This is a genomic window from Flammeovirga sp. EKP202 (genome assembly GCF_014534745.1).
Classification (GTDB): Bacteria; Bacteroidota; Bacteroidia; order Cytophagales; family Flammeovirgaceae; genus Flammeovirga.
This window is the reverse complement of the sequence record NZ_JACVVP010000015.1, coordinates 115,344-167,035: the sequence shown is the minus strand read 5'-3', so window position 1 is coordinate 167,035 and position 51,692 is coordinate 115,344. Positions and strand designations below refer to the sequence as shown.

Below are 51,692 nucleotides of genomic sequence, written 5' to 3'. Positions count from 1 at the left end.
AGAACAACTTAATTTAGCATCTACTTATTAATATTTTAACTATTCGCAAATTTTAAGAGAGCGAAAGATCAGTTATTAAAATAAATAGAAATGAATAAACCGCTAACAAATGCCTTAATTGTGGCAATGAGCTTGGTTTCTATGACCACATTTGCCCAAGAAATACCCCATTGGGAAAATCCTGATGTAATACGAGTAAATACTTTACCGACTCACAGTACATTTACTCATTATGAAAGTACTGATTTTAGAAAGGAGCAACAGGATTTAAAAAACTACCAATTGCTCAACGGACAATGGAAATTTAATTGGGCCGAAAAACCGGAAGATCGCCCAAAGGACTTTTATCAGTTGGCCTATGACGTATCTGAATGGAAAGAAATTGATGTGCCTTCAGACTGGCAAAGAAGAGGGTACGGAACGCCTATTTACACCAATATTATCTATCCACATCCCAAAAATGCACCTTATATTCCTCATGAGTATAATCCAGTAGGTAGTTATAAAAGAGACTTCATGCTGAATGATGATTGGAAAGGTAAAAACATCTTTCTCCATTTTGCAGGAGTGAATTCCGCTTTCTATGTGTGGGTAAATGGCGTACAAGTAGGTTATGCTCAGGGTTCTAAAACAGGGATTGAGTTTGATGTGACGGAGTATGTAAAAACGGGAGCAAATGATATTGCGGTAGAGGTATATCGTTGGTGTGATGGATCTTACTTGGAAGATCAGGATTTCTGGAGACTTAGTGGTATAGAAAGAGATGTCTACTTATTTGCGACTGAAAAAACGTTTGTAAGAGATATTAAGTTAAACCCTAGTTTAGATAAAGCAAATTACAAAGATGGATTGCTTTCCTATTCGATTGATGTGCAAAATACTTCGAATAAAAAGCAAAAAGGAATGAAGTTGAGAGTGTCTGTAAAAGATGAAAAAGGCGTCATCGTTTTTACAAACACAAAAGAAGTGGAGTTAGATAAAGCGGAATCAACAACGGTCGCAGACCAAAATATTCAAATGGGAAAGGTGGCGAAATGGTCTGCCGAAACACCTCATTTATATCAATTAGAAGTGGCACTCTTGGACAAAGGCGGTGAAGTTTTGGATGCTTCTTATCAAAAAATTGGTTTTAGAACAACTGAAATCAAAAATGGTCAGTTTTTGGTTAATGGTCAGCCCGTATTATTGAAAGGAGTCAATCGTCATGAACACGATCCCGTCCATGGTCATGTGGTTTCTAGAGCAATGATGCTACAGGATATTATTGATTTGAAGAAATACAATATTAACGCGGTGAGGACTTCCCATTATCCCAACGATCCTTATTTTTATGAATTATGTGACCAATATGGCATCTATGTGTGCAATGAAGCAAATATTGAATCTCATGGTTATGGCTATAAAGCAGATGAAACATTGGCCAACAATCCGCTTTACAAAGAACAACATGTAGATAGGGTACAAAGAATGGTGAAAAGAGATTTTAACCACCCTTCTGTAGTGTACTGGTCGCTGGGAAATGAAGCAGGAAATGGAAGCAATTTCAAAGCCGCTTATGATTGGACTCATGCTTATGATACCTCTAGAGTAGTGCATTATGAACGATCGGATTATAAAAAATCAGAGCCAAGAACCACGGACATCATTTCATGGATGTATATGAGCATGGAGCAAGTGACAAACAAGTATTTAAAGAAAAATAATCAATTGCCACTTGATCAACAACGTCCATTTATCTGGTGTGAATACAGTCATGCTATGGGAAATTCCAACGGTAACTTTAAGGAATACTGGGATTGGGTACGTAAAGAAAGAACAATTCAGGGTGGATTTATTTGGGATTGGCAAGATCAAGGTTTAGAGGAAAAAACGGCAGATGGTGAAATCTATTATGCTTACGGTGGTGATTACGAACCCGATTCAATCCATACTGATGAAAACTTCTGTGCCAATGGTATTATAGGGTCAGATAGAACGCCTCATCCAGCAATTCAGGAGATCAAGCACATTTACCAAAATCAACATTTTATACATGTTGATGGTCAAAACTTCCAGCTGTACAATGAGAACTTTTTCAAAGGGCTTGAGCACACTACTGTACAATGGGAATTGTATGAAAATGGTACTTTAGCCGATCATGGAATTGTGAAAAACTTAAATGTGAAGGCACAAGAGAAAGTAGATTTTTCTGTTGATTTTTCTTATCAAATGGAGGCTGATAAAGAGTACTTTATTAACTTATATGTCATCAATGACGGATATGATAACTTACTCGAAAAAGGACATCTACTTTCATCCAATCAGTTTTTACTTCAATCTGCCAACACGGTTTCAGCGAGTGCATCAAAAGGAAAAGCTAAAATTCAACTAAAAGAAGTAAATGATCAGCTTATTTTAGAAGGAAATGGTTTTGAAGTTGTGTTTGATCTAGAGGAAATAGGTTTAGCTTCTTATAAAGTAAACGGAGAAGATTTAATAAAAGAAAGACCGAAGTTGAACTTTTGGAGAGCAATGACCGATAACGATTTTGGGGCTTGGAGTGCCAAAAATCCTAAAGATCAATATTACTTTGAATGGAGAGATCAGGCCAAAAAAGGAAAAGTCATTGACAGAAAAATTGAAAAAGAGAAGGGATGTTATCGTATCGCTTATACTATTGGATTAGAAGCTATGAATGCTAAAAATACAGTAATATATAAGGTACAATCTAACGGTGATATACAAGTTGAAAGTAAATTAATTGCAGATCAACCTGAAGCGTTGAAGTTTATGCCTAGGTATGGGGTGACTTTTGCCATTGATAAGAAATACGACACGGTAAACTATTATGGTAGAGGTCCAGAGGAAAACTATATAGACCGAAACAATGGTTCATTTGTCGGTTTATATACGACAAAAGTAGCAGACTTGTATGTGCCTTATACCCGCCCACAAGAGAATGGGCATCGTACTGATGTACGTTTTGTAAAATGGATGGATGCGAAGGAAAATGGTTTAGAGATAAATGCGGCAGAAACAGTAGAGTTTAATGCTTTATTTAATCCTATTTCAGATTTTGATCCAGGAAATTCTAAAGCTCAGAGACATACTTTTGATATTCAACCAAGAGATTTAATCTATATCTGTATTGATGATCAACAAGCTGGTGTTGGAGGTGAAAATTCATGGTCAAAACGAGGATTAGCCATGAAGAAATATCAATTAGATCCTTCTAATTGTAAGTTTTCTTTTACATTGAAAGCCTTACAGGAAGATAAGACCCAATAAAATTGTCAATCATTTTAATAGGGGAAACCTTTACACAGAAGACCTTTCAATAGTATTGAAGGGTCTTTTGTTTTTAATACTCTCTAAGTCAATTGTGATTTTGTTACTGCATTATAAACTAGGTTTTTGGCTATTTGTGGTTTTTAGAAATCGGGAGATTTCTGCTGATCTGTAGGACACGAATGAAGCTAACGCTTAACATTCGCACCATTGGACTTTCTACCCAATTCATTTGCTACTTCTTCCCTTCAAAGCCGAGGGAGATACTACTAAATGATGGTCTGATTACATGTTAAAAGACAAAGGTTTTATAATAATTTTCTAAAATGCAGTTCTGTAGGGACGTTGCATTGCAACGTCCTCGCGAACCACAACACACTACCATTAATCCTTCATAAAAGGAGTTGTATTAATTAACGAAAACTTAGTTTACAATGTATTTAGTGGCGTTCCCCTTAAAGCTAGTAATACTATCTTTTGATACATGATGAAAGGAATAAAAAAAGCACAAGTATTGCGGCTTTCACAACACTTGTGCTTTAAAAAAGGTGTACTATTGATTACTTCAGAATTAACTCTTGTGTGTTATTAAAATCACCTCTTTTTTGAGTGAACTCTTCCATTAATTCTTTCACTAACTCAGGATTTTGAACGGCAATATCGTTTTGTTGAGAAGGATCTTTTTTAAGATTAAACAGTTGAACCTTATCATGATTACCCAATTCAATATTCACTTTTTTATTGATCTTATTTCCTTTATAGGCAGGGATAAGAACAAAATCACCTTTGCGGTAGGAAGTTCTAGTAGTAGCCTCTAGAATGATTGACGTTCTGCCTTCTTTACTTTCTCCCAATAATGCAGGAAGTACATCTTCAGAATCTTCTGTTCTTTCATCACTACCTACTAAAACGGCTAATGAGTTGAATAAATCCAATTGACTTACTAGTGCATTTGATTTACCGCCATTAATTTTGCCTTTCCAATAAGTAATAAATGGTACGTGTGTACCTGCATCATACAAAGAATATTTCCCACCTCTTAGACCACCACTTGGATTATGCTCTCCTAATAGTTCAACAGCATTATCATAATAGCCGTCATTTAATACAGGACCATTGTCAGAAGAGAAAATAATCATGGTGTTTTCTTCAATGCCAGCTTCACGGATTGTTTTTAATAACTCACCTACACACCAATCAGCTTCTAAAATAACATCACCTCTTGGACCTTTTCCAGATTTTCCGACAAAACGAGGATGCGGAGTTCTTGGTACGTGAGGCTGTTGCATTGTATAGGTTAAGAAGAAAGGTTTATCTTCTTTAGATTTTTCAGCAATATACGTTTTAACTTTAGCAAGAAAATGATCAGCCATATCTACATCGCTCCATAAGGCTGCTTTACCGCCTTTCATATAACCAATTCTAGGGATACCATTCACTACGGCTTGATTGTGTCCGTGATGCCATTTCATAGTGAGCATTTCAGGGTTGTCAATCGCATTTGGTTCTCCTTCAAATTTTTTCTTGTAGTCAATTTGGATCGGATCATTTTTATCAAGGTTGACCACATCACCATCTTCAATGTAAACTGTTGGGACACGGTCTTGCGTTGCTGCCATGATGTAAGAATAATCAAAACCTACTTCATTAGGACCTGGAGAAATATGCTCATTCCAGTCTTTATCTGCTGAACCAAGACCCAAGTGCCACTTCCCAATAATGGCAGTGGAGTAGCCAGCTGTACGTAACATTTTCGGTACAGTAGGCTGTTTTGTATCGATGATCAATGGGGCCGTTCCAGGTAAAATTCTTAAGTTATTTCTCCATGGATAAGCACCCGTCAAAGCGGCATATCTTGAAGGTGTACAAGTGGCAGATGATGCATATCCATTCGAAAAGTTGACACCATTGTTTGCTAAATAATCAATGTTAGGGGTCGTAAATCCTTTTGTACCATTAGCACTAAAATCACCATATCCTAAGTCGTCTAAATAGACAAAAATAATATTAGGTTTCGTTTCCTTTTGTGCCTCGTTGTTGGTGGTAGTTTGTTTCTGACATCCTATTAATGCCAGTAACCCCACAATGGTAAAAAATAAGTTGATCTTCTTCATTTCAAATATTAAAAAAATAATGTTTTTGATTAGAGTAAGGAGGAAGTGGAAATACCGTTTTTCTTCTCTCAACACTAACATACTATATCAACAGAATTCGACTTTACATAAATAATTCAAAAAGTAGCAATCTCTTAAATCGTGCTACTTATTTGGACAAAATTGATACAAAAACAGACTTTCTTTTTAAGCCTATTTATCAAAATCTATTTTTTCAACTCAAAGATCAAAGGGTGCATTTTGGTATTGAACAGCCCTTTTTTTGATAAATTATAGCATAAATACGACTAAAATTACTACAAAAATGATCAGTTAAGTTATAAACGTGTATGTGTACTCTACTTTCTGCCCTTAAATATAGATTTGCTTTATGAAACAGAAGGTGTTTGCCAATAAAGAAAATGTCTGTCTCAATCAAATACATCTTAACCCAACTCACAATCTTTTATTTTAGATAGAAATGAAAAAAATTATATTATTCATAGGCGTTTATTTGGCATTGTGCCAAGTCGTTTTCTCTTCGGAGGGAAGACAGGTAAAATCAATTAATTTTGATTGGAAATTTACATTAACCAATCCACAAGGAGCGTCAGCAAAAGCATTTGATGACACGAAGTGGAGAACACTAGATTTACCGCATGATTGGAGTATTGAAGGGGAATTTAAAAAGGAAAATCCTTCTGGTACTTCGGGTACATTTCTACCTGGAGGAATTGGTTGGTATCGAAAAGATATAGAGTTAGAAAAAATTGATCCCAATACCGTTTATAGTATTCGATTTGATGGAGTGTATTTGAATAGTGATGTTTGGATTAATGGTTTCCATCTCGGTTTTCACCCTAATGGTTATTTAGGTTTTGAATATGATTTGACGCCCTATCTGATAGAAGGAAAAAACACGATTGCAGTTAAGGTGGATCACTCTAAATTGCCAAGCGGAAGATGGTACACTGGTTCGGGTATTTATAGAAATGTATGGTGGGAAACTAAAGATAAAACACACCTTTTAGAAGATGATCTTTTTATCACTACACCTCAGGTTACTCCTAAAAAAGCAATTCTTCACTTGGTAGCTTCTATTTTAAATCAAAAGAAAAGGAAGGCTAAAGTAGAAGTTCAGCTCAATATACTGGATAAAGAAGGGCAGTTAGTGAGTAGTACAGTGAAGAAATACCAATTTCAAAAACAGCAAGAAATAGCACTTGACTTTGAAGTTGAAAATCCAAACTTATGGTCTCCAAAATCCCCATCTATGTACACCATGGAGACTATTATTACTCATAATGGAGAAGAAATAGATTGCTATTCCACAACATTTGGTATTCGAAAAGTGGAATGGAAACCAAATGAAGGTGTATTTTTGAATGATGAGCCAATTTTAATAAAAGGTTTAAGTAATCATCAAGATGCGGGGCCATTGGGTGTGGCTGTTCCAGAAGATGTATTGTACCGAAGATTGAAAATGCTAAAAGACATGGGCTGCAATGCCTTAAGGACGGCACATCATCCGTTTGCCCCTGAATTTTATACTATGTGCGACACTATGGGTTTTATGGTAATGGATGAGGCGTTTGATGGTTGGTGGAATACCAAAGCAAAGTTTGATTATGGCTTACATTTCGAGGAATATTGGAAAAAAGATCTTGAGACGTTTATCAAAAGAGATAGAAACCATCCCTCTGTTGTAATCTGGAGCGTAGGAAATGAAGTGAAGGGGTATACCAATGAGCAGCAAAAGCTTTTGGTAGAGGAAGCAAAAAAGTGGGATACCTCAAGACCGGTCACTCAAGGAAGGGGCTATAAAGGAGACCACATTGATATAGCTGGTTTTAACGGTCATGGTGAATTTAAAAACGTGTTAGAAAAATACAATGAAGATCACCCACAAAAACTTATTATCGGAACAGAGATTACACATACTTTGCAGACAAGGGGTGTTTACAGAACTAAAACATGGTACAGAACCAAAGACAATCCAGCTCCTTGGGAAAAGCCAGAACACTTTAAGAAATTAGAACCAAAAATCTATAAAATTGAAGACCTTTCTGAAGAGGAAGTTTTTGAGGGGATTTCTCCAAAATACCAGTCTTCTTATGATAATTCTATTGTAAGAATAGGAGTGAGAGATGATTGGAATAGGGTAGAACAAATGGATTTTTATGTGGGTAATTTCAGATGGACAGGCTTTGATTATTTGGGAGAATCCTTCAATTGGCCCGCAAGAACCGCAAATTTTGGCATCATTGATTTGGCCGGTTTTCCTAAAGACCACTACTACCTCTATCAAAGTTTGTGGAGTGATCAACCGATGGTGCACCTCTTACCGCATTGGTCTCATAAAGGGAAAGAAGGTGTTAAGATTCCAGTAGTGGTTTATACAAATTGTGATGAAGCAGAGTTATTTCTTAATGGAGCATCTTTAGGTAGAAAACCAATGAATGAGAGCCGTCAAATTGTATGGCAGGTACCTTATCAAAAAGGAGAATTAAAAGCTGTAGCCTATATGGATGATAAAATTCAAGCTTCTAAAACCATTAAAACGGCAGAAGAGGCCTATACAACGACTTTGACTACTGATAAACGAGTACTTCAGGCAGATCGAAAAGATGTTTTACATTGTGAAGTGTCTGTAGTGGATCAAAATGGTGTATTTGTGCCTGACGCGTCAAACGAATTACAATTTAAAGTAACCGGAGGTGGTCATTTGATTGGTATTGAAAACGGTGATATTTTAGATATGAGTTCGTCTAAATATGATTTAAACAGGAAAGCATTTAATGGTAGATGTTTATTGATCATACAATCCAACGGACAAAAAGGTAACATCAAGATTGAAGTGGAGGGAGAAGGTCTGAAATCGCAACAGTTGATTATCAATACCATTGTACTGTAATCTTTTTTTCAACTACTTATGGTTTTTAGAAATCAGGAGATTTCTGATGATCTGAAGGACACGAATGTCGCTATCGTTTAACATTCGCGCCAGTGACCTTTCTACCAATTCGATTGGAAGATAGTAAAATTTAGTTGATGGAGAATTTAACATATTGTAAACTAAGTTTTCGTTAACTAATGTAATTACTTTTATAAAGGGTAAATGGTAGTGTATTGTGGTTCGCGAGGACGTTTTACTAAAACGTCCCTACAGTACTACACTATAGAAGAGGATTATAAAACCCTTTTCTTTTGACCTGTAATTAGACAATCATTTCGTAGTATCTCCCTCGGCCTTGAAGGGAAAAGCGTGAAGAATTTCATGAATTGAGCCGTTAAAAATGATTTTGCTGTTTGAGCGCAGCGAGTTTAAAATCATTTAGGCAATAGGAATGGAATTTAGCTTTTGACTTCAAAGCCTAGATTTTTTGCTTCGTTTTTCATCAATGGAAAAATGAAGAAGAAGGAAGCTTGAAAGTAGGGCAGAAAGGCCGATTAAAAGTTGAAGATAATTTAGTTTACAATGTATTTAAGCTTATAGACATAAAAAAATCCCACTTTCGAGCTCATACTTGAAAGTGGGATTTTCATATTTATAGAAAGGAGTTTACTGATAAACTACTTTTTTATTGGCTTTGTCGCCCATTGGAATATTCTCCCATACAAAGTGTCCGTTTACAATTGGATACCCAGCTCTCACAATATCACTATTGCCATTACTTTGGATGGTATCAACCGTAAAGAAACCTAATTTTTTAGCGAAAAGAATATTAAACTCTTCTACTTCGCCTAGTGGTTTGAAAGTTCTTTCTCTGATTTCCAGTTGTTTCCACTCTAAATACTTTGGTAAAGTGTAATCGTGGAATACCGTACATTCACGCACGATACTAGGATTCAAGTTTTTCACTTTTTGAGTGTAAGCCAAAACTTGCGTCATGATATCGCCATAATCGTCAAGATTATCACCCAATTCCATCGATTGAAGCAAATTCAAAATCAATGTGTTCTTATAAGTTCTTTCTTTCGGTAACCAACTTACATTGAAGATCAAGAACAAAATATCTGCAGTTAATCGTTTTTTGTAAGCCACAAGCTTTTCAGCCAATGCTTTGTCTTCGTAAGCTATAACATTGTTGTTGGCCAAAACTAAAAACTTACCGACTGTTTTAGCTAAGAAGTTTTTTACTCCAAATGGTTTTTGGTCAATTTTACCGTCTAAGAATACTTTCTTATAGATCTCAATTTCCTCATCATACTCCTCTAAGTCATAATTGATCAACAAAGATTCCATAAGGACAATAAGGTTTGTAAGATCTCTGATATCAACATTACGCTCTTGTTCGCTTGTAATAGATCTTTTTTTGAAGTACGGATTTAAAACAACATCATACTGTTTGTTAATTCTATCCGATATTTTTTGCAAAGAAGGTAAGAGACTGTTTTCAAAATCTCTGTAACCTTGTCCATAATCAAGTTGAGCATCTATTGACGAAAGGAAACTCAAAATTTGGTCATTTGGAGTTTCAGAATTTTCCAAACTACTATCAACTTCTAGACTTTGAATGTCATTCCAGCTAGATACCACAAATTCAAGTAAGGCATCTAAACCTTCTCGTGTTTCAAATTCTTCAGTTAAGTATTTTGATAAATTAATATTCTTTCCCATTGATTTTTTTGGAGCTATATTATGATTAAAGTTAATCCTTAATCTATTTCTCAATAAAATAATTTTGAAAGCGCAATATAATCAGATTGTAACCAATAATTAATAGATGAAAGGAAACATTATAATTAATGTATCGTAATTCTTATAAATCAATTGGATTAAGGACAAATACAGAACCTCATTAAAGGTAATAGGTAGTTCCTAATTGGAAATCTGCTTCAAATTTTCCAAAAATTACTTTTTATCAACTACTCTACATGATCGAATTTTACTTCAAAATAGGGAGAAAGGTCTGAAGACTCTCTTTTGAATCCTAAAATAGGAACTTCTTCGTCTCTTAAAGTTAAGAGATAGGGATGTGGATATTAACCGTATATAAAAAAGTAAATCGACGTTCATTTTAAGTTATTTTTTGAATTAAAGACTAAAGGTGTCATGTTAACGATAAAAATAAGAAATTGTTAATGAAGTGGTGTACCTTGTTAATCGTTGCCGTCTAAATATTGATCACTAATTTTAATATATTGAAAAACAGACTTTTATTTATTTTGTAGATAGTAGGCTGACTTTTATTATTGACATAATTGTTAATTTTAAAATAAGATTTTGAATGAATACTCATTATTAATATGTGGTTTTGTTTTTTGTAATATATAGTTCATTTTAATTTCGTTTTAACCTTATTTGTTCATCCAAGGGTCATTCTTTTTACAAAAAAACGTAATCTATCTTATACCAAGAATTATAAAACAGTTCTTCAATTTTGCCCCCGTAATCAATCTAAACTAGATAAATGTACAAGTCTTTACTGCTGAGCTTACTTTTTAATCTGACGATTTTTTCTGTATCAGCACAAACTATTAAGGGGACTATAACAGACAAAAGTGGAGAAGCACTGATAGGTGCGTCTGTTGTAGTGGAAGGTACCATGAACGGTGCCATGGTAGGTCTTAACGGGACCTATGTAATAAAAGGAATAAGTAAAGGTTCTACTGTAAACCTTAAGGCCTCTTTTGTTGGTTTTAAAACGCAAACTAAATCTATAACTGTAAGTGGAGAGACAGTTGTTGATTTCATTTTGAAAGAAGATCATCAAGAGTTGGCAGAAGTGGAAATTAGAGCTTCGAGAGAATTAGATACAGACGCCAGTGCAAGAGCTACTGAACAGCATTCACCAATGGTATTGAATGTCGTTTCTGCAAGTACTATTGAACTTTCACCCGACTTAAACGTGGCAGATGTCATGCAAAGAGTATCCGGTGTTTCATTAGAACAAAGTAATTCAGGTGTAGGTAGTTATGCTATTGTAAGAGGTATGCCGAAGCGTTATTCTTATACGCTTGTAAATGGAGTAAAGATACCTTCGCCCGATAATAAAAACAGATACGTGCCATTGGATATGTTCCCGTCTGATTTATTGGATCGTATTGAGGTGACTAAGGCATTGACACCGAGTATGGAAGGTGACGCTGTAGGTGGAGCGATGAACTTGATCATGAAGAATGCAAAAGATAATTTTAGCTTTAAGATCAATGCTTCCGGAGGTATGAATTCATTATTTTCTGAAGATGGAGGACAACCTTTCCTTACTTATGATCAATCATTGACTAATCCTATTGCACCTCATAATAGAGCGGTTGAAGGATATACAGCTTCTTTTGATGATTTCACAACTGATAATTTGGTTCCAAAGGAAACCTACAACCCGATTGATTATAATTTAGGAGTATCGGTAAGTAACAGGTTCTTAGATGGAAAACTAGGTGTAGTTTTAGCGGGTAGTTTACAAAAGTTGCATAGAGGTTCAGACACTCATAATTATGATGTGGGCTACAATCAAATTACCAATCTTCTTGATTTAGAAACGTATGAATACAGACAATATTCATCGGCCATGACAAGAGGTGGTGTTCATAATAAAATTGACTATGTTTTTAACAACAAGCACAGTATCAGTTTGTACAATGCTTTGATTTATGAAAGAGAAGATCAGGTAAGAGAATCTGTACGTTATAGACTATGGGATGGTGAATATGACCCTGAGAGTAATAGTGGTACGGCTACTTTTGAAACTCGAATCAGAACAACAAAGCAACAAATTCAAAACTCAACACTACAAGGGGATCATCAGATATTACCTGCTTGGAAGTTGGATTGGTCTGCGGTTTATTCATTAGCGACAAGAGAACGTCCAGATCTGGCTGTTTTTACTAGAAATGCCGTTTTTATCAATGGTGTACCGAATCAGGTACGTGTGGAGGACTTTGGTTCACAATTTAGAATTTGGGAGGATAACTCAGATAGAGATTATTCTGCTTATATCAATAACACTTTTGATCTGAACACTTTCGGTGAGTTGAAATTAGGGGGATTGTATAGAAACAAAGAACGTACAAATAATTATATCCGATACAACTTCAAACCGTTGAACAATGAGACAAAAACGGGTGAAGATTGGAAGTATAATGAAGTGGATTGGTCATTATCCAACCCTAAAGGTGGAAGAACAAATGCATTGAATTATGATGCACATGAAAATATCCTAGCGTATTATGTTGAATACAAATATGAACCTTCTCAGCGTACAGAAATTGTAGGTGGTGTTCGTGTTGAGCATACAGAACAAGGATATACGTTAAGACACCCTCCGTATGGAGTAGATCCTGAAGGAGGACAAGAGTATTTTGATTATTTACCGAGTTTACATTTCCGTTATAAGATAAATGGAAACTCAAATTTAAGAGCATCGTATTTCCGTTCAGTGATCCGTCCAGGCTTCTTTGAAATCGTTCCTTATTCAATTGGTGAAGAATCAACTGATTCAGGTTTTGCTGAAAGAGGAAATCCAGATCTGAAGAGAACAATTGCCGATAATATTGATTTACGTTACGAAGTTTTCCCTGGGGCAAGAGATAATCTATTTGTAGGCGTTTTCTATAAAAATATCCAAGATCCAATAGAGAAGGGAATAAAAAGAGACTCAAGAGGTCGTCCTTATTTGCAACCTGATAATTTTGGTACCGCTATTAATTACGGTTTAGAAATTGACGCAACTAAATACTTCAGAAACTTCGGAATCAAGGCCAACTATACTTATACACAATCAAGTATTACAACCAGCAAGGTAATTTTTGTAAGAGAAGATCCTAATGATCCGTCTTCGAGTAATATACCAATAGACGTATCTCAAACTCGTCCATTACAGGGACAGTCTGCACATATCGGTAATATTTCACTGTTATACAAAAACCAAAAACACGGTCTCGATGTTCAGTTAGCCAATGTATTTACAGGCAAAAGAATCGATCAGTTGGTGAGTTATTATGAAAAGGACATTTGGCAAGAAGCAAGATGGCAGATGGACTTTTCAATTGAAAAACATTTCGGCTTTGGTTTAACAGTATTTGCGAAAGCAAGAAATCTCCTTGATACACCACTTGTACTTTATGTGAATCAAGAAGCAAATGAAAGACAATCTAACTACCCATTACAAGGTGATCCTGGTGATAACCTTAAGGTGAGAGACGAACGTTACGGACGTAATTTCCAATTGGGTATTAAGTATAAATTATAATCTATTCAAATCAATTTTTTAAGTTCAAAATGAAAACTTTTAACTCTTTACTTGTAAAAGGTCTTTTGATCCTTTCTACACTATTCGTTGTGGTATCATGTAGCGAAGACACTGATATTTTGGATAATGATGATCCAGATGTTGACAATCCAATTGTTCCTGAGGAAGAAGAGGCTGAAGACATTACGATCACTGAAGTATATGAAATCACTCAAGATGAAACTTGGGCTGCAGGTATCACTGTAAACTTTGGCAATCACGTTGTAATTAAAGAAGGTGTTACTTTAACAATCGAGCCAGGTGTAAAAGTTTTAGCAGATAAAGATGTTGCTCCGGAATTTATCATCGATGGTAACTTACACGCTTTAGGTACTGCTGAAGACCCTATCTATTTTACTGTTCCTACAGCAGACAGAACTGAAGCAAACATCTTCAACTTACAAGCTTGGGGTGGTTTTATCTGTACTTCTACAGCAAAAACTTTCGTTTTAGATCACGTTGTAATGGAATTTGCTAACGGTATCTTAACAGATGAGCACATCTCTATCCAAAGAGAATTAGGTTTTGAAGTAGGTGATCCATCATATGGTTTCTACTCTGAAAACTCTGAGACTAAAGTAGTTGTTCACAACTCTACAATTGCATATATGGTAGATGACGCATTCCGTCCTGAAGGTGGTCAAGTTTCATTCTACAACAACGTATTCGCGTTTATCGGTGCTACAGGTGGTGAAGCTTTAAACATCAAAGCAGGTACTACTGGTGATATTGCTTACAACCTTTTCTACCACATTGCTACAAACGGTCCTAAGTGGTCTAACAAAAATGGAGCTGCTGTTCAAACGAACATCAACGCTTACAACAACACAATCGTTTCTGGTGGTTGGAGAAGATCAAAATCAGGCCGTGGTGGTTCTGTAAACATTGAAGAAGGTGCAAGAGGTAAAGTTTTCAATAACATCATCGTTAACTGCCGTTATGGTGTTCGTATCGTTGGAGATCCTGAAACAGGTGACACAAACGTAGATATGGAAAACACTACAATTGGAAACCAATTCTACTATGGTTACAATGACATTATCCAAAATGAGTTTGCTCCAAGCAACGGTGTGTTAAAAACAGTATCTGAATCTTCTATCACTACAGGTAAGCCTGGTTTCGTAAACTTCAACGTTGAAGCATTCAAAATCGAAGCAATCGAAGGTGAAGAGGCTTTCTATACGCCAATCGAAACAGTGAAGTTTGATGATTGGGCACAATATGACTTCCACTTATCAGCAACTGCTGCTGCTAAAGATGCAGGTTCTGATCAGGTAGTTCCTATGTACAAGTCAATCTCTGTAGCTGGAAAGAATTTCTCAGTTCCAAATTCAGCTTCATACATTGGTGCGTTTGGTACTAAATAATGTGTAGTAGCAATACTAATATCAAAGGGAATAAAGTACTTCGGTGCTTTATTCCTTTCTTTTTATCTGAATAATAACCTTATATCAGCATTAATAATCTGTAATATATATCGTTTTTTGTGGTTCGGAAGGGACTGTTGCAAAACCTATTATTGTGATAAAAAATCACCCTGTTTCAAGTGTTAAGTGCGAGCGTTACTTGGAACTACTCATTGACGAAGTCTCCTGACTTCGACTATAAATACTACACTTTTATTCATTTCGAAGTCGGGAGACTTCGCCAATTTATCATCACAAGTGACGCCTATCGGCTTAACACTTGCGATATGAAAATAAAAAAATAGGTATTAAAACAACCCCTAACATCATTAGAATTCTACAAGATAAACAGTTGACTCACTTTCTATTTAGCAGTACTTCCTTCGGCCTTGAAGGGAAAAGCGTTAAGAATTTTATGTATTGAGCCGTTAAAAATGATTTTGTTGTTTGAGCGCAGCAGCGAGTTTAAAATCATTTAGGTGAAAGGAGTAAAATTTAGCTTTTGACTTCTAAGCCTTGAATTTTTTGCTTCGTTTTTGTTTCAAGACAAAAATGAAGAAGAAGGAAGCTTGGAAGTAGTATCTTGTCATAATAGGAAGACATTTTTTTGTAGTTGACGATAACTTAATGATGCAGAGTATTAAAACGATTGACTGATAATAAGTAGATCAAATCAATTCTTTCTAAACTAATGAAACATCTTTTCCTTCTCTTTCTTCCATTTTTCTTTTTCTCGTGTGAAGTTTCAGATACAATCAGTACGGAGATTCCTGAAATTCCTGTTCATACTTTTACTTTTGATGAGGAATTTCCCATTACTGTACTTCCTACGGATGAAGACTTAAAACAATCATCAAGCATTTATTATGAAAATGTAAATAACATTATTGATGCAACTCCAAGCGGTGAAACCATACATGTCAATCTTTTTAAGTTTTCTACGGGTACAATTAGAGACCGTTTATTAGAAGCGATGAGAAGAGGAGTAGAAGTGCATGTTATGTTGGATATTGATGTTGTGAACAATTATACCACGAAACTATTACAAGATAGTGTGACTACTTTTTTAAGATATAACAACTACCTTTCTTCAAAATCAATCAATCATAATAAATACTTGTTGAGTTCGGGTATAGCGACTTCTGATTCAATAAGAAGAAATATCGTATTACAGACAAGTTATAATTTCACTTCCAGTGATAACCCAAAATATCAAGACATGGTGATGTTGGCTGATGAAGGTTTATACAATGCTTTCGTAGCAAATTATGATGATATGGTAGTAGCACATACTGAAAAGAAGTTAAGAGAGTGGACTTTTGAATGGGAAGAATATGGAGAAGCAACTGTAGGTTTTTTACCCAAAATCACTGGAGGCGATATTGCTGTTGATATTTTTGCTGGTGTAAGTAGTTCAGCGGTAGTGACTATCATGAATTCAAAATGGGAAGATGATCGTCCCACTTTAAAATCAACTCTTAAAGCTTTACTTGATCAAGGTACAAACTTAAATATCATGGCTCCTCCGTCAAGGACAGACAACTTGGATGTTTCATGGGAAAAGACACTCAATGAATGGGCTGCAAATTATGAAAACTGTACTGTAAAATGGATTAGTGCAAGATCAATTCATAACAAAACGATCTTAATTGAAGATGGCGAAAACAGTGCAGTATGGACGGGTGCTCATAATTTTAGATCAAGGTCTTTGAGATACAATAATGAAGTGATTTTAAAATTAGAGCACGCTTCTATTATTGCGGAGTATAAAGTTTGGTTAGAGACCATTTTGCAACAATAAAACTGAAGTAGTTCTTCCATCGGTTTTTCTGTATTACCCGATGGAAGAACTATAAAATGATTGCAACTATTTAAACAACGAAAACCAAGTTTTCGAATATCTATGGTGTATAGAAATCAGGAGATTTCTGATGATCAGTAGAACATAAAAAGCTTATATAAATATCAATTGAAAGTTGATGATAATTTTAGTTTACAACTTAATTATCTATTAAGTTTTATTGTTGTAGTTATTTTCGATTACCCCAAGGCTTCCCAAAAAGTCTAACGAAGCTACTTTTACATTATACTCTCTCTTAAGTTCGTAAACCTTCTGCATGGTTGGAATAAAAGGGCTTTTTTGATCAACATTTAAATAGTTCATCAGGTTGATAACAAGTAAAGCCTCTTGCATATTCTCACTTAGGCAATAGTCTATCAATTTTGCTTTTGCATCACTGTCTCCATAAAGGTCATAAGCGATAACAGAAGCAATAATAGATACAGGAGGATATTGGTCATGTATAGATTTAAGAAGACTTTCTTTGTAAGGAAAGATTTTATTTTTCGGTTGACTTCTAAGACCCAAGATAGCCCAATATCTTTCAATCGAATCAGTACTATTTAAAAACTGTAATTGTGTTTTTAATGCTTTATCCGTTTGTTCGCCAGAAAGAAAGGCAATGTCAAAAATGTCATCAATAGGGTATTTTACTTTATCCAACCGAAACTCATAAGGTGTTCCAGTTTCTGATATTTTAGCGATTTCATATTCAGGTAAAAACATCACATCTCTTCGCTCTAACAAATCAGTTTTTAAATGTTCTTTCATCTTTGCTTTGATTTGGCTGTAAGCTGGGTCATCAGCAAGGTTATGCGTTTCCCACTGATCATTTTGAATGTCAAAAAGGTATTCTTTCGGTCTTGCTTCGAATATACTTTTTTGAAGAGAATCTAATTGATCACCTTTTAAATCAATACGCATTTGATTTATTATCTCTGAAATTTCCATGTAACGGATATAGCGTTGTTGAGGAATGAAAGGCATAAAATTTCTAGAGTAAATATATCTTCCATCAGTTACCGTTCTTACTAAATCAATACCGTTATCGGATCTGTCAGAAGATAAGGTAATAAGCTCTTTTTCTTCAGAACGCTGCTCTCCTATAAGTATTCTACCTTTGAGATGTTGAGGTAGTTTTCCTCCAGCTAAATTAATAAGTGTTGGGGCAAGGTCTTCAAAATTAATGAGTTCGTCTGTAACACCGCCATTGGTTTCCCAAGGGGATAAGTGTTTGTATTTTTCAGGGAACCACACCACAAAAGGAACGCGGTAACCATAGTCAATACCGTTCGTTTTCCCTCTTGGCATTCCTTCTCCATGGTCAGCAAAAAAGAAAATGATTGTCTCTTCCTTTAAACCGTCCTTTTTAAGTCTCTCAAGAAGATGTCCAATTTTTTTATCTGTCATTGAGATTGAATTGTAAACTCTCGCAAACTGTTTACGCATCTCAGGAGTGTCCTTATAAATAGGAGGCATGTTGAATGCATCCTCATCAATTTTCTCTTCCTCATTGAGTTTGTTATAAATTTTCTCAGTATACCATGAATAAGGGTTAGTCATGGTTCGAGACTGATGCGAGTCTTCAAAATTAAAGACAGCAAAGAAAGGTTGATCTTCTTTTCTATTCCACCAGCCTGCTTTTTTAGAACTTTCATTCCAAGCATCTTTAATAAATGCTTTCCCATTTCTAAGGTTATAATCTGTTTTTGCATTGTTGGTGACGTAGTAGCCCACCTCTTTCATGTAATAGGGAAAGCCATGAATTTCAGAAGGGATAGGGTAAGAACTTCTATGGTTGCCAGTGCCCATCTCAAAAGTTCGAACTCCTGTAATTAATGTACTTCTACTTGGTGAACACACCGTACCTGTTGAAAAAGCATTGGTGAAACGAACACCTTCTTCCGCTAGTTGATCAATGGTGGGAGTATGTGCATTTTCATTACCATAACATCCAATAAATTGTGGGGAAGTGTCTTCAATGGTAATCCAAAGTATATTTGGTTTTGATGTGGTTGGAGTGGAAGTTTTACACCCATAAAAGAGGGTACTTACCAAAAGGAGTTTAAAGATAAATTTCATCTCATTGTTTGTTATTGAATAGTAACTAGCTTTTTATCCTAGAATGTGGTATGCTTACAAAGCATCATTTAACTCTCAAAGAATAAATTGCTATAATAGCAATAAAAATAATTCAATCTAAAACAATAAGCAAACCAATACATCAAAAATGTCAGTGAGGTTTTATCATGTTTCCAAACGGTTTGATTTAGCACATTGTAATCTAAATTATCTTCAACTTTCAATTAACCCTTCTACAAGTAATTATAGGATCTACTTTCAAACTTCCTTTTTCATTTTTGTCTTGAAACAAAAACGAAGCAAAAAATTAAAGGCTTAGAAGCCAAAAGCTAAATTCCATTTCTATCGCCTAAATGATTTTAAACTCGCTAAGGCTCAAACAAAAAAATCATTTTTAACGGCTCAATACATGAAATTCTTAACCCTTTTCCCTTCAAGGCCGATTTAGATACTACTAAATGATTGCCTGATTACAGAGCAAAATAAAAGTATTTCTTTATAATTTTTTTTAATGAAGTTTTGTAGGGACATTGCATTGCAAAGTCCTCAAGAACCACACTGTACTACCATTTATCCATCATAAAAGGAACTATATTAATTAACGAAAATTTAGTTTACATTGTATTTGGTCATTAAAAATAAATGGCTCCACGGTAAAAGTACCGGGAGCCAAGTTGTTTGTTTAGTGTAGTTGTATAAAATTCTAAACTAATTATAAGTAGTCTGTTCTAATTCAAATTTATGCTTTTTATCTTCACCTCTGATTGCCTTGAATTCATCATATAATTCTTTGACAAGCTGAGGATTTTCTGAAGCAATATTTTTACTTTGAGAAGGGTCGAGTTTTAGATCATAAAGAGCTATTTCTTTACTATTGCCTAACTCTATGTTGACTTTCTTGTTAATTTTTCCACCTTTGTAAGGGGGGATTAAAACATAATTTCCTTTTCTAAATGCAGTTCTAGATGTGGCTTCAATGACTAAATTTTGGCGTCCCTCTTCTGAATTCCCCATAAATGCATCTAAAACATTTTCAGAATCTGCTGCTTTTTCTTCACTTCCCACCAAAGTAGCCAACGATGCAAAAAGATCTAACTGACACACTAAGGCGTTGGAAGCTAGTGGCTGAATTTGTCCTTTCCAGTACGTGATAAATGGAACATGAGTACCTGCTTCGAAAAGAGAGTATTTTCCACCTCTTAAACCTCCGGCAGGGTCGTGATCACCCAAAAGCTCTACTGCATCATCGTAATATCCATCGTTGAGAACAGGACCATTATCAGACGATAGAATAATCAACGTATTCTCATCAATACCTGCTTCTTGAATAGTTTTCATTAACTCTCCAATACACCAATCCGCTTCTAAAATCACATCTCCTCTTGGTCCTTTTCCAGATTTACCTACAAACCTTGGATGAGGAGTTCTTGGAACATGTGGCTGTTGCATGGTATAAGCCAAGAAAAAGGGCTGCTTTTTGGAAGAATTTGTCTTGATATAATCTTTTACTTTACCCAAGAAATGATCTGCCATATCAACATCACTCCAAAGTGCAGATTGACCACCTTTCATATAGCCAATTCTTGGAATACCATTAATAATGGTATTATTGTGCTCATGATGCCATTTCATGGTCGTTAATTCTGGGTTCTTTTTCCCTGTAGGTTGTCCTTCAAAATTCTTTTTATAATTGACCTCAATAGGGTCATTAGGATCAAGCCCTACCACATCACCATTTTCAATATAAACTGTTGGCACACGATCTTGAGTTGCTGCCATGATGTAAGATTGATCGAATCCAACTTCATTCGGACCCGGAGAAATATGCTCGTTCCAGTTCTTTTCACCTTGTCCCAACCCTAAATGCCATTTCCCGATAATTGCAGTTTGATACCCTTCTTTCTTCAGCATTTTAGGAAGAGTGATTTGAGTAGTATCAATAAGCAAAGGATCTGTACCAGATAGAATATGTGCGCCCTTTTTCTTCCAAGGGTATTGCCCTGTCATGAGTGCATATCTTGAAGGAGTACAAGTGGCAGAAGAGGCGTAAGCATTAGTGAAATTCACACCATTTTTTGCAAGGAAATCAATATTTGGAGTGGTAAACCCTTTAGCACCATTAACACTAATATCACCATAGCCAAGATCATCTAGATAAATTAAGACAATATTAGGTTTCTTAATTGTGTTAGCATTCGACTTTGAAGTTTGTTTGTTGCATCCCCATCCCAGAATTGAGCAAGAGATGATTAAAAGGATGTATATTTTTTTCATCATTAAATAATTATTATCGAAAAGACTTAAAAAAAACCCAAGTAAAAACTACATGGGTTTTATTGAGATTTAACTGATTATTATTCTACAAGTCCAACTAATGAACTGAATGATTTTAAGTTGGCGTCTGTTTCAAATTGAGTGTGTAAAATAAATGGCTTAGCATTTTGTTTAGTATCACTTAATTTGATGGTAACATATTCTTTACCGTTACTTTGACTCGTTTTTAAGAAATCAGTGATTTCATAGCTCATACGTTTCATTTCTCCAACATCAAAAACTAATTCATCTTCAGCAATTAATTCAAATTGATCTTCAATGGCCACTACATCATCGTATAATGTACCTGCTTCAATTTTTTCTGCAATTCCTGAAATAGCCAAATTAATAGGAGCGTTTTTTCCCTCTTCCATACCTCCATAGATAGAAAGAATAATTTTATTCTCATCTGAGATTTCACCAAGGTCATTTAGATTAATGACTAGCAGAGTATGAACGATATCATTTTTATGATTTCTTACTTTCAATCTATCATCAACGTGTGCTTCATCAGGATTGGTAAACCACTCAGCCGCATTACTACCTTTAAAAGATTGAACATATCCAGTGTACGAAAATGGAACCTGTCCAATTTCACTTGCGATTGATACTTGTGCACTTCCTTCTACTTCACCAGTACCAGCCTTTCCCGAAGTAGAAATGGGTGTAAAAGTTAAAGAGACATTCGTAACAACAGGAATTTCATAAATACGACTTTCAGCAGCATGAAAAGTGTACTCATTTCCTTTTGAATCTTGGTATACGAAATCATGAGGAGGAGTTCCGTCAAATTTTGCTGTAAAAAAAGAGTTAACAGTATCACCTACATTTTCAACATTAAAAAGACTCTCTCCTTCTAAAGTAACAGATGCTGGTCGTGTTGGTAGGCTTTCTTCATTATCACAAGAGGTGAAAATGCTACCTGCCATAATAAGTAATGGTAATATACTAATTCGTTTCATTTTAATATTAATTAAAAAATCAATGTAAACAGAGACATTGTATTCCAACAGAAACTTTCTTTTATAATAGTAAAATCAATAATTTTACCGACAACGTTGCTAATATAGCAATTTGTTTATATAATTGTACCATATTTACGAAGTTAAATTGTTAAAATTTCCATTTACGAAGAAAAACGATAACAAATAGATCATTATAAAAGGTAATTATCATTTAACTATAGAGTAAACAGCGAATACTTCAATTATAGTTTATCATTCATTTCACGTTGGAACATTAATCTTTATTGATCCTGTTTGTTATCGATTAATCTTTTAAGTTATGAAAAAGTTAATCTCACTAAACATTCTTCTTGTGCTATTGGGACAATTTGTTTTTGCACAAGATGCTAAAATTGAAAAGAAAATTAAAAATTATATCTCTTATTTAAATAATACATTAGGAGGTACTTTAACTGACAAACAGATTGATCAATTGAAAGAACAACGTGTTCATTATCTAACAGAGTTGATTAAAATCGATAAATATTCTGTAAAAGAGAAGAAGAAGCTTGAAAAAGAGTTTAAAGAATCGAGAAACGAAATCTTAACAGAAAATCAAATTACTGTTTTAGCGATCTCAAGATTGACACGTAAAGAACTTTCTGTATTGAGACAAATGTTCTCGATTACAAAGGAGCAACAAGGTGAGTTAAAAGTTGAGTTGAAACGAATGAACAAGATGCTTATGAGTGCTCGAAAAGTATATGATGTAGATAGTCAGCAATATTTAGAGATCGATTCTTTGGTGGTGACCACTAAGGAATATGCTTTTAATGAAATTTTTGATGTAGATCAAAAAAAGAAGTTTGAAGAGTTTAAAGGTAGATACAATACTATTATTGTTAAGTACACTGAAAAAATTGGGGTAGAGCTTCGCAACTAATTAAACGAAGACAATATAAATTTGAAACATCAACTTGCACTACTATTTATGGTAGTGCAAGCTTGTTTTTGGAGTAATTATTCATGTTTTAAAAAAATAATCGAATATTAATTGCTATTATAGCAATTAATATTTATAATTGTACGGTTAACACTATAAAGCGAAATAAATAGACTTATGAACAACATTCATCGTTTATTGTATCTGACAAAAATTAATTATCATCTATTGATTTGCTTCTTACTTCCTTTTTTTATCTCATCAGTTGGATTAGGGCAAGTAGATCAAAAACAACCTAATATTGTTTTTTTCTTTGTGGATGATATGGGTATAAAAGATTTGTCGTGTTACGGCTCTGACTTCCATCAAAGTCCCAATATAGATAAGTTGGCAAGCACCGGTATGAAGTTTACCAACGCTTATGCCGCATGTACGGTTTGTTCTCCTTCAAGAGCAGCACTGATGACGGGACAATATCCTGCTCGATTACGAATAACGGATTGGATAGATGGCTGGTTTATGCCTTATGCTTCTATGAAAATTCCAGAATGGCAATTATTTCTACCATCAGAAAGTCAAACGTTGCCAGAAGAATTAAGAAAAAATGGTTATAAAACGATTCATGTTGGAAAATGGCATTTAGGAGATGAAGAAAAAGATTGGCCTTTGTCGCATGGTTTTGATGTAAATATTGGTGGTTGGAAAGCAGGTTCGCCTGCAACGAATAAGGGAAGTTACTTTTCTCCGTATAATAACCCAACGTTAGCCGATGGTGAAAAAGGTGAATTTTTGACCGATCGATTGGTGAAGGAAGCTATTCATCAGATAGAAATTGCGAAGAGAAAGCCATTCTACTTACAATTTAATTTTTACAATGTTCATACCCCCTTACAAGCCAAACCAGAAAAGGTGAAAAAATATCAAGCATTGATTGACAAAGGTGAAGGAGGGAAGCATCATCAAAACCCTACGTATGCAGCGATGGTGGAACATGTAGATGACGCAGTGGGTCAAATTATTGAAAAACTTGAAAACGAAGGACTTATAGATAATACAATTATTGTATTGAGTAGTGACAATGGAGGCTTGGAATTAAAAGCCAATAAGAAGGGGAGAAAACCTAAAAGCAATTATCCTTATAGAACAGGAAAAGGAAACTTTTACGAAGGAGGAGTAAGAGTTCCTATGATTGTGAAATGGAAAGGAAAAGTAATACAGGCTGAAAGTGATGTCCCTATGATGACCATAGATTTCATGCCTACATTGTTGTCTTTAACTTCCACAAAATACAAGAAGAAAGCAGTAGACGGTGTAGACTTAAGCAGTGTATTGACGGAAGATGAAAAGATGGATAGAACACTCTTTTGGCATTATCCTCACTACCATATACAAGGTGCTGAACCTTACAGTGCTGTCCTCAAAGGGCAGTGGAAATTTTATAGAATATATGGTAAGAGAGATGAACTTTATGATCTATCAAAAGACATAGGAGAGGCTAGTAATGTGATTGATGAAAATGAAGATGTAGCCATTGAAATGGAGAAAGAACTAAAGCATTGGTTGAAGAAGACAAATGCTCAACTTCCTGTGAAAAATCCCCATTTCAATCCTGAAAAAGAAAAGAAAACTAAGCCTTATAAATTGAGAAATCAGTTTTGGCAATAGGTACTTTATAAGTGAAATGAATTTTTTAATCAATTGAATAGTACTGTAAAGACATTTTTAAGATAGTCGGCCTTGTTTTGCTTACTTCTTTAAGTGAATGTGCATTCAATTAAACTTATTTTTAATCGTAATACGATGAGAAAAATACTTACTTTTTTATTGGGTAGCTTACTATTAGCGACCTCAAACTTGTGGGCACAGAGTATTTCTGTAGACATAAGTAAAAAACAACAACAATTTTTGGGTGCTGGAGGTACTTGTGATAGTTATATTGGTCACTGGTTGAGCATGTCTGAAGAGAATCGGTTATTGGCGGCTAAAATGGTTGCGGAAGACATTCACTTAGACTTTGTGAAGCATTATATAAATGGAAGGCCGTCTGGTGACTCTGAGAAGCAATACAATAATTTCACTGCTTTTGTGGAAGATATCCGAAAAATTAACCCGGATATAAAAGTACAAATGTGTGTGCAAGATATTCCTGAAGATTTGAGAAAAGATCCAGATAAGAAAAAGGAGTTTGATGATAGTGACCCTGAGATTTATGATAAAATGGCTCAGTATTACTATGATGTAATTGAAGGTTTTCATGACAGAGGTGTAACCATTGATGAGTTAGATGTACTCAATGAGCCAGGAGGTACAGGCTTTGCTGTTTACTATGGTGGTTTGTATAAATATTCAATTCCTAAGTTGCGTGAAATGATTGAAGACCCTTCTATCAATACCAAAGGAATGAAAATGCCTCATATTGGTGGTACAAGTCAGTGGAGTGTTTTAGGTGTAATCAAATGGTTTGACGTATGGAAAGCAGAAATCCCTGAAGCATATGATGAGATCGATGTCGTTTCAACACACGGATATAGAAACGGATGGGATGAGAAAAACTATAAAGAAATCTATGATTACATTGATGGTTTACCTTTCCAAAACAATGAGCAAACAGGTAAGCTACAAAAAGGAGATGGTCTTTATGAAATCTTCGAACAATCAGAACCTGATTATATTGGTGATGTTTCTATGGGTATGCGTATTAGTGACGCAATTAATGGTGGAGTGAATCACTTTTTCATCTTCAATATCAATAATTCATCAGGCAACAACGCAGCTCTTCTTCAGACGCCTTCAGGTGGTTCACCTGTAAAATCAAAAGTGTATGATGGCTTTAAACAATTGACATCCTCTTTTCCTCTTGGCTCTTATTGTTTACCGGAAAGGGGAATGAAAAACATGGACCTTACACGTGTACTTGCAATGAGAGATGGAGATGAAAATGTGGTATACCTGAATATTACTAATATCGCTCCTGAAGCTCAGACAATTTCAATTGAGTTAAATGATAATGGAACGGTACAAGGTATTTCATCGGTTCAATCATGGTTAAGTACTCAAGCTTATGATATAGAAGAGGTCATGAATGTAAATTATTCACAGGCAGTGGATAAAATCTCATTTGATGCTTCTCCATTTAGTGTAAATACATTAAAAATCACTTTAGACCCGAATGGAGCTGCTACTTCATTGAAACCTCAAACGATTGAATTTGCATCAATTGATGATCAGTTACTAAGAAGTACTTATACATTAAAAGCGACAGCAAGTTCGGGCTTAGATGTACAATATGAAGTAGTTGATGGTCCTGCAGTGATCAATGACGGAGTGATGACTTTTTCTGGAGAAGGACAAGTAAAAATCAGAGCTTACCAAATGGGTAATGAAGAATTTGATTGTGCTTCATCTGTAGTAAGATCATTTAAAGTAGCAACAGGTGCTTTGGTTAATGTAGCCAAAGGAAAAACAATTGAATCCGTAACGAACCAAGACGATAAATATCCTGCAACCAATCTTCTGGATGGTGAAAAAATTGACAAAACGAGTCGTTGGATTACAGAAAAAGGAATTCCTTTACCCCATGAAGTAGTGGTAGATTTAGGAGAACCTTTTGATATCACGGGTGTAGGCATGTGGACAGGTAGTTCTGATGGTGTTTACAGTAATCCAATTGTTGGTTTTGAATTGAGTGTTGAAATTGAAGGCAACTGGGTGAAAGTTTTAGAAGAGGCAGATAATAGAAACCCCGAATATATTCAATTCTTTGACAAGGTAACTGCTCAAAAAGTAAAGCTTCAAGTCAACAATTTGGACAAAGGTACCGATACAAGAATGCGTATGTTTGAGTTAGAAGTTTATGCGGCAGATGATACTGAAATCGAATGGAATTTAGAGGAAGGAGTGATGATGGTTGGAGATGAATTCCAAATGGAAGCGACTTCATCAACAGAAGAACCTGTAACATTTGCTACAAGTAATGAGAGTATTGCAACAATAAGCGAGACGAACTTACTTACAATTGTAGGTACAGGCAACGTTCAAATATCAGCGACTACAAATACTGCGAATGACATACCAGTTACATTCAACAAAACAATTAATGCAAGAAGAGAAAACACTATCACTTGGGATCAAGATATTTCTAAATTGGCCGTAGGTGGATCTTATTCACTGGCAACGAACGCTGGGTCAAAAGTGAAATACTTGCTGAAAGAAGACTCTGATGCTGCAATTCTTGAAGGAAGTTCATTGAGAGGTAATGAAGTGGGGAACATCACGGTAATAGCCTACGCTGAGGCCGATCAAGAGTTTGTGGAATCAGAAAGATTGGAAAAAGCTGTTGTAGTGAAATATCAAGATGAAATTGATTGGAGTGAACAAGTAACAACACTTAAAGTCAATGAAGAAGTAAACTTGACCGCGTTTTCAATTTATGACGGACAAGAAATTAATTACATTGTTGACGATGCCTCAATTGCAGTGATTGAAGACGGAAAATTAGTCGGAAAAGCAGTAGGTACTGTCACTGTAAAAGCGACAACGACTGAAACAGATGAGATTTTTGCCGCAGTAGCAATCAGTCAAACTTTTGAAATTAAGTCTTCGACGATTACTAGTGTTGATGTTCCTGCTTTTGATCAAGTAGTTTATCCCAACCCGAATAACGGATTATTCCAGATCAGAAACCTGAAAGCACAAGAAATCATTCACGTAATCAATGGAGTTGGAGTAGAAGTCAAGACGATTGAAATTCAAGAACCTTCAGAAGTGATTGATCTATCAGAATTGCCAAAAGGTGTTTATTACATCAGATCATCCAATAATTCTGATCATCTTAAAATATTGATCAAGTAATAGTTATAGTAACGAATAAATAGTTGGTTATAAGTTGATAGGAGTCATCCCTTATTATTTTACATGATAAAGGGATGACTTTTTTCATATCAAATGACAGAATTTTTCGATTCAAAAGAGTAGTTTACTCAATGATTTACAGTATGTTCAATGTGAAATGTAATACTTTACATCGAAGAATTCCAAGAATGTGCTATTTTTTAAGTAAGAAATTTAAAATAGTAGAATAAATATTTAAAAGTTAAATCTATTATTGCTATATTAGCAATATAATAAAGAAACTAGTTTTTTAAGATGGGAGCGTTTGATTTTTTAGTGATACTGATTTTTTCCCTAATTGTATTAGGTGTAGGAATTACATTTTCAAGAGAGAAAGATTTAAAAGGTTTTTTCGCTGGGGGAGGAGCAGTCCCTTGGGGTATGAGTGGTTTGTCACTCTTCATGGGCTTTTTCTCAGCAGGAACTTTTGTAGTATGGGGTGCAATTGCTTATGAATATGGTGCAGTGGCAATAGCGATTCAATGGACAATGTGTATAGCAGGCTTCTTAGTAGGTAAATTTATCGTAGATAAATGGCATAAAACAGGAGCTGTTACCGTTGCGGAGTATTTGAGATTTCGATTTGATGGAGATACTCAAAAGGTGTTTACTTATTTATTTTTATTGATGTCTTTTGCATATACAGGTGCATTTTTATACCCTGTAGCAAAGATCATTAGTGTCTCACTTGATGCCTCTATTTATACCTGCATTTTGGTGTTGGGGGTGTTCATGATCTTATATACCACACTTGGCGGATTAAAAGCCGTGATGGTGACAGATGTATTACAATTTGTAATTTTATTATCCGCAATTATTATTGTGATTCCGTTGGCATTGAATTATGTAGATGGAGTAGACAATTTTGTCAAAAACTCTCCAGAAGGATTTTTTGGTCTAGTCAATAAACAATATTCTCCATTATTCCTTTTGTCATTTGGAGTATATAATTCAATTTTCATAGGCGGTAACTGGGCTTACGTTCAACGTTATACATCAGTTTCTACCCCTAAAGCAGCTAAAAAAGTGGCTTACTTATTTGGAGGGCTATACATTTTCAGTCCAATATTATGGATGCTACCTCCAATGATTTACAAGGTAGTAGATCCTAACCTGTCAGGTTTAGAAATAGAAGGTGCTTATTTATTGATGTGTCAAAAAGTACTTCCAGAAGGAATGTTAGGATTAATGATCGGAGGAATGTTATATGCAACAGCAAGTTCGGTCAATGGTTCATTGAACATTTCAGCTGCTGTGATCACAAATGATATTGTTTTAAAATTAAAACCTAATTTATCAGACAAACAAAAAATACAAGTAGCCAGGATGGCGACGATTTTCTGCGGAGTGTTTGCAATTGGTGTTGCATTACTTGTTCCATCAGTTGGAGGTATTGTCAATGTGGTCTTGAGTATTAGTGCAGTTACGGGTACTTCCCTTTATGCTCCTCCAATTTGGAGTTTGTTTTCAGATAGATTAGGAAAATCACAGATTATAAAAATTACGATTGCAAGTTTATTGATTAATGTATTACTTAAAATTCTGCCAATGGTGATTGATTGGGAAGGATTAAGTAGAGCAATTGAGATGTTGATAGGTGTGGTAGTACCATTTACGTTATTAGCAATCAACGAAATGATTCAAATGTCAAAAAATAGCATGGTGAGTCATCAAGTGAATGAAATTGCAAAAAGACGTGAGGAAGTGGTTGAAACAGCAGGAACCAATGCTTTTAGTTTGAAAGTAATGAGTTATTCATTATTTGCGGTGTGTGTGCTCTTTTTTGGAATTGCCCTAACGGGAGAAGATGGCTGGACATGGTTAGTCGGTATAGGAGTGATCATCGCCATTTTGGCTTATAGCTTACTAAAAAAAGCAAATAATGTAGTCAAGGAAGAAAAAGAAATGATTGTTTATTAAATATTTAAAAGAATAAGAAATAGCTCCAGTGGTGTGTCTGCCTTATCACTTTTGGAAATGCGAATCACATTTTCAAACACTGGAGCTTCATTATTATAAATGAATAGAGAGTTATTCAAAAAAATTAGTTGGAAAACTAGACGAGAGAATTATGATTCAGGAATCTTATAATAAAAATAGGAGCCTAAAAGAGGTGGCTATTGACACGGATTTATTAATTGTAGGTGGAGGACTATCAGGTACTTGTGCCGCAATTACAGCAGCTCGACAAGGAGTAAAAGTTGTTTTAGTACAAGATAGACCAATATTGGGAGGTAATGCTTCTAGTGAGGTGAGATTGTGGGCTTTAGGAGCTACTTCTCACATGGGAAATAACAATAGATGGTCGAGAGAAACAGGTGTGACAGGTGAAATTTTAGAAGAAAACCTTTATAGAAATAGAGAAGGTAATGCTTTAATTTTCGATACAATTCTGATCGAAAAAGTAAAGCAGGAAGAGAATATCACTTTACTATTGAATACTTCAGCTTTTGAGGTAACTCATGAAGATACAAAAATTCAATCTGTAAAAGCTTTTAACAGCCAAAACTCAACACTTTACAACCTAAGTGCAAAGCGCTTTTGTGACGCATCTGGTGACGGAGTACTTTCTTTCTTAGCCGGTGCATCATTCAGAATGGGGGCCGAAACCATTGAGGAGTTCGGCGAAAAAATGGCTCCAAATGTAGAGCAGTATGGTGAGCTTCTAGGACATACCATTTACTTCTATACCAAAAACACCGACAAACCAGTGAAATTCACACCTCCAGCCTATGCATTGAAGGATATTGAGGAATTACCTAGGTTTAAAAATATTCAAGCCGATCACACAGGATGTAATTATTGGTGGATTGAATATGGAGGGCGTTTAGATACGATACATGAGACCGAAAATATCAAATATGAGCTTTGGAAAGTTGTATATGGTATTTGGAATTATATCAAGAATTCAGGAAAATTCCCTGAAGCTGAAAACATGACCTTAGAGTGGGTTGGTACAGTACCTGGAAAGCGTGAAAGTCGTCGTTTTGAAGGGTTGTACATGATGAAACAGCAAGATATTATTGAACAAAGAAGATTTGATGATGCGATTGCTCATGGTGGTTGGGCGTTAGATTTGCACCCTTCTGATGGCGTGTATTCCTCTCTTCCAAGTTGTACTCAGTGGCATTCAAAAGGTACTTATCAGATACCTTTACGAACGGCTATAAGTAGAGATATCGATAATCTATTTTTTGCAGGTAGAATTGTAAGTGTTTCTCACGTTGCTTTTGGTTCTACAAGAGTGATGTTGACAAGTGCAGTAGCAGCAGAAGGAGTAGCAGTAGCGGCAGCTTATTCTATTCAAAATGACGTGCTTCCTTATGAAACCATTGAAAAAGAACACATTGAGAAGATTCAACAAAAACTGTTAGAAAAATCATCTTATATCCCTCATGTTAAGTTGGATAAATCTGGTTTTATTTCTTCAAAAGCGAATGTTTCTGTTTCTTCAGAATTAAACCTGACAGAATTAAGGTCTTCAAATATTTGGAAAACGTTAGAAATGCCATCTGCTCAGATGTTGCCTATTACAAGGGATCAGCAAACACTTTCTCTTAGAGTTCCAGTTATTGCTGCCAAGGAAACAACAGTAGATGTTGAATTAAAAGCAAGCCTTGAAGCGACAAACTTCACGCCTGAAAAAGTGATTGGTATTCAATCAACAGAAGTGGAAGCAGGACGTCATTTTGTTGATTTAAAGTTTGATGTTTCAGCTTTAGGTGACACTTATGTGTTTGTATGTTTTGCTCCAAATGCGGATTTACAATTGAATTATTCTGAGGACAGAATCACGGGTATTTTATCAGTATTTAGAAAAGAAAATAAAGCAGTCTCTAATTTTGGGCAGCAAGAACCACCAAAGGAAATTGGGATTGATGGGTTTGAATTCTGGACACCACAACGTCGTCCTGAAGGCCAAAATATCGCGATGCAATTAAAAACACCTTTGTTCATTGGTAAAAAAGAGAACTTGGAGTCAGGAGTTACTCGTCCAGTACAATCAACCAATGCATGGATTGCAGCATTAGATGATGCTTACCCAACTTTGACTTTAGAGTGGGAAGAAGTACAAGAGATTTCATCGATTAAATTGTTCTTTGATGCCGATTTAGATCACGCCATGGAAAGTACACAATTTGGACATCCAGAATCAATTGTACCTTACTGTGTAGAATCTTTTAGAATCAAGGATGAGACAGGGAAATGCCTTTTCCAAACAGTATCAAACCATACAACATTATGTGATGTGAAGTTGGATCAGCCGGTTAAAACTTCCAAGTTAGTGATTGAATTGGATCGCAAGGATAGTAGAATTCCAGTTGCATTATTTGATGTTATTTGTAATTAAATGTTATTGCTAATAGTGAAATAACGTATTGTTGATGTTTTTGTAAAAAAAAACAATTTTGCCCCTCTTTTTGATTAAATAAGTTAATAAAAGGCTGTCACAATTTTGTACATTGCAAGAAATAATTCAGCAGTATATAATAAAATTTTCTAATTAGTGGACTGACTATGATTAGATCAAAAAGACCGGCACAACCAATCCAGGGCTTAATTGATGGATTGGAGGTGTTGCAGACATTAACAGTATTGGACAAACCGGCTTCAGTGAAAGATATATCTGAAATGCTAAATATGGAAAAAACTAAGGTAAACCGACTTCTTAGAACACTTTCTTTTTTGGGTTATACTTATCAAGATAACCAAAGAAGATACATTCCAGGAGCGGCGGTCCATGTTTTAGCGGCACATTCACTACATGCTTCTAAAGTGTTTCAGATTGCATTCAAGTACATTGAACCACTTTTGGAATTAAATTGTGTAGTAGCAATTGGTGTTTTGTGGAATAACCACGTTTCTTATTTATATCACTGGACACCGGGTATGTCAACAATGGAAGCTATTGGTAAAATGGCCGTTTATCCTTTAGAAAAATCATCAATAGGACAAATATTATTGGCACATAGAGATCCAACAGATTTGGATTTTGTAGCTAAGGACTTAAACTTAAGTCAAGAATATTTAGACCAATTGAAAGTAGATAAGGAGAATGGTTATAGTGTTATCAAGAACGAGAAGACTAGTGTTGCAGTAAGAGTGAACACGGCAGATGAAATTGCAATAGCTCTTTCTGATTTTGATGGAAACCACTCCAATGAAGAAGTGATTGAATTATTGAAGAAAACAACACTTCAAATACAATCAGCTTTTCAAGCGGCTTCCGGAAGATAATTTCAACCCTAAAGTCTATCGTTTCATTTAACGAAATATTCTGTTATTAAAAGAAATGAAAAGACTTAGTGTTATATTCATTACACTACTTTCTTGTGTTCAACTTTGGGCACAAGAAAGTAGTTCTTCTCTCCAACTTCACCTCAAAACTTCTGAACGTCATCAATTGATTGATCATTTTGGAGCTTCTGATGCTTGGAGTATTCAATATGTTGGTAAAGAATGGGGGGAATCCGAAAAAAAGAAAATGGCACAATGGCTTTTTTCAAAAGAACTTGAAAAAGATGGATCTCCTAAAGGTATTGGCCTTTCAACATGGCGGTTTAATATTGGTGCTGGTAGTGCTGCTCAAGGGGATGCATCAGAGATTAAAGATCCGTGGAGAAGGTCTTTTGGAATTTACGATTCACTGACCCAAGAAGTGAAAATTACAAATCAAGAAGGTCAGCTTTGGTTTCTCAAAAAAGCAAAAGAATTGGGAGTTGAACATTTTACAGCATTTGCCAATTCACCACCAATTGCACTTACCAAAAATCACCTTGCTCATGGAAATGGAGAAACTTCATTAAACCTTTCGAAAGAGAATTATTCCCATTATGCACATTTTTTAGCCCAATTTTTAATTGAAATGGAAAAAGAAGAGCTCCATTTTAATCTAATTTCACCTTTCAATGAACCTCAATGGGATTGGGGAAAGAAAAACGGTCAAGAAGGAACCGCTGCTCATAATGAAGAGATGGCAGCTGTGATTAGAGAAATGGATGCAACCTTCCAACAAAATAAATTAAAGACAAAGATTGAAGTAGCGGAAAGTGCTCAGTACAATTACGTGTACGACCCTTCTTCAAATCGTCCGGACAGAGACCATCAACTATGGAATTTCTTCCATCCTGAAAGTGCAAATTATATTGGTGATTTAAAGTCGGTTTCGCCTACTTTTTCAGCACACGCTTACTTCACTACATCACCTTTAAGTAAATTAAAAAGTAGTCGCCAAGTGATTGGAAACTTAATGAAGGATTATAAAAATCTATCTTTTTACCAAAGTGAGTACTGTTTGCTTGAAAATAATGAGGAAGTAAAAGGAAAAGGTAAAGATTTAGGAATTGACCCGGCATTGTATATCGCTAAAGTAATGCATTATGATCTTACGATTGCCAATGCTTCTTCATGGCAATGGTGGATAGCAGTAAGTCCTTATGATTATAAGGATGGCTTAATTTACGTGGATAAAAAGGATATGACAGTTGTGGAAGATTCAAAATGCCTTTGGGCGTTGGGTAATTATTCAAGATTTGTACGTCCGGGTATGCAACGCATTACTGCGGCACTCGAAGGACAGTATGACGAGGACCAACTATTAGTTTCTGCTTACCAATCCAAAAAACAAACTGTGATTGTCATTGTAAATTTGGCAGATGAACCTTATGACATTACAATGCCTTCCAAAAAACAAAAACAGGTGTATGTCACTTCTTCTACAGAAAGTTTAAAACACCAAAAGTGTGGAGGGAAGCTCTCTATTCAATCAAGATCTATTACCACAATTGTGGAGTAAATTAAAAAGAAACGAATTATTACAAACAGAATAAATATGAAAAACAACTTCAATTATTTTTTATTCATCGTAGCATGTATAATCAGTTCATGTTCAACGAATAAATATCAGCAAAGTCAAGATGGTAAGAAGTCGTTGACTAAGCAACCTAATATTGTTTTTATTCTTGTAGATGATGCAGGATGGGGCGATTTTAGTTGCTATGGGCAAGAGAAATTTACCACTCCCAATATTGATGCATTGGCTCAAAGTGGAATGAAATTCAATAGTCACTACGCAGGAAGTACAGTTTGTGCTCCTTCGCGATCGACTTTAATGACCGGTTTACATACGGGCCACTCACCTATCAGAGGAAACAAAGAAGTAAAGCCGGAAGGTCAAGTGCCAATTCCGGCTGATATTGCTTCATTGCCAAAAATGATGCAGTCAAAAGGCTATAAAACTGGTATGTTTGGAAAATGGGGATTAGGGTATCCAGGTTCTGAAGGAGCACCAAATAATCAAGGATTTGATGAGTTTTATGGTTATAACTGTCAGCGATTAGCACATACATATTATCCTTTGTATTTACGTCATAACGGTGAAAAAGTAATGCTTGAGGGCAATGAAGAAGGAGGTCAAAAAGAATATACGCATCATCTAATTCACGATCAGGCATTGAATTTTATTGATGAAAATAAAGATGAACCCTTCTTCTTGTACCTGCCTTATACCATTCCACACGCGGAAGTTGTAGCTCCAGAAGATTCCATTTTCCAACACTATAAGGAAGTATATCCAAAAGGTAAACCGTATGTAAACAAGAGAAACCATAATCCAAATCTGACGCATGAGCAACGTTTTATGATGGGAACATATGCAGATCAAGAATATCCAAGGGCAGCATTTGCTACTATGATGCATCATTTAGACATCTCTGTAGGCGAAATTATGGATAAATTGAAAGAGCATGGTTTGGATGAGAATACAATCATTTTCTTTTCTTCAGACAATGGCCCACACTCAGCAGGAGGTGCCGACCCTAAGTTTTTCAATTCTAATGGTCCTTTCAGAGGGATTAAAAGAGATCTTTACGAAGGTGGTATTCGAGTACCTATGATTGTATCTTGGCCAAATGTAATCAAGAAAAATACAGAAACAGATCACCCTTCAGCATTTTGGGACGTTTTCCCAACATTGGCTGATATTGTGAGAGCAGACATAGAAGAGAAAGCAAACATTGATGGTATTTCTTTCTTACCAACTTTATTAGGTGAAGATCAAAAACAGGAAAAACATGATTATTTCTATTGGGAATTTCATGAAAGGGGAGGATCGAGAGCCATTCGTATTGGAGATTGGAAAATTGTACAAAACAAGTTGAAGCAAAAAGCTAAAAGTAAAATTGAAGTGTATCATTTACCTTCAGACCCAGGGGAAGAGAACGATGTTGCGGCAGAGAATCCGGAAATTGTAAAACAAGGAGAAGAGTTGTTTAAATCAGCTAGAATCCCCAATCAAACTTTCCGTTTTCCAGTAGATAATATTTAATACAATGAAAAGAGTTACCACACTATTATTGCTGTTTATATGTTGCTCTTTGACAATTTTTGGAGCAGATAAGAAACCGAAAAAGCCAAATATTATCTTATTTTTTGTAGATGATATGGGATGGAAAGATCCTTCGTTTATGGGATCTGATTACCATGAAACTCCTAATCTAGATCAGATGGCCAAAGAAGGAATGGTGTTTTATAATGCTTATTCTTCCGGCCCTAATTGTGCTCCGTCAAGAGCTTCAATGATCTCAGGTCAGTACACTCCTCGTCATGGTAAGATTGCCGTTTGGGATGCCAAAAGAGGCCCTGAAGATAAAATGCGTTTGGAACCAGTACCTGATCGGGAACTTTCTTTGGACAACTATACCATGGCAGAAGCGCTAAAAGATGGTGGTTACGTGACAGGAATTTTCGGCAAATGGCACATTGCAGGAGAGGCTTCAGAACAAGGTTTTATGGTGGATCAGTCGACTGAACCCAAAGAAATCAAGTTCAAGAAAACAAATGATCCAAAGGATATTTATAAGTTGACAGATGAGGCTTGTGCGTTTATGGAAGACAATAAAGACAATCCTTTTTTCCTTTATTTACCTCATCATGCTGTACATGCAAAATGGGAAGCACGCCAAGAAATGATAGACTATTTTCAAGCAAAAGAAAAAGGAGAATTACACAACAACCCCGCTTATGCAGCTATGGTAAAACATACAGATGAAAGTTTGGGGACAATCTTGAAGAAAGTCAAAGAACTTGGAATTGATGACAATACCATCATTATTTTCACTTCAGATAATGGTTCTTTGGGGAAAATTCATCAAGACCCATTGAGGGGTGTGAAAGGAATGCTTTATGAAGGAGGGATAAGAGTACCGATGGTTGTTTGGTATCCGCCCAAAGTAAAAGCAGGTTCATCATCTACCGTTTCTGTTGTCAATACAGATTTTTATCCAACATTTTTAGATATGGCAGGATTGAAAACTCCAAAAAATAAAATATTGGATGGAGAAAGTTTAAAGGATCTGTTTTATGGTAAAGAGGAAACTCTAAAGAGATCTTCTATCTTTTATCACTATCCTAATTATCTGGATGGAAAAAATCAAAGAGGAGGAAGAGATTCTTACTTTAGAAATCGTCCTGTTACTGTAGTTATTAATGGAGATTGGAAATTATTATTCTTCCATGAAGAGTATATTCTTGATGGAGGAGTGGATCGAATCAATGAAAATAACATGGTAGAACTTTACAATATCAAAGAGGATATTTCGGAGTCCAATAATCTAGCATTAAAAAATAATGAAGTAAGAGATAGACTTCTAAGTGATTTGCAACAATGGATGGATAAAACGAATGCCCGTTTAGCAATGAAGCCTTCCAAAGAAAATTATAGGCCACCATTCCAACGTGGTAAAAAGAAGAACCATTAACGTAGTAATAAATACAAAATAGTAGTTAAGCAAATTAAACTGGCAGCTTTTTATTTATAATAATCAGCTGCCTCTTTTATTAATTGATACAACAGTTACATGTCTCATTAATTTTAAACTCACTTTACTAAAAAAATAAAAATCATTATTTAAAATGTTCTTAGTACTAAGTCAAAAATAAATGATAACTAATTCTTATTTATTTTTTGGGAGTACAACGCTAAAAAACGTATGAATAGTGGTTCTATTTAGCGTTTTTTGAAGGAAGTAATCGCAAAACAATAAATGGAATTAGTGGTATATAATTTTGTCTTGGTACTTTACATCTTTTAAAGATATCGATTAAAGTACATCAGCTATATAGTTGTCTTTGATTTGGCCTGTAGAAGGAAGTTTGGCCCTATTTTTAATATATAGTGAACACAAATTCATTTTTAGGGTGTATTAGCTAAAATTTTCTCATTTAAATAACATTTTTTTATAATTAGTGTTGAAAGTACATACTAAATTGCTATATTAGCAATATAATTAAAGGCAGGCATTGATTATAACAGATAACGTAAAAATTGCCGACAACACAATTTTTAACTTTTTCGCTAATTTTTTTAAAGAAGAGTTTATGCCGATTACAGTATTGATGAAATGGCGCATATTATTACTTAGTATGATGGGAGTTTTCCTTTGGAATACTGCCATAGCGCAACAACAGGAACAGATAACAATTTCAGGAACGGTCAAAGACCCTGATGGAATTCCGGTTATCGGAGCTAACATTATTATTGCAGGTTCAACAACAGGAACAATGACAAACTTTGATGGAGGTTTTAAATTGGGAGTACCAGCAAATTCAAAAATCATTGTAACATCCATCGGATACGAAGATAAAATAGTAAATGTAGGGACAAGTACAGAATTACACATTGTGCTTATAGAAGCACAAGAACAACTGAATGAAGTCGTAATTATTGGTTACGGTACGCAGAAAAAAGCGGATTTAACAGGTGCAGTAGCAACAGTAGATGCTGAAGTTATTGCAGAAAGAAAAACTCCTCAATTATCACAGGCACTTCAAGGATCAATTCCGGGTGTAACAGTGACTAGAGATAGTGGAGCTCCTGGTTCTACGGGTGATATCCTCATTAGAGGGCAAACGACTTTAAATAACAGTAGTCCATTGGTAATGATTGATGGTGCTCCTGGTGATATTGATGATGTAGATCCTGAAGATGTTCAATCATTAACCGTTTTAAAGGATGCTGCTTCGGCTGCAATCTATGGTTCAAGAGCTGCCGCAGGTGTGATTATCATTACAACAAAAAGAGCTAAGGAAGGAGAATTAACAGTTACTTATAGTGGTGATGTGGGAATTCAAAGACCAACTACATTACCTGAAATGGTAGGTGTTCAGGATTATTTCAGAATGCAAAATGAGTATAAAGAAAACGATGGTTTAGCACCACTTTGGGATCCCTATTATATTGATAACTATAGAGATAATTCAGCTGTTAACCCTGATTTATACCCCAATACTGATTGGCAAGGTGAGCTATTGAAAAATAATGCAGTGCAACAAAGACATAATTTTTCAATTGCTGGTGGTAATGATGTAGTGCGATCAAAAATGTCTTTTGGTTATTCATCTCAAGAAGGATTAATACCTAATTATAATTGGGAGAGATATACTTTACAATTGAATAACAATATTAAGATCAATAACAAGTTGAAAGGAGCTTTGGATATGTACTTAAGACAAAGCAACAAAGAACAACCTAATGAAGGACATCATTCTAACTCATTCTATTCTAGTGCTAGAACTCTTCCTTCTTTCTATCCTGCTTATTGGAGTGATGGTACTTTTGCCGATGGTAAAGATGGTCAAAACCCTGTCGCTTTCGTAAATAAAGGTGGTTACAAAGATAATCAAACGAACTTTGCAAGATTCAGAGCAAGATTAGATTTTGAGCCGATCAAAGATTTAACAGTTTCTGCTCAGTTAGCTCCAAAGTTTAATTTCAACAATACAAAAAGTATGTTGAAAGTGATTGACTATTATGACCTTGAAGGTAATTGGATAGGAAATACAGGTAAAAGCCAAGATAAATTAACAGATAATCGTAAAGAGTCTTATTCAATCAACCAGCAATACACAATTACTTACAATAAAAAAATTAATAAGCATAGCTTCTCAATTTTAGCAGGTTATGAAAGTAATTACTACAGAGAAAAGACGTTAGAGGCAGAACGTATTGGTTTTGTATTACCTGATTATGATGAAATAAACGCAGGTAATGTGGATATGTGGAGTAACAAAGGTGGACAAAATGAAAATGCACTTTCTTCACTTTTTGCAAGAGTTTCATACAACTACAAGAACAGATACTATGTTCAATCTAATATTAGATATGACGGTTCTTCAAGGTTCCATCCAGATCATAGATGGGGATTCTTCCCTTCAGTTTCAGCCGGATGGAATATTTCGAACGAAGAATTTTTAAACAGTGTAGATTGGTTGTCTAATTTGAAAGTTAGAGGCTCTTGGGGACGTTTAGGAAATCAAAGAGTAGGTAACTATGCTTATACAGCAAATATGAGTAGATCAAATTCATATGTTTATGCTGGTGGTGAAGTAGTTCCTCTAACATCTTACGCTCAGCAAGATATGGCCATTGAGAATATCACTTGGGAAACTACTGAAGGTTATGATTTTGGTTTTGATGCAGCCTTCTTAGATGACCGTTTAAATGTGAATTTTGATTGGTATTACAAAACAACTTATGATATCTTATTGAAACTAGATATTCCACTTTACTTAGGTTATGCGAATCCACCTTTACAAAATGCAGGTGTGGTAGATAACCAAGGATGGGAAATTTCTATGAGTTGGAGAGATATTATTAATGACGACCTTACTTATTCAATCGGTTTCAACTTATCAGACAACAAAAATACAGTGGTTGATATGAAAGGAGCGAACCAACTAGGTAATCAAGTCACGATGGAAGGACAAGAGTATAAGGCATGGTATGGCTATGAGAACTTAGGTTACTTTGGTGATGATCATGCAGATCATGCAAAATTGACAGGTCAAGAACAGCCAGGAGATATTCGTTATAAAAAGCAACCGGGTGGAGAAAGCGATATGATCAATGCTGAAGAAGATAGAGTAGTGATTGGTAGTTCTCTTCCAAGATATACATTTGGAGCGAACTTCAATGTAAATTACAAAAACTTAGATTTCGGATTAGTACTACAAGGAGTAGGTAAAACAGATGTAATGTTATCAAACGCACAGGTTCAGCCTTTTAGTGGTTCATTTAGAAACTATCCAGCATATATTGCAGGAAACTACTGGACACCAGAAAATACTGGAGCTACTTATCCTAGACTTTCAGATCAAGGTTCTAAATCAAACTATCAGAAATCTGATTTTTGGTTAGTGAATGGTGCTTACATGAGGATCAAGAACATCACTTTAGGTTATACATTACCAAAGTCACTACTTAAGAAAGTAGGAGTGAAGAAGTTTAGAATTTATGCTTCAGTAAATGATTTATGGTCATTTAACCATATGCCAAAAGGTTGGGATCCAGAAATCTCATCATCTGATTACCCATTGGTGACTACTTATATGACAGGTGTCAGTTTGAAATTCTAAAAAATGAAAATGATGACAAAAATTTTTAATCTAAGAAATATAGCCGTAGCTGCACTGGTTTTGTTTAATACTTCTTGCAGAGATTTGGATCTGTATTCAAGAACCTCTCCATCTACAGGTGACTTTTATTCAACAGAAGCGGAGTTGCAAGTAGCAGCAAATGAATTCTACAGAGATTTTATGTTCCCTACTGATACTGATAAGTACTCTGATAATGTATTTGCAAGATCAGGTACAGGACATGAATTGTATAAAGGTACTTCTACTTCTCAGTCAGGAATTTTTAAAAACAGATGGGCTGATTGTTATAAATCCATCACTCGGGCAAACATGATGCTTCATTATATGCATAGAGCTGAAAATGTAACACCAGAGGATGTATGGATGCAATATAGAGCAGAAGCATTATTAACAAGAGCTCATCAATATTTGTATTTGGCGACACACTATGGCGATGTTCCATTATTGTTAGAGCCCGTTCCATTGGAAGAAGCTTATGATATTCGTCGTACAGATAAAGAAGTAATTATCGATCAAGCAATGGAAGATTTGGACTTTGCTATCGAATTTCTTCCAGAAGCTTATGGAGATGCAGATGTACAACGTTTCACGAAGGCAAGTGCATTAGCTATTAAATCTCGTTATGCATTGTATACAAATCGTTATGAAGTAGCAGCTGAAGCAGCCCAAGCATTGATGGATTATGGTAGATTTGAATTATACCCTAATTATGGTGAATTGTTTTTAGAACAAGGTCAACAAGCAAATGAGATTATCATTGCTTTACCTCAATCATCAGCTTATGGTGAAAAGAGAAATATCCAATATGATATTCAGAGGAATGCTGGAGGGTTCGCTTCAACAACTCCTACATATGAGCTGATTGATAGTTATGAAACTGCTGAAGGGTTACGTATTGATGATGACGCAGCTTCATATAGCTATCTGAATCCTTTTGAGAACAGAGACCCTCGTTTGAAGATGAGTATTCTTACTCCAGGAGATTCTTTAATGGATTTGTATTGGGAACCTTTCAAAAAGGAAACATGGGATATTCAACAAGAGAAGAGTATTAAGAACATGGACTCTTGGTTATCCAACACTCAAGGTTCAGCTAACCCTTGTGGACTTTTATTCAAGAAAGGTTTTTCTGATGCCATGAGAGGTAGTTTTGATATCGTTGATGTTGATATTATTCTTTATCGATTTGCTGAAACCCTATTGATTTATGCAGAAGCAAAATTAGAATTGGGCCAAATTGATCAGTCAGTATTAGATGCGATCAACCGTGTACGTCAGAGAGCCTATGCTCAAGAAATTGCGGAAGGAGGAACTTATCCTGAAGTGGTAACAACAAATGCACAAGAATTAAGAGAAATTATTCGTAGAGAAAGAAGAGTTGAATTAGCGAACGAAGGTTTACGATATATGGACTTAATACGTTGGAACTTGGCGGATGTGGCATTAAACCGCCCTATGATCGGAATCAAGACAGAAGGACTTTCAGAAGAAAGTAATATGTTCTCTGCCATTCCTGAATTTGATGAAAACGGATTGCCGACGTACGATCATGTTATAGACAATCACAACATATTATTAAATAGAGTGTTTCCTGAACGTCAATATATTTGGCCGATTCCATTTCAGGAAAGTGTGACTAACCCTAGTTTAGGCCAGAATCCTGGCTGGTAGTAATTTTTTAAGGTAAAAAATAAAAAAGAAGAAAAAACAAGGAGCTTCTTAGGCTCCTTGTTTTTAAAAACCTGATAAGAAATCAAGAATTGGATACAAATTTAAACTATGCATATTGTTAGATATTTACTTTACTTTTTATGTATTCTAATGTGGTCTTGCACTGGCAATTCTACATCTCTTCCTAATGAGGAGGATAATTCAAAACCTAATATACTTTGGATTACACTAGAGGATACTTCTCCTCATTTTATAGGTGCTTATGGCAATAAACTGGCAAAAACACCGAATATGGACGCTTTAGCAAGAGAAGGTTTCAAGATGAATAATGCTTTTTCTACCGCAACAGTTTGTTCGCCCTCAAGGTCATGTATCATCACAGGTATTCATGCCAACCGATTAGGGACAGCCAATCATAGAAGTACCATAGAAATACCTTCTGATGTTAAAGCATTTCCCTACTTCTTAAAGAAAGCGGGTTATTTTACAACGAATAATAATAAAACAGATTACAACTTAGCAGAAGAAAAAAATAAGGTAAAAGAAGCCTGGGACTTTAGTAAGAGTAAAACAGGGTGGTGGGATAGAACTGATAGTGAACAACCCTTTTTCTCTGTTTTTAATCTAATGACATCTCATGAGTCTTACACTATGGTAAACCCTCATGCTTTTTATGAGAAAAAAGTAAGAAATGTTTTATCGGAAGTAGAGCTCACAAAACCAGAAAGTATTGAGTTGCCTCCATTTTATGCTGACAATGATGAAATGAGGTCGTATATGGCAAGAATGTATGATTGTATTACACTTACAGATAAAAAAATCGGAGAAATCATCACTCGCTTAAAAGAAGACGGACTTTTTGACAACACAATCATTTTTGTATTTGCGGATCATGGAGAAGGCTTACCCCGATTCAAAGGAGCGGGTTTGAACTTAGGACATCAAGTACCAATGTTTGTCCATATTCCCCAAAAGTATAAACATCTACTTGCAGCAGAAAAAGAGGAATTTGAGAATAGAGTCATTTCGTTTGAGGATTTAGCACCATCGGTATTGTCTTTGGCAGGAGTTGAAAAACCTCAGTATATGAAGGGTGAAAATATTTTTGGTCAAAACTACCAACGTCAGTATGTGTGGGGAGGTCGTGATGGTTGTGGAGAAGTGATTGATCAAGTGAGAACGGTTACAGATGGTCGATACACTTATGTGAGAAATTATATGACTGACTACCCTATTGTACAATGGCACAAGTATTCTGATAATGCAGCTATTTTGAAAAAAATGCATAAGGATACGAAGGAAAAAACATTGAATAATGTTCAATACCAAGTACTAGGGACAGGAAAAAAAGCAGAGTGGTTATTTGATAACCAAAAGGACAAATGGAATGTAAATGATTTGTCGAATGAGGAAGAGTATCAAGACGTTTTGGCAAAACTCAGATCAATAAATAAAAATGAAATATTGAATCAAAGAGATTTACATTTTATCCCTGCAGGACAGATGGACCGTTTAGCAAAAGGAAGCAATCCGTTTGAAGCAATGGCGGATGATAAAGTGTATCCTTTGGAAAACATACTTCATGTAGCTGAACTTTCTGGAAGAGGTAATTATTATAAAGACAAACAATTGGCCTATTTGGCTTCATCTGTACCAATGCAACGTTATTGGGCATTGGTAGGGCTTAGAGCTCAAGAATTGGATCTGGAAGACTTAACAAAAATTGAAAAGCTTCTTGAAGATGAAAATCTATTTAATCAAATAGAAGCAGCGACAATTTTATATCGAATGAAACATGATATAAAAGCCAAAAAAGTATTACAAAATCATGGCAAATCGGACAATGCGTTCATAGCATGGTATGCTATAAGAGCAGTTCAAATGATGCCAATTTCAGAGTACAAATCCTTTGAAAAGACTTTTAGATATGTGACTACTTCTTTAAAGGAACGAGCAAAACTTAACAGAAAGCATGAGATATATAACGCGATTAATAGTGCATCTCAAGCTCTTGAAATTATGAACTCTAATTATTAACCAAGCATTTGAAAATTAATAATCATGAAGAAATTTATATCGTATTTATCAGTAGGAATTCTACTGTTTTCCTCTTGTCAAAAGACACAAAAAGAAACTTCTAAAGTCAAAGAAGAGAAGTTACCTAATGTAGTGATTTTCCTAGCAGATGATGCAGGTTATGCAGATTTTGGCTTTCAAGGTTCCAAAACTATTCCTACACCTCACTTGGATAATTTGGCAAGTGGTGGAGTAGTTTTTACCGATGCCCATACTACATGTTCGGTTTGTAGCCCCTCAAGAGCGGGGTTACTTACTGGTAGATACCAACACCGATTTGGCCATGAAAACAACTTTTTATATGGTAAATTTGGTATGGACACTACAGAGGTTACCATGGCAGATGTTTTAAAGACAAAAGGTTATAATACAGCACTTTTTGGAAAGTGGCATTTAGGAACACAAGACTATTTTCATCCCAACAGCAGAGGTTTTGATGAATTCTATGGCTTCTTAGGAGGACACAGAGGTTATTTCTTTAACCCTGATAAATACGATGCAGCAAATAAGACTTCTACACATATTAATCATAATGGTAAACACGAGGCCTTCGAAGGCTATTTAACAGATGTATTGGCAGATAGAGCGATTGACTTTATCCGTGATAACAAAAAAAGCGAAACACCTTTCCTGGCTTTATTGTCTTTCAATGCCGTGCATACACCTTTACAAGCTAAAGAGGAAGATTTGGAGAAATTCAAAGATCACCCTCGACAAAAAGTAGCGGCGATGACCTATTCTTTAGATGAAGCTATTGGTAATGTGATGAAGACATTGAAAGAGGAAGGATTGGAAGAAAATACCATCGTCTTTTTCTTTAGCGATAATGGTGGAACGGGCAATGGAGATAACAGCCCATTGAAAGCCAATAAAGGGTACGAGTTTGAAGGAGGACACCGAGTACCTTACTTAATGTATTGGAAAGGACAAGTAAAAGGAGGAGTTACTTATGATGGGTTAACTTCTACACTGGATGTGATGCCGACTATTTTGAAAGCTGCAGGTATTGACAAAACGTCTAAGGCACTTGACGGTGTGGATCTATTGCCTTACGTGAAAGGTACAAAAGAAGGAATGCCACATGATGAATTGTACTGGAGAATTGGAGATTGGAAGGCCGCTCGCTATAAAAATTATAAATTAGTGAAGGCAGAAGGTGTTGGTCATGTGGTTTACAATTTAGATAAAGATATATCTGAACAAAAATCTTTAAATACTGAATTACCAGAAGTAGAAAGCCAATTATTGGATAACTTAAACAACTGGGAAAATGATGTAATTCCTGCAGCGTGGCCTGGTACAGCCGGATGGACTGAAGTAAAAAGATATGCTTACGGAGATCTTTTTGAAAATCGTAAACCTACCATTACAAGTCCAGGTCAATTGAAGAAACTCAAGACTCAAAAATAGGATGAAAACTACGAGTGACTTAATAAATTTTTTACCAATTCTATTATTACTATCCTTCTCCTGTAGTGTGAAGGATGGTAATAGAAAAAGTGAATTGCCAAAGAAACCCAATATTATCGTGATTTTAGCAGACGATATGGGTTTCTCAGATCTAGGTTGTACTGGAGGTGAAATCAATACGCCTCACTTAGATCAGTTGGCTGCTGATGGAACGCTATTTACCAATTTTTATAACACTCCTCGCTGTGCTCCTTCAAGAGCTTCATTATTGACAGGACTGTATGCACATCAAACAGGAGTTGGGCATTTGGTGGAAGATTGGGGGAAACCAGGTTATAAAGGTTACCTCTCCAAGAACACAGTGACGGTGGCAGAGGTTTTGAAAGAAAGTGGCTATCATACCATCATGTCAGGAAAATGGCATTTAGGTGATGATCAAGAACACTGGCCTAATGAAAGAGGATTTGAAGACTTTTATGGTATTCCAGCTGGTGGAGGTGTTTACTTTTATCCCACAAAATTCTTAAATAGAGAAGTGTATAAGAATGGTGTGAAGACCAAAGAAAACCCCGATACCTTCTATTCGACAAATAATTTCACTGATGAGGCTATCCAATTTATAGACCAATCTAAAGGTGACGATAAACCTTTCTTTTTATACATGGCACAGATAGCACCTCATTTTCCATTACAAGCTTTGCCTGAAGATATTGAAAAGTACAAAGGTAAATATGAGGTAGGGTACGAGGCCATACGAGAAAAACGATTTGCGAAACAAAAAGCGCTAGGTATTTTTCCTGAAAACCTAGAAATAACAAAAGGAGAACATCCAGAATGGAATGAATTGAAAGACATTAAAGCAGAAGCACACAAAATGAGTGTTTATGCGGCCCAAGTTGATCGACTGGATCAAAATATTGGAAAGTTGATGGATTACCTAAAGCAAGAAAAAATGTACGATAACACTGTCATTTTCTTCTTGTCAGATAATGGAGGGTGTCATCAAATGGTCAATCGATCTAAAGGAGTTACGCCAGGAGGAAGAGATTCTTTTGAGTCGTACGGACATTGGGCTAATGTGAGTAATACTCCTTTTAAATTGTGGAAGAGAGAAACCATGGAAGGTGGAATCAGAACACCATTTATTGCTCATTTTCCTAAAAGTATGAAAGTGAAGAAAGGTTTAAATACGCAGCCGGCACATATTATTGATGTGATGACCACTTGCTTAGAATTGGCAGGGGCAAGTTACCCGTCTTCTTATCAAGGCAATACTATTTACCCAACAGAAGGTGAGAGTATTTTAACTTTAGCTAGGGGAGAGGAAACAGATCAAGACAGGATGCTCTTCTGGGAGCACGAAGGAAATAAAGGACTTCGCCAAGGTGATTGGAAAATGGTAAAAAGAAGGAAGTCAGATTGGATGTTATTCAACATGAAATCGGATCCACTAGAGGAGGAAAATATCATTGATCAATACCCAGAAAAAGCAAACGAATATACCAAAGCATATCAGCAATGGATGACAGATCACTTTGTAGAAGAATGGCCTGCAAAAAAGAAAAAGAATAAAAAGAAACTAAACTAACAATGATGAGAAATATCTTAACAAGTGTTTTACTGCTACTAGGACTTGGGCAGGGATTTGCTCAGGAAATAGTATCGTTGAACGGTCTTTGGGATTTTAAAATTGACCGTTACAACAAAGGCTTAGCCAACGAGTGGTTTCTTCAACCACAATCACAAGAATGGGGAAAGTTGGAAGTACCAGGCAATTGGGATACTGAAAATGAGTACGCCAATTTCTCAGGTGTAGCGTGGTATCATACTACATTTGAAGCAGAAGAAAATCTAAAAGACAAATTAGTACGCCTTTATTTTGAATCGGTTTACAATGAAGCTACAGTTTGGTTGAACGGAGAAAAGTTAGGTACTAATCCTTTTGGTTTCCTTCCGTTTGAATACAAAATCACGGATAAACTTCGTACAGACAGACCCAACGATTTGGTATTGAGAGTAGATAATACTTTCAAAAGAGGAGCCATCTGGAATTGGGGAGGAATTCGTCGCCCTGTACATCTAGAAATCACAGATAAGTCAAGATTAGTTGCTCAAAAAGTAATTGCAGAGCCTAATTTAAAGAAAGGTACGGCTTCCATTGCGATGAGTTTGGAATTCGAAAACGATCAATCAAAGGAGAAAGCGTTGACTTTTGAGATTGAAGTAGCAAGCAAGGATAACCCTTCAAAAGTAATTGCTAGAAAGAAAGGAAATATTATCATAGGCAATGGTGAGAAAAAAGATATTGAGATCAACTTCACATTAGCTAAAAAACACGTGAAACTTTGGGATTACAACCACCCCAATTTATACCTTTCTAAAGTTTCTGTTTTTGATGGAGATCATAAGATTCAGGAGCAAACAGAGCGATTTGGTATCAGAAAATTAGAGGTAGTAGGAATGGAGTTACATTTAAATGGTAAGAACTTCAGACCCTTAGGATTCAATGTTGTTCCTGATGATCGTTTTACAGGCAATACATTAGGAAGAGAGCGTATTTTAGAAGACATCGCTTTGATGAAAAGCTTAGGAGCCAACTTTGCCCGTGTGAGTCATTTACCTTTACCAAAAGAGTACCTTGACTTATTGGATGAGAACGGTATCATGACTTTTGAAGAAGTAGCACTTTGGGGAAAAGACAAGTGGGTAGATCCCAATCATCCAATGCCAAAAGCTTGGTTAGAAACAATGATTTCAACAAAGTTCAATCACCCATCGGTAATAGGTTGGAGTGTTGGCAATGAGATTGGCTATCGTTCGGCAAATCCTTTAGTCAATGAATATGTGAAATCGGCTATTGACCATGTGAAAAAACTAGATACATCAAGATTAGCAGTATATGTTTCGCACTCTGCACAAAACCAGAAAGATGATGCTTCACAATATTGTGATTTAGTGATGTTGAATATTTATGGCGGATGGGGTAATGCATTAAAAAAATGTCATAAAAACTTCCCAAATAAGCCCATTTTTATGAGTGAGTATGGAGGACGGTTAACGAGTGAATTTCCAAACGAAGGGATCGTTGATGGTAAGAAAATGCTTGATCAAATGAGAGGAAAAGACTATTGTGTTGGTGCTTCTCTTTGGACACTCAATGATTACAGAAGTATGTGGCATGGCGGTACAGGCTGGGCTACCACAGAGTCTCAAAACAGAGCTTGGGGATTGGTCAACACTTACAGACAAAAGAAAAGAGCATATTATCATTTTAGAGAGCAATATGCACCGTTTGATACTTTATTTGTAGCGCATAAAGACCTTATAAAAGATGTACAGCAGAGTCAAATAGTGTTACAGCCAAGACCAGAAAAAGGACTTCCTGCTTATGAATTAATGGATTATAATTTAGTAGTAACAACGTTTGATAAAGAAGGAAATGAATTAACTTCGACATCAAAAAAATTACCTAATATTTACCCTGGTGGTAAGCAATTAGAAGTGCCTTTTAATTGGATTAAAAACACTGATGTTGCTATGTTGAAAGTAGAAGTGACAGATGCTTTAGGTTATGATATTTTTAATATCAATGAGTACTTCTCTGCGCCAGCTGTTCCTCATGTGAGAACGATTTTAAATTCAACTGCTAAAGGAAGAATTGTTTTTGATAAGGTTTGGAATGCTGAAGAATACAAATTGTATTACAAAGGAAAAGATGGAGAGCTAAAAGAAACTGAACCGACGATTGATCCTTACATTCAATTGGGACAATTAAAGAAAAATATGAAGTTTGATTGCGAATTGGTAGCCATCAATGGATTTGGTGAAAGTGAGAAGTTTGCCTTTGTTTTTGAGAAAAATGAAGAAGAATTACCACCAGTAATATTCAAAATGGAAGGGGGTAAGAATTGTATTTTCATAGGGTATGATTCTCACCCATCAGACTTCTTATATGATGTGAGATATAGTACCAAAGAAGGTGATTTTGAACAAGAAATGTCGTTTAACTTGAGAGGAACTTATAAGATCCCTCATCTAAAACCTAATACTACTTATTATGTTCAGATGAGAAAGCGAATGCAATGGGGATTTGCCTCTCAATGGAGTGAGACTTATAAAGTAACAACAAAGAATACTCAAGAAACGGCTCAATAGTTAAATAGTAATCATTCAGATCTTATCGGGGCATTGCAGAACCTCGGTAGAATAGCGATAGCTAAATAGTTTAAAAATTTAATGTAAGTAAGATAGTAGGAGCATTACGTTGTAGTGTTCTTACTTACTACATTAATTCAGTGTAATAAGTATTTAATGTATCGAATAGAGAAATTGACATGAAAAAAAATATAGTAATGGCAGTATTAGCTGCAGGTTTATTTGCCTGTAGCCCTTACTCAAAATATGAAGGAGAAAGGTGGCAAGAAAGTGAAGAGTTGGAATGGCAAAACCCTTCTGTTTTCCAAGTGAATAGATTAGAACCAAGAGCACACTTTATTCCCTTTGCAACAGAAAGTGAGGTTGTTTCTAAGAAAATTAAAAACTCATCCTTAGTTCAATCTTTGGATGGACAATGGAAATTTAGTTATGCTAAAACTCCTTCGGAACGTCCTTATTATTTTTATAAGGAGGATTATGATACAAGAGATTGGAAAGAAATAACGGTACCCGGCTCTATTGAAGTACAAGGGTTTGGTTACCCGATTTATACTAACGTGAAATATCCATTTACCCTTGATAAGGCTACGCACAATCAAGGGAAATATATTTTACCAGAAGAAAATTCTGTAGGGTCGTATAAGACCACATTTGAAGTCGTTGATGCTTGGAATAATCATGATGTAATTTTGCATTTTGGTGGTGTAGCTTCGGCTTTTTATGTTTGGGTAAATGGTGAAAAAGTAGGGTATAGCCAAGGCTCAAAAACACCTGCAGAATTTGATATTACACCTTATTTGAAAGAAGGAAAGAATGACTTGTCTGTAGAAGTGTATCGTTTTTCAGACGGTTCTTATTTAGAAGATCAAGATTTCTGGCGTTTAAGCGGTATCCACAGAGAAGTGATGTTGTTGGCAAGACCCAAAGCACACTT

26 protein-coding genes (1 of these 26 only partly in view) are annotated in these 51,692 nt (G+C 35.5%); 21 read left to right on the top strand and 5 right to left on the bottom strand.

The genetic code is table 11. The annotated features are described in order from the left end of the window. The first annotated feature begins 90 nt into the window (after positions 1 to 90). Positions 91 to 3,267: a glycoside hydrolase family 2 TIM barrel-domain containing protein gene (locus IC221_RS11530; RefSeq protein WP_188169121.1), complete on the top strand. Its 3,177-nt coding sequence runs from the start codon at positions 91 to 93 to the stop codon at positions 3,265 to 3,267. 560 nt (positions 3,268 to 3,827) lie between these two features. Here the strand turns inward: IC221_RS11530 and IC221_RS11525 are convergent. Next, complete coding sequence (locus IC221_RS11525; RefSeq protein ID WP_188169120.1) at positions 3,828 to 5,381, bottom strand: arylsulfatase; 1,554 nt, start codon at positions 5,379 to 5,381, stop codon at positions 3,828 to 3,830. A 460-nt stretch (positions 5,382 to 5,841) separates the two neighbouring features. On the opposite strand from IC221_RS11525, the gene IC221_RS11520 reads away from it, so the two are divergent. Then, on the top strand, positions 5,842 to 8,274 hold the full coding sequence (locus IC221_RS11520) for a glycoside hydrolase family 2 TIM barrel-domain containing protein (RefSeq protein WP_188169119.1): 2,433 nt from the start codon (positions 5,842 to 5,844) through the stop codon (positions 8,272 to 8,274). A 648-nt stretch (positions 8,275 to 8,922) separates the two neighbouring features. On the opposite strand, the gene IC221_RS11515 is transcribed toward IC221_RS11520, so the two are convergent. Then, complete coding sequence (locus IC221_RS11515; protein ID WP_188169118.1) at positions 8,923 to 9,981, bottom strand: hypothetical protein; 1,059 nt, start codon at positions 9,979 to 9,981, stop codon at positions 8,923 to 8,925. A gap of 793 nt (positions 9,982 to 10,774) precedes the next feature. Here IC221_RS11515 and IC221_RS11510 point away from each other — a divergent pair. From IC221_RS11510 to IC221_RS11500, 3 genes are all read left to right on the top strand, one after another. Next, positions 10,775 to 13,555, top strand: a complete 2,781-nt coding sequence (locus IC221_RS11510; RefSeq protein ID WP_188169117.1) for a TonB-dependent receptor — start codon at positions 10,775 to 10,777, stop codon at positions 13,553 to 13,555. A 29-nt stretch (positions 13,556 to 13,584) separates the two neighbouring features. Continuing rightward, complete coding sequence (locus IC221_RS11505) at positions 13,585 to 14,961, top strand: hypothetical protein (protein ID WP_188169116.1); 1,377 nt, start codon at positions 13,585 to 13,587, stop codon at positions 14,959 to 14,961. Between the two features lie 730 nt (positions 14,962 to 15,691). Beyond that, positions 15,692 to 16,801, top strand: a complete 1,110-nt coding sequence (locus IC221_RS11500) for a phosphatidylserine/phosphatidylglycerophosphate/cardiolipin synthase family protein (RefSeq protein ID WP_188169115.1) — start codon at positions 15,692 to 15,694, stop codon at positions 16,799 to 16,801. Positions 16,802 to 17,011: 210 nt separating this feature from the next. Here IC221_RS11500 and IC221_RS11495 read toward each other — a convergent pair whose 3' ends face one another. The 3 genes from IC221_RS11495 to IC221_RS11485 all read right to left on the bottom strand — a co-directional run bounded on the left by IC221_RS11495 (position 17,012) and on the right by IC221_RS11485 (position 22,197). Beyond that, positions 17,012 to 18,922 (bottom strand): sulfatase, encoded by a 1,911-nt coding sequence (locus IC221_RS11495; protein WP_188169114.1) that lies wholly within the window; start codon positions 18,920 to 18,922, stop codon positions 17,012 to 17,014. A gap of 708 nt (positions 18,923 to 19,630) precedes the next feature. Next, complete coding sequence (locus IC221_RS11490; protein WP_188169113.1) at positions 19,631 to 21,196, bottom strand: arylsulfatase; 1,566 nt, start codon at positions 21,194 to 21,196, stop codon at positions 19,631 to 19,633. Positions 21,197 to 21,276: 80 nt separating this feature from the next. Further along, positions 21,277 to 22,197 (bottom strand): hypothetical protein, encoded by a 921-nt coding sequence (locus IC221_RS11485; RefSeq protein ID WP_188169112.1) that lies wholly within the window; start codon positions 22,195 to 22,197, stop codon positions 21,277 to 21,279. Between the two features lie 322 nt (positions 22,198 to 22,519). On the opposite strand from IC221_RS11485, the gene IC221_RS11480 reads away from it, so the two are divergent. The 16 genes from IC221_RS11480 to IC221_RS11405 form a co-directional block, all read left to right on the top strand. Beyond that, positions 22,520 to 23,122, top strand: a complete 603-nt coding sequence (locus IC221_RS11480; protein WP_188169111.1) for a hypothetical protein — start codon at positions 22,520 to 22,522, stop codon at positions 23,120 to 23,122. Between the two features lie 177 nt (positions 23,123 to 23,299). Further along, the gene (locus tag IC221_RS11475; RefSeq protein ID WP_188169110.1) at positions 23,300 to 24,787 is read left to right on the top strand and encodes a sulfatase; all 1,488 of its coding nucleotides are present in this window, start codon (positions 23,300 to 23,302) and stop codon (positions 24,785 to 24,787) included. A gap of 135 nt (positions 24,788 to 24,922) precedes the next feature. Further along, complete coding sequence (locus tag IC221_RS11470; RefSeq protein WP_188169109.1) at positions 24,923 to 27,973, top strand: discoidin domain-containing protein; 3,051 nt, start codon at positions 24,923 to 24,925, stop codon at positions 27,971 to 27,973. A 294-nt stretch (positions 27,974 to 28,267) separates the two neighbouring features. Further along, on the top strand, positions 28,268 to 29,932 hold the full coding sequence (locus IC221_RS11465; protein WP_188169108.1) for a sodium:solute symporter family protein: 1,665 nt from the start codon (positions 28,268 to 28,270) through the stop codon (positions 29,930 to 29,932). 151 nt (positions 29,933 to 30,083) lie between these two features. Further along, on the top strand, positions 30,084 to 32,363 hold the full coding sequence (locus IC221_RS11460; protein ID WP_188169107.1) for an FAD-dependent oxidoreductase: 2,280 nt from the start codon (positions 30,084 to 30,086) through the stop codon (positions 32,361 to 32,363). Positions 32,364 to 32,530: 167 nt separating this feature from the next. Continuing rightward, entirely contained in the window at positions 32,531 to 33,250 is a 720-nt protein-coding gene (locus IC221_RS11455; RefSeq protein ID WP_188169106.1) for a helix-turn-helix domain-containing protein, read from the top strand. Between the two features lie 55 nt (positions 33,251 to 33,305). Further along, complete coding sequence (locus IC221_RS11450) at positions 33,306 to 34,808, top strand: glycoside hydrolase (RefSeq protein WP_188169105.1); 1,503 nt, start codon at positions 33,306 to 33,308, stop codon at positions 34,806 to 34,808. A 36-nt stretch (positions 34,809 to 34,844) separates the two neighbouring features. Then, a complete protein-coding gene (locus IC221_RS11445; RefSeq protein ID WP_188169104.1) occupies positions 34,845 to 36,338 on the top strand; it encodes an arylsulfatase in 1,494 nt (497 codons plus the stop codon). 4 nt (positions 36,339 to 36,342) lie between these two features. Continuing rightward, positions 36,343 to 37,770, top strand: coding sequence for a sulfatase (locus IC221_RS11440; protein ID WP_188169103.1), 1,428 nt, complete (start codon positions 36,343 to 36,345; stop codon positions 37,768 to 37,770). 541 nt (positions 37,771 to 38,311) lie between these two features. Continuing rightward, positions 38,312 to 41,425 (top strand): TonB-dependent receptor, encoded by a 3,114-nt coding sequence (locus IC221_RS11435; RefSeq protein ID WP_223241358.1) that lies wholly within the window; start codon positions 38,312 to 38,314, stop codon positions 41,423 to 41,425. Between the two features lie 9 nt (positions 41,426 to 41,434). Next, complete coding sequence (locus IC221_RS11430) at positions 41,435 to 43,117, top strand: RagB/SusD family nutrient uptake outer membrane protein (RefSeq protein ID WP_188169101.1); 1,683 nt, start codon at positions 41,435 to 41,437, stop codon at positions 43,115 to 43,117. A gap of 108 nt (positions 43,118 to 43,225) precedes the next feature. Continuing rightward, entirely contained in the window at positions 43,226 to 45,154 is a 1,929-nt protein-coding gene (locus IC221_RS11425; protein WP_188169100.1) for a sulfatase, read from the top strand. A gap of 24 nt (positions 45,155 to 45,178) precedes the next feature. Then, positions 45,179 to 46,603 carry a sulfatase-like hydrolase/transferase gene (locus IC221_RS11420; RefSeq protein ID WP_188169099.1) on the top strand — a complete coding sequence of 475 codons (1,425 nt, stop codon included), beginning with the start codon at positions 45,179 to 45,181 and terminating at the stop codon, positions 46,601 to 46,603. 1 nt (position 46,604) lies between these two features. Beyond that, on the top strand, positions 46,605 to 48,191 hold the full coding sequence (locus IC221_RS11415; protein ID WP_188169098.1) for an arylsulfatase: 1,587 nt from the start codon (positions 46,605 to 46,607) through the stop codon (positions 48,189 to 48,191). A gap of 5 nt (positions 48,192 to 48,196) precedes the next feature. Continuing rightward, positions 48,197 to 50,758 carry a glycoside hydrolase family 2 TIM barrel-domain containing protein gene (locus IC221_RS11410; RefSeq protein WP_188169097.1) on the top strand — a complete coding sequence of 854 codons (2,562 nt, stop codon included), beginning with the start codon at positions 48,197 to 48,199 and terminating at the stop codon, positions 50,756 to 50,758. Positions 50,759 to 50,937: 179 nt separating this feature from the next. Continuing rightward, positions 50,938 to 51,692: the beginning of a glycoside hydrolase family 2 TIM barrel-domain containing protein gene (locus IC221_RS11405; protein ID WP_188169096.1), read on the top strand. Its footprint extends 2,485 nt past the window's final position; 755 of the gene's 3,240 nt are visible here — the first part of the coding sequence; its start codon is at positions 50,938 to 50,940; its stop codon lies beyond the right edge, outside the window.

Coding starts and splice junctions, on each gene's coding strand:
- IC221_RS11530 (WP_188169121.1), top strand. CDS start 91: ATGAATAAACCGCTAACAAATGCCTTAATTGTGGCAATGAGCTTGGTT.
- IC221_RS11525 (WP_188169120.1), bottom strand. CDS start 5,381: ATGAAGAAGATCAACTTATTTTTTACCATTGTGGGGTTACTGGCATTA.
- IC221_RS11520 (WP_188169119.1), top strand. CDS start 5,842: ATGAAAAAAATTATATTATTCATAGGCGTTTATTTGGCATTGTGCCAA.
- IC221_RS11515 (WP_188169118.1), bottom strand. CDS start 9,981: ATGGGAAAGAATATTAATTTATCAAAATACTTAACTGAAGAATTTGAA.
- IC221_RS11510 (WP_188169117.1), top strand. CDS start 10,775: ATGTACAAGTCTTTACTGCTGAGCTTACTTTTTAATCTGACGATTTTT.
- IC221_RS11505 (WP_188169116.1), top strand. CDS start 13,585: ATGAAAACTTTTAACTCTTTACTTGTAAAAGGTCTTTTGATCCTTTCT.
- IC221_RS11500 (WP_188169115.1), top strand. CDS start 15,692: ATGAAACATCTTTTCCTTCTCTTTCTTCCATTTTTCTTTTTCTCGTGT.
- IC221_RS11495 (WP_188169114.1), bottom strand. CDS start 18,922: ATGAAATTTATCTTTAAACTCCTTTTGGTAAGTACCCTCTTTTATGGG.
- IC221_RS11490 (WP_188169113.1), bottom strand. CDS start 21,196: ATGAAAAAAATATACATCCTTTTAATCATCTCTTGCTCAATTCTGGGA.
- IC221_RS11485 (WP_188169112.1), bottom strand. CDS start 22,197: ATGAAACGAATTAGTATATTACCATTACTTATTATGGCAGGTAGCATT.
- IC221_RS11480 (WP_188169111.1), top strand. CDS start 22,520: ATGAAAAAGTTAATCTCACTAAACATTCTTCTTGTGCTATTGGGACAA.
- IC221_RS11475 (WP_188169110.1), top strand. CDS start 23,300: ATGAACAACATTCATCGTTTATTGTATCTGACAAAAATTAATTATCAT.
- IC221_RS11470 (WP_188169109.1), top strand. CDS start 24,923: ATGAGAAAAATACTTACTTTTTTATTGGGTAGCTTACTATTAGCGACC.
- IC221_RS11465 (WP_188169108.1), top strand. CDS start 28,268: ATGGGAGCGTTTGATTTTTTAGTGATACTGATTTTTTCCCTAATTGTA.
- IC221_RS11460 (WP_188169107.1), top strand. CDS start 30,084: ATGATTCAGGAATCTTATAATAAAAATAGGAGCCTAAAAGAGGTGGCT.
- IC221_RS11455 (WP_188169106.1), top strand. CDS start 32,531: ATGATTAGATCAAAAAGACCGGCACAACCAATCCAGGGCTTAATTGAT.
- IC221_RS11450 (WP_188169105.1), top strand. CDS start 33,306: ATGAAAAGACTTAGTGTTATATTCATTACACTACTTTCTTGTGTTCAA.
- IC221_RS11445 (WP_188169104.1), top strand. CDS start 34,845: ATGAAAAACAACTTCAATTATTTTTTATTCATCGTAGCATGTATAATC.
- IC221_RS11440 (WP_188169103.1), top strand. CDS start 36,343: ATGAAAAGAGTTACCACACTATTATTGCTGTTTATATGTTGCTCTTTG.
- IC221_RS11430 (WP_188169101.1), top strand. CDS start 41,435: ATGATGACAAAAATTTTTAATCTAAGAAATATAGCCGTAGCTGCACTG.
- IC221_RS11425 (WP_188169100.1), top strand. CDS start 43,226: ATGCATATTGTTAGATATTTACTTTACTTTTTATGTATTCTAATGTGG.
- IC221_RS11420 (WP_188169099.1), top strand. CDS start 45,179: ATGAAGAAATTTATATCGTATTTATCAGTAGGAATTCTACTGTTTTCC.
- IC221_RS11415 (WP_188169098.1), top strand. CDS start 46,605: ATGAAAACTACGAGTGACTTAATAAATTTTTTACCAATTCTATTATTA.
- IC221_RS11410 (WP_188169097.1), top strand. CDS start 48,197: ATGAGAAATATCTTAACAAGTGTTTTACTGCTACTAGGACTTGGGCAG.